Consider the following 57,671-nt stretch of genomic DNA (forward strand, 5'->3'; position numbering starts at 1 on the left):
GACGGAACTATTAGCAGAAATGCCGTCATTATGACGATAGGAATAGCGATACCGATTCTCCGACGGTTGTAACCCTTTACCTTATCTCTAATTTGTTGCTCAACATAATTTTTCTTATCCATCACGATATACTCCATTTCAAAGATGCCAATATTCTCGCTTGGTTTTTCTCCTTCACCATATTCGCATTACCAATACGATAAATTATAACTCCAACAATGTGTTTAAGTCAATCTCACCATTACATAAACTAATATTATGAGGTGGTGTTAGCTTGAAGGACAAAAAGCAAATTAACATTGAGGTTGGCACTCGTATCAAGTGCGCAAGGGAAAAAGCAGGATTAACACAGGATCGGTTTTCTGAATTGATCGGAATGGGGCCAAAAAGTGTTTCTGCTCTGGAGCGGGGAACGGTGGGAATATCTCTTTCCACTCTACAGCGTATTTGCCAGGTATTGTCCATCTCCAGCGATGATATTCTGTTCGACAATGATATAGCAGAGAATGATGCGCAGATGTTAACCACGCGCCTTACGCGATTATCTTCGGAACAGTTTGAAATCACCAAAGAGATTTTGAACAAGCTCTTTGAAGCATTTGCAATCTCAGGTAAATAACAAGAAAAGGCGGCCTGCGTAATACGCAGGCCGCCTTTTCTAACCTGTGATAAAATCTCGAAGCGCGTAGTTTGCGTCTTGCAGTTTCCCAATCAGCCACGCTGCCGCTATCGGGATTCCATATGGACTGATGAGAAATGCCATTACCAGCACTATAATTCCATTCGTAATCGCTCCGGTAATCAGAACCAACACACCGAGGATGCCGAGAATCGTTCCGGCAAGGCCGAGTATGAAAGCGGAACAGTATAGCAGACCAGAGCAAATCCAGACGAGCAGCGTAAGCACCACGACGATGGGAACGGCGAGTATTTTCAATATCAGCCTCATCATATCGGCCTCCTTTTTTATTTTCTGATACTACCATACTGCTCCGAATAATTTTTTGCAAGGATGCGGCAGAAAAATAATGGGGCGGCTTACATGCCGTAAACCGCCCCATTTTCCGGGGTATACGCCCCTATTTTAATTTTGCAAGCGCGACGAGGATATCAGTAGTCGCCCGCCATAACCGTTCCTGATTTTGGACGATATCCTCCAAATCCGCGTCGTAAACGCGCCCTGTTTCATGCACCCGTTTTGTGAGCTGGTTTAAGTTGTTGCTGGACCGGCGCAGGAGGGAAACCATCTCCTTCAACTCCGGCAGTTCCAGCCTGATGACATAGCCGTCGATGGAGATTTTGCGGAGATACGCCGCCATATTTTTCGTGCCAAGCTGCGCCATCTTCTGTTCGATCATTTCACGCTCCTGCGGGGTAACACGAAACTTGAGCTGAATTTGCCGGTTGCGGTTAGCCATGTCACAGCTCCATTTCTTTGCCCTTGGATGAGGCAGGCGGCTTTGGCTCGGCCTGTGCTTTTTGCAGCTTTTTTCGCACGGACGGCTTGCGCTGGCGAAGAGGCTGGTCGCGGTTTTCATCCTTTTGGATGAACGCGAAAATTCCTTTCCGATCCTTGAGTGCGGAAAAGGACAGAGATTTGAACGGCAGCAGCGTGAACAGCCGGTCCTGGTCTTTGGTGGAAGCACGGATCAGAAAATCCGGCGAAATCTGCGCCATGAAATGCGTACCGCTGGGGCTGTTCGGTTCACGCTCGGATTGCAGACGCCGGAGCAGCCGCGCGGCCTCCGACTGAATGTCCTCTTTGGTCAGAGGCTGGGTCAGCAGATAGTCCCGCCGCGCCTGATTGATGAAAAGGTCTACCAGACCGGGATGCGCTCTATCTACGATAAATTCCCGGTTTCGATTATCCCCAAAGACAGGAATCGTCCGCGCCCAATCCTTATTTCTGCGGTCAATGCGCCCATCCCAATCTTTCTCGCGGACAGTGTTCGCAAGCACATAGAGAGTGCGGTCAAATCCAAACTCGGCAATGACCTGTTTTGTGGTGTCGCTGCCGAGACAATTATTGCGGTAGTTGTCCCGGATGGCGTCATCGATGGCATCCCGGCAGGCAATGTTTGCCTTGTGGGACGCACGGTAAATCTCCAGTTCATTATGCTCACGGGCGTAAGTCGCCGGATATTTGTAGACGGGAGTGTTTAAAAGTGTCTGACGCTGCGCCGCCTCCATCTGTAACACGGCATTGGCTTTATCCGTGATGCAGTCCAAAACCGTCTCCATATATCCGGTTTCCCGGCTTTCAAACTCCGAAAAAATATCTCCAAGGGGGCTGGGAGATTTCAGAAGCGCGGACGCCTGTTCATCAGTCAGATCGTTGCTTTCAAGGGACATCAGGATATCCTCCCGCACAGTGTATTCATAGACTTGTTTCAGAATTTCCTCCGGTGCCTGCGTAAGCAGCTTTTTCCGGAAGTCGTCCTGCTCCGCAAACATTTTTTCGTACAGCGCGGTATTCAGTTCTTCACTTGTCATATTATCTTGCCTCCATTTCTTTTTTGTGGGGTTTCTCTGCCAAACTGTGAACACAAGGCTTTTTCAGGCTCTCCAGCACGGAGGGCCTTTCGCTTTTCTCCAGAATCTCCGACGCCTGCCGTTGGGCGGGGGCGCGGCTGTCGATGTCCAGCAGCGCGTTCAGCTCCGTGAGGCGGGCGCTCTTTTGCGCAAGCTCCGCTTCCTGCGGGAACGGCTTGCCGATCTCGGCCTTTGCCGCCTCCGTCTGCGAATGGAGATTATCAAGCTGGGAGTGAAAATTCTGCAACCGCTTCGGCATATCGGAAAGTGCGTTGTCAATGCGGATGAGATTGCCCCGCGCGTCCTTGCCCAGCGTGACGCGGTGGGTCATCTGCCCTTTGAGGGTAAGGATAAAATCTTGTCCGAACCCCTCCACGGACAGAGACATGGTAAAGCCCCGGTAGCTGCCGATTTCCATAGGGTCAAGCCCTTTGACCTCCTTGCAGGCTTCCAGAATGGCGGCTCCGGCGTTGTCCTTGTCGGTCAGGGAATCGCCCCTCACCTCCATTCCGGAAAAACCGTCTTTGGGATGTGGGTGTGCTTCCAGCGTCGCCATATCCGTTTCCAGACCTTTGATGAAACCTTTGTTGCGCTCAATTTCCTCCGGAAAATATTTGAGCAGATTATCCTCCAACCGGAATTGTTGGCTCTGATGGTTTGCTTTCATGAGCTTCAGCTTGGCCACATCCATATCGAGGTCCATCTTCTCCTTGATCCGCTCGTCCCCGGCGCACAGGGCCTTGATCTCCGCATAGGAGAGCGCCGTTTCGTCGATGTCCTCACAGGAGCGTACCGGCGATTTGGAAGTCATGATCTGCGAAATAAACTTTTGCTTATTTTCCACAGTTTGCCAGAGGTACGAATCGAATGTCCCTTCGGTGACATAACGGAAAATATGCCCTTCGGGGTTGGTATTGTACTGCCGGATGATGCGCCCGGACCGTTGTTCCAAATCTCCCGGCCTCCATGGGCAGTCTAGATCGTGAGAGGCAATCAAAAGATCCTGCACGTTCATCCCGGCTCCCATTTTGGCGGTGCTGCCCATGAGAACGCGCACCTGACCAGCGCGCACCTTTGCGAACAGCTCTTTTTTCTTCACTTCGGTATCGGCGTCGTGGATGAACACGATCTCACCGGCGGGGACGCCCCGCGCAATGAGCTTATCCCGGATGTCCGAGTAAACGCTGAACGCTTCCGGCGCATCGGCCTCCGGCGTGGCATCCTGCAAAGCGTGAAGCTCCGTGCCGCCCGCGAGCTTCCCACCGGCCCGGACCGCCCGTTCTTCCTTGGCGGCGGCGCGACCCTTTGGGGTGGAAATGTCGCAGAAAATAAGCTGTGTCAGTTTTTTGTCCCGCCCATCGTGCCAGAATCGGAAAACGTTATAGACACACAGGTTGACTTTGCTATTGGGATTGTCGGGAAGCATCGGGTTGATGACGCGCTGGTCGAGGCCGAGCTTGCGCCCGTCCGACGTAATCTTGAGCATGTTGTCCAAATGTGGGTCGATGTTGCCGGAATGAACGGCGGCGGCCCGCTCCGAGAGCTTTTTCACCATCTCCTTCTGAAGCTCCGAGGGCTGCGCGACTTCGTTGTGGTACACGGCTTTCGGCGTGGGAAGATTGAGCTGGTCGGCGGTCTTGATGTCCGCCGCCTCCTTGAACAGCAGCATCAGCTCCGGTAGATTGTAGAACCGGGCAAAGCGCGTCCGCGCCCGGTAGCCGGTTCCCTCCGGGGCCAACTCGATGGCCGTCACGGTTTCCCCGAACGTGCTGGCCCAGCAGTCGAAATGAACGAGATTCCGCTCTTTCAGGGTTTCGTACTGGAGGTAACGCATCATTGTGTAAAGTTCGGTCATCGAGTTGCTGACCGGCGTCCCGGTGGCGAACACGACGCCCCGGCTGTGCGTGATCTCGTCGAGATACCGGCATTTCAGGAACATGTCGCTGGATTTCTGCGCGTCGGTGGTGGAAAGGCCCGCCACATTGCGCATTTTGGTGTAGAGAAACAGGTTTTTGTAGTTGTGCGCCTCATCCACGAACAGACGGTCTACGCCTAACTGCTCAAAGGTCACGACATCATCCTTGCGGGAGTTGTCGTTGAGGCGTTTCAACCGGGCCTCAAGCCCCTTTTTCGTACGCTCCAACTGCTTGATGGTAAACTGCTCCGCGCCGCTGTCTTTGAGTTCTTCCAGCCCGTTTTCAATCTCCCAAATCTGCTCCTGAATGAGCCGCTTTTGGCGTTCCAGAGAGACGGGGATTTTTTCAAACTGCGAGTGTCCCATGATGATCGCGTCGTAGTCGCCGGTGGCAATCCGGGCACAGAACTTTTTGCGGTTGCGTTTCTCAAAATCCTTTCGGGTAGTGACGAGAATATTGGCCGAAGGGTATAGCCGCAGGAATTCGGAAGCCCACTGCTCCGTCAGGTGGTTCGGCACGGCAAACAGGGATTTTTGGCACAGTCCCAGCCGCTTGCCCTCCATTGCGGCGGCGATCATTTCGTAGGTTTTGCCCGCGCCTACCACATGCGCCAGCAGCGTGTTCCCGCCGTAAAGCTGGTGCGCCACGGCGTTTAATTGATGCTCCCGCAGCTTGATTTCGGGGTTCATGCCGGGGAATACAAGATGCCGACCGTCGTATTCACGAGGGCGGCTGGAATTGAACAGCTCGTTATATTTTTTTGTCAGGGTCTGACGCCGCTCCGGGTCTTTCCAGATCCAGTCGCGGAAAGCATCCTTGATGGCCTGCTGTTTCTGCTGGGCGAGGGTGGTTTCCTTGGAATTGAGGACGCGGCGCTCCTTGCCGTCCGGGTCAACGACGGTATCGTAGATCCGTGTGTCCCGGAGATTTAGGCTGTCCTCCAGAATTCGGTAGGCGTTGGCCCGGTCGGTGCCGTAGGTGACGTAAGCCGCCACGTTGTTGTAGCCGACGCTGCTTTTATTGGAAACAGACCATTCCGCCGTAAACGAGGAATAGTTTACCCGGATGCCGTCGCGCACACCGGACGGCGGGTTGAGCAGTTCTTCCATGAACTGCTGAATGTACCCTTTGTCGATCCACGTCGCGCCGAGGCGCACTTCGATTTCCGAGGCATTGAGGTCCTTGGGCTGGGCGGCTTCCAGCGCCTCGATGTTGGGGGCGATTTTCTCCGCGAGGTCCGGCCGCATTTCCGCGAGGGCTTTCGCCAGACGCAGCTTGCGGCGCACGTTGCCGGACAGGTATTCATCTGCTGTGACGAACGGAATTTTCTCCAGATTATAAAATGCTTTGGGGACGCTTGCCGGGTCCTGTTCGCCCAAATCGTGGAAGATGACTCCCCGCAGCTCGTCGGCCAGCGCCTCCGGCGTCTTGCCGGTGAGGGAGGCCATGTAGTCCATGTCCACCCGCGCCTTTTCCGCGATGGAGAGCGAAAGAGCTTCCGACGCGGTGTCCACGGACGTGACGATTTTCCGCTGCCGGATGGTGCGTTTGGTGAACATGTCGGCCTTGCGCTCCAAATTCCCGTCCTCGTCGATCACTTCCAGTGAGCAGAGCAGATAATACGAAGAATCTTCCGCGAACGCGAGGCTGTTGCCGCGCGAGTTGATGAGGCCGTATTTTGCGGAAAAAGCGTCGTAGAGCCGGTTCAGCTCCGCTTGCGCCTGAAAAATCGCCGCATCTGCTGTGTATTCATCCAATTGGAGATTGATGAGCTTCTGCACACAGTCCCGCAGTTCCACCATGCCCATGACGCGGGCCTTGGCCGTTTCGTTCAGCTCCGGCCGCACCATGCGGGAATTCTCCCGGTAGTACACCTTGCCGTCTACGACGGTGTAGGAATAGTTTTTCACATTGGGATCTGCCGGGATGGAATCGTCAATTTCCTCATTCTCACCGAGATCCGGCAACTCCGTTTCCTCGATCTGCCCCTGAAGGTGGGAAATCGCCTCATGGAGCTGTTCGGAAAGATCGGCGTCGGGGAACGGTTCGCACGTCGTTTCCTTTTTATCGCCGTGCATTTTATCGTCCCATTTGACGGTCCCCAGCACCATTTCGGGATGATCGGCAAAATAGCTGTTGACGGGAATTCCATCTTCGGTCTGGCCGAGATGCACCCAATCCGGCTCGATGTCGATGGGCCGGTCGCGCTTTTGGAGAAAGAGAATATCGGTGGTGACTTCGGTTCCGGCATTGGCCTTGAAAGCGTTGTTCGGAAGCCGGATGGCCCCCAGTAGCTCCGCGCGCTGGGTGATGTACTTCCGCACCTCCGGCGACTGTTTATCCATCGTATAGCGGCTGGTCACGAACGCGATCACGCCGCCCGAACGCACCTGATCGAGCGTTTTGGCGAAGAAATAATCGTGAATGGGAAAACCGAGCTTGTCGTAGGCCCGGTCGGAAACCTTGTAGCTGCCAAACGGCACGTTGCCCACGGCCAAATCGAAAAAGTCTTTCCGGTCGGTGGTTTCAAAGCCCGCCACAGTGATGTTGGCGTTCGGATAGAGCTGCTTGGCGATCCGGCCCGTGATGCTGTCCAGCTCCACGCCGTATAAATGACTTCCAGACAGTTCTTCGGGAAGTAACCCAAAGAAATTTCCGACGCCGCAGGCCGGTTCCAGGATGTTGCCGGTCTGAAAACCCAGATTTCTCACGGCTTCATAAATGGCCTTGATAACGGTCGGGCTGGTGTAGTGGGCGTTCAGGGTGGAGGCCCGTGCCATTTCGTATTCCTCGGCAATCAGCGCGCCGACCAGTTCGGTATACTCCTTTGTCCACGAAGTGTTGTCCGGGTCGAACGCCTGCGGAATGCCACCCCAGCCGACATAGCGAGAGAGAGTTTTCTGTTCCTCCGGCGTTGCCGTGCGGCCCTCGGCCTCAATGGTTTTCAGAGTACGGATGGCCGCGATATTAAAGCCGTACTTGGTTTTTGCGCCGCCCTCGCCCAAATGATCGTCGGTGATACGAAAGTTTTCGGCGGCGGGCTGCTCCGGCGTAAACAGTGCGGCGTTGCGTTCATCCTGCCGGATGCCGTTTTCAAAGGCGTCGCGGCTGACCACCTCATGGCTCCACGAATAGGGGCCGGTGTCGATGCGCACGTCCTTTTCCCCGACGTACCCAACGGTGCCGGACAACTCCTGACCGCCGTAATCCAGCACTGCGTGATCGCCCGGTTGATAGGATGGTTTGTCCGCGAGATTTGCAGGCTCCCGCAGGACCGGCTCATGAGAAAAACCGTCCTGCTCCCGCTGATACAGGGCGCGGAGGATAGGAGCAATTTCTCCCCACTGAGCGCTCCGCTTGCTGTTGAACTTGTCGTGGATATTGACCTCGAAACCCGTGGTGGTGGCAAAGAGATCCGCCGTCTCGCAGGTGGTCAGCTCCATCGTTTCGGAAGTTCCGGCGTAGGTGTCGGAAAGGCGCTGGGCCACGCGGGTGTTGCCCTCATTTTCACGAAAATATCCCGCGATATTTTCCTTGTCCCGCTGTTCCAGCAGGCCGGAGGTCAGGGCCTCCCGCAGATCGGCGTCCGTGTGTCCCAAGTTCGCAGCCAGAAACTCCGTAATAGGACCGTTCCGGGAATCCCGGCGCAGCAGGTTTTCAAAGTTCTCCCGGCTTTCAGCGCGGAAGATGGGATAGGTAAGCGCCGGGTCGCGGAGCTGAATGTCATAGTCTCCGATTTCAGTAATTTCAAAGGGCTTATCGTCCAGATATACCGTATCGCCCACCTTGTAGGGAGGCTGGATTGCGGAGCTGTCGGGAACCTCTCGCTGTAACGCCGTCCACTGCTCGTCGGTGAGCGTCACGTCCACTTCATGGGAGGCATCACCGTTTCCGATGGTGATGGTGTCGCCGGTGCGGGTGATCGGCTGGCCGCTCAGATTGGGCGCTGTCTGTTCTTCCTGTGTGAAAAAACGTTCCTCCCGAATGAGCTGGGCGATGCACCGCTGCACCTTTGGCCACGGCAAATCCGTTGAGGTGCCGCCCTCGGTCACGGGAAAGGCCGGAAGATCGTCGCCGTACTCGGCGCGCAGGAACGCCGCCGTATCCTTGTCGCGGGCGTGTTCCCGCATATACTCGGCAACGGCGTGTTTGCTCTTGATGTCGCCGTTCCATTCCTGAATGGCGGCGTCAATGTCGGCTTGGGCCGTGTTGCGCTTTTCCGGCTTCTGCGGCACGGGTACAGAAAAAGCGGAGGGCTTTTCGCTCTCCGCTGCATCAATCCGCTGTATCTGTTCCTGCTCCGACGGAAAGAAACTTAGCTGTAGATAAGCTCCGTCAGAATCGTTTCCTCGGCCTGCGCTTTCAGGCTGTTCATGAGGCCCACCCAGCGCATCGGGTCGGAGGCTTTCAGGCTCTCCGTCACGCCTGCCGATCTCATCAGTTCCGGCATCGTGCGTTCCAGCCGCGCCGTCGCCGTGCGCTCGATCTCCAACAGGTGCGGGTACAGCTTCTCCGACAGCAGCAGGCTGCTGTACAGGACTGGACGGTGCTCCTTCAGGTAATTTTTCCGCATCCTCCCGTATTTGCCGATGCTCTCCGTCGGCTCCGTGATCGTCAAATCGGGAATCAGGTAATCCCCGTTCCGGCTGTAAGTCAGGTTGTTCTCCATGTGTGGCGCTCCTTTCCGCGAGATGTTCGCGTTCCTGATTTTTGACGGTGACTTCGATCTGCCGCAGCACCCGTTCGCTTGCTTCACTGACCGCCGAGCCGAGGGCGGCGACGGTATCGGGCGTGTTGAAATCGAAAATACTCAGAAAGTCCTCATGCTCAAAGTATTCGTCGGGGTCGAGGCCGCAGCGGGACAAGACCGCATAGGTGATGCTGATGGCGGCGGCGCTTCGAAACTGCACCCCAATGTTGAACTCATCATATTCCTCTAAAAAACTGCCGTCAACGGTGTGGAGAATGTCGTACTGATGCTCCTGCCAATATTCGTTCGCCAACTGTCCGGCGATCTGCTCCAACTGGTCGGCAAAACCTTTTTCGCCGGAAACGACGTACTCCTGTTCCAGCGCCGCCGCAACCGTATCCTCATGCTCCGGGCGGTACTCCCAAAGGTATGGACGGCGGGAATTTTCCCGGCTACCCGTGTCGGAAATATCGAAGACATACCGGATTCTCGGCTTGTCGCCGGATGCGTCGATGAGGGCGATCCCTTTTCTGCCGCGCCGGACGTACCGGCGCATTTTTTCGTTCCAGATCTCATAACCGGCACAGGCCGTCGCGTCGGGGCGCTGGGCGTAGATCATAAGCTGTTCGTGGTACGGGTATTTGTAGAGCCGCGCGGTGGTTTTCAGAAAATCCGTCCAGCTTTCGTGACTGGCAGTGATCTGTGTCGCCGTGTGGTCGGCCATCTGCGCCAGAACCTGCACATTACTCGGCATAGTAAAAAATCCTCCTTTCGGTGTCATGGGTAAAAAAAGAACAGCCCGAAGGCTGCTCTTTAATAGAAAAGCATTGTGTTCTATATTGTTTATAACTTGGAACTTGTCATTTTATCCGGTCGGATCAACCTAAAACCATATTGCTTTGATAATCAAATACATGATCAGAAGCCACAATAACACAATGGGTAAGGCAAAATACCATTTTTTCGGTTTTCCACCCGTCCAAAGGCCATCCGCTTCCTCTCGGCATTTGTCAAAGACCTCTGGAGGTATCAGCCGTATGGCAAGTGCCGCCAACGAGGGCAACAGAATAACATCGTCCAGATAGCCCAATACCGGAATAAAATCAGGAATTAAGTCTATGGGAGACAAAGCGTAAACAACAGTAAGTCCGGCTACAATTTTTGCCGTAATGGGAGTTTCTTTCTTTTTCATGGCAATGAATAATGCCGGAATATCTGTTTTGAGCTTTTTTGCCCGTTCCTTCAGGTTCATCCGTTATCCTCCGAATATCAGCATGTATGCACCCACAACGCAGAGCAACACAGCAACATAGTTTTGAAACTTTCCCTTCTCCATTTTCTTTATTACGCGGTTTGCTGCAAACGTTCCAATCACCATCGCCGCACCCATGGCAAGACCTGTAAGTAGCGCTTGCAGGTTAAGGCCAACCAGCTTGCTGTATATGACTGTTTTTAGAATGTGCATGGCCGTGGCGGTTGTGGCCTCACTAGCGATATAAGCAACGGGTGGCAGTCCAAGAGTCAGAAATGCTGCCGCCCCAATTGGCCCGCCGCTTCCGGCAAGGCCGGACAGAAGGCCGGTAGCCGCGCCGCCGATCAGCATAGCCCTTTTGCCGTTCTTGAACTCTAATTTCCTAACCACCTTAATCAGTACAAGGACAATCAGAACCCCACCGATACAACGGGTAACAATCTCTTTGGGAAGCACAGAAAAACCAAACGCGCCAAGAGCGGCCAGCGGGAGCGCCGTCACGCAGAACAGGCCAACTGATTTCCAGTCGATCTGCCGGAACCCAAATGCCATACGGGAGAGGTTTCCGATAAGCTGAGCAAGGGTTAGTACCGGTACGGCAACCTCAGCGCCGACACAGGCAGTTACTACCGGCAACAGAAGCAGGGCACCACCAAAACCGGCAGCGCCCGATACAAAAGCAGCGATAAAACTGGCAAAAATCAAAAAAGCGTAGATCATATCTATCTCCAAGCAAAAGCACTTTTATAATTAAGTGTAGTACAGAAATAGAAGTCGGCCTGCTCGACAGATTTCTGTCTATCAGTATATCGCACATTTAGGAAAAAGTCACCGGGAACATAAAACTATGATTCAGCCTCATCGTCAAAGTCCGGGAACAGATCAAGCGCGGTATATTCTTCGTTACTCATGCTCCGGAGTTTTCCCAACGCGGAATCCGTCAGAGCCAGAAGCTCCGTTTCCTCCGCGCCTAGATAGCCGCGCATATGCGTCAGCTCCGCGATCAGGCCCTCCCGCGTCCCGGTGTTGTAAATGCACATCAGGTTGATTTCATCATTGGTAAACATATCACCGCTCCATTTCCGCGCCTCTGTCGGGCGCTGTTTTTTTGTGTTCCCGGCTGACCGGCTGATTTCTGAGCCGTTCCACGACGGACTTTTTCTTTTCGTCGTCTTCCCGCCGAGACGCCTCGGCAAGCTCCAGAAGGGAGATCGGCTGACCGGTTTTGGACTGCTGTTCCAGCTCCGCGACGGTGGGATTTTTTCCGTTGTCGATGATGCCGTCGATCATGTCGTAATCGTCCTCCATCGACATTTCCGCGCTTTTCAGGTAGTTTTCCGGCTTAAGAAAGGCCGGAATCTCCTGAAAACCGAAGCTGTCCACATAGTGACAGGATACAACGCCGTTCTGCTTTAAAGCAATGATGTCGCTGACGGACAGGCTCGGCCTGTGATAATCGGCGGGATGATCGTTATTGAACCGATCCCACAATGCCCCCAGCCTATCATCCGTACTGCCGGTATCGGTAAGCGGAGCGGTATAGGCAATATCATAGTTGCCGTGATCCACAGAAATACCCTTGGATTCCAGCCAACTGAGCGGCTCAAACCGGATGTCGCGCAGCTCGTCGTTGCCCTTCACCTGATAGATGGCGAAAGCGTCCTGAGAAGTTTTCAGAAAAGCGGTTTCCCGCTGTTCCTGATGCTTCATCCGGTCCTCTATGGCAGAGGAAAACTCCCGGCTGTCCTCCCATTCCTCGCGGCTCACGGCAAACAGGCCGCTGTGGGTCTGAATCTCATCCGGGTCGAACGCCATGCTTGCCCCGCCGTTCTCAATCATGTAAACGGTGAGGTCCTGCTCAAAAAGCTCCAGCGCACGTTCTTTGGAGAGGGGCAGCAGATCGCCGTCCAGATACCCGCAGGCTTCCAGATCGGCCACGGTCAGTTCCGAATCCGGCATGGGGTATTCGTCGAGCGCCAGTTCCTGAGCATCCGGCAGCATACCGGCTTCTTTTGACGGTGTGGAGTTATCCTGTGCCTCCGGCGCGACGTCCTGATGACCGCCCATGCTCAGATTATTTTTACGGATATATTCCTGTATGTCCTGTTCACGCACGGCGGCGATATCTCTGAGAATGTCAAGCGACACCTTTTCCGAGGTTTCAGGAACCAAGTGTTCAAGAACAAGCGCCTGTTCGTAAGCGGTTGGAATGGAACTGACGCCCTCATCGGCAAACCCGCTTGCCGTTTCCCGCAGGCTCTCCTTATCGTAAAGGGTATAGCCGTATCCGTCCTCATTTTCCTTCAAATAAAGATAGGCGGCGTTGTCCAGCAGATACATCGCCTCGGTTTCCCTCGGCGGGTAAATTTTTTCGATTTCATCCAGCCGCCGCAGAAGCTCATTCGGGGACGCCGCGCCCTCGACCTTGGCGGCATTGAGAATAGCTGTACGGATATCTTTTCCGTAACCGCTTTTCAAATCTTCCACGGTAGCCGGGACTTCTTCTTTCATGGAGTTGAGAGGGAACGGCGGTTCCATGACGGAGGCCGTGTACTGATACACGTCCCCGGCGAACTGTTCCAGAACGGTATCATACTCTTTCAGGACCTCGCGGAAGTTTTGGTCGATATCGGAGATCAGACCGGAGGCGGTTTTATTGATGGTTTCCAAAGAGGCCCGCAGCTCAGGCAATTCCTTGCCACGGCTCCATGTGGCGATATAGCCGAAGCTGTTTTCGCCGGTCTGGATGCCGTAATACTGGCAGACGGCGTAGGACACGCTTTCGGCCTCCACTTCCTCGGTATGCCGGTCCTTCGGCTTGGGCGGCTCGGCGGTTTCGTCGCCCTTGGCAGCGGCAAGCCGGTCCTGTTCGTAGTTGTGCAGCGTGGCGTGGGTGATCTCGTGGACGGCGGCGGAGACGATTTGCACTTCGCTCATGCCCGACCGAATGGCGATGCGCTGGCCTTTTTCGCTGAAATAGCCGTCCGTGTTCGGCTCCATCGCCTCAAAAGCAAGCGGAACGGGGGACGAACGCCGCAGCGCCTCCATGAAAATTTCATACTGCTTCACATTTCCCGTGAGATCGTTTGCCAGCGTCGGCAGCGGTTTACCTTCGGTCTGCGACACATCAAAAACGGAAACGACCTTGTACATGGGGATTTTGATTTCCTTTTCCTCCATGATGACCTTGCCGTCCGCGTCCAGCACGGGAGCCTTGGTATCCGGGTCGAGCTTTTCTTCCTCGATTTTCTTTTTGAACGGCGTGGGCGCGATGATTTTGATGCCTTTTTCGCCCCGCATCACGTTCCGGCTGAACTGGTCGCGCCATTTGTTGAACCCGGCTACAAGGGTAGCGTCCGGTTTCTGCATAAAGATGAGCATAGTGTTGTTGACGGAATAGCGGTGGAACCGGGACATGGTGCGGAGGTACTGCGCGTATCGGTCGCTCTGGAACAGGTTTTGGATGCCCTGTTCAATGCTGTCGGTGATTTCTTTCAGCCGTTCCTTATTTTTTTCGGCCATAGTATGCTCCTTTCGCAGCTCATAGAATCGAAAAAAGCGCGCCCCCGCACAGGCCGGGATAAACCTATGTGGGAGCGCACTCATTATTTGTTTTCGGAGCGTATGCTCCTGTCGGGAGGCCGTATTTTCGCTGTTTTTGCCCTCAAACTGTCAGCTTCGCGCCGCTGATCGTTATACGGTTCCCGGACGGAGACACAGCGTTTGGGAACAAGATAGCTGACGGCCCCTCGATGCTCCAGTCGCTCCGGCTTCACCTTGTCGGGGTATTTCTCCGAGAGCCGTTTGAGCTTTTGAATGAGTTTTTTATTGTGCGTGTAAACGCTGGCCGTCGCTTCTTCCTCGTTATAGCAGATGATCGTCTCCCGCTCATATTTCGTAAGTTTCATGTTCCGTCACGCTTTTTCGTCCCTGAATCAAATTCCAGCTTGAAATTCACGCGCTCCCCGGTATCTTCCAAAATCGCCGTCGCGTCGTAGGTCTTGCCGGTTTTCTCGGAATAGCAACCGGTAAGCCTTACGCGCCCATCCTTCAGGAGCGCGGCGGCGACGGCTTTTGTCAGTACCTTTTTCTTGGCGGCGAAAAATCGGTTGTCCTTCCAAAGCCCGAACTGGCAACTGTCGTTTTCGCAGAAAAAGCCTTTTCTGCTTTCGGTCACGCTGCCGCCGCAGCGGGGGCATTTGCCGATTACCTCGCGCCCGGAGGGGAACAGCACCTCCGCGCCTTTGGCCGGCGCATAGGTTTTTACCAGCTCCCGGAGCATGGAACAAATCCCGTTCATAAAGGCGTCCGGCTCCAGTTCGCCGTGCTCCACCTGTTTGAGCCGGTTTTCCCATTCGGCGGTCAGCAGCGGGGATTGAAGCTGTTCCGGCAGGACGGTGACGAGCGACACGCCGACTTGTGACGGGATGAGATTGACGGTTTTCTTGGCCTTTTTCCGTTCCACGAATCCGGTGGTAACGAGCTTTTCCAAAATGGCCGCGCGGGTGGCGGGGGTGCCGAGGCCCTTGCGCTCCGCGTCGTCAGGCATCTCTTTCGCACCCGCCGTTTCCATTGCGGAAAGAAGCGTATCCTCCGTGTAGTGCTTGGATGGCGAGGTTTTGCCCTCTTTGACGGAAACAGAGGAAACAGCGATGTCCTGTCCCTCTTCCGGTTCGGGCAGGGGCTTGTCGGCCTGTTCCTGCAAATAGATTTTCCAGCCCGGAACGAGTATCGTCTTGCCCTTGGCGGCAAATCCGTACCCGGCGCAGTCCAGCATGACGGCGGTTTCGGCGTATTGGTGCGGACTGCCGACCGCGCAGAGAAGCTGCCGGGAAACGAGCCGCAGGATTTCACGCTCCCCGGCAGGCAGCGCGGAACAGTCCGCTTTGCCCGCGCCGGAGGTGGGAACGACGGCGTGGTGGTCGCTGACCTTCGCGCTGTCGCAGACCTGACCGGCGTTGAGCTTTTCTGGAACATCCGCGCCGCAGATCGTGGCGGCAACGGATGCAAGCGCCGGAACAGTTCCTTCCATATCGTTTGTTAGGAACCGGCTGTCGGTGCGGGGATAGGTGCAGAGTTTCTTTTCATACAGCGATTGCAGATAGTCCAGCGTCTGCTGCGCGGTAAAGCCAAGCAGTCGGTTGGCGTCGCGCTGGAGGGTGGTCAGGTCGTAAAGCGCGGGTGGCTTTTCGTACTTTTCTTTTCGCTCCGCGGCCTTGACGATTGCCGCCTTGTCCTTGCAGGCGGCGGTAACGGCCTCGGCTTCCGGCTTTGCTTTCAGCTTGTCGCCGATGGCGGCAAAGCCGCCGCAATCGAGACTGACCGTGTAAAACGGCTCCGGCTGAAACGCGGAAATTTCCGCTTCCCGCTGCACGATGAGCGCCAGCGTCGGTGACATGACGCGCCCGACGTTCAGGGTGCGGTGGTAGAGTACCGAAAACAGGCGCGTCGCGTTGATGCCAACCAGCCAGTCGGCCTTGGATCGGCAGAGCGCGGACTGATGCAGCCCGTCGTAATCCCGGCCCGGTTTCAAATCGGCAAAGCCCTGCCGGATGGCCTCGTCCTCCATCGAGGAAATCCAGAGCCGTTTCATCGGCTTGGAGCAGCCTGCCATGTCGTACACGGTGCGGAAGATCAGTTCGCCCTCGCGTCCGGCGTCACAGGCATTGATAATTTCTTCCACATCGTCACGGCGCATCAGGGTGCGGAGAATATTGAACTGCTTTTGTTTGTCCCCGCTTACGGTAAACCGCCAGTTCCCTGGAAGAATAGGTAAATCCTCACGCCGCCACTTGGCGTATTTTTCATCGTAGGCGTCGGCGCTTGCCAGCTCCGCGAGATGGCCGAGGCACCATGAAACGAGGTAGCCGTTACCCTCCAGAAACCCGTCGCCGCGCTGCTTTGCGCCGATCACGGCGGCGATGCTTTGGGCAACCGAGGGCTTTTCACTGATTACAAGCCGCATTTTCATTCTCCTTTCGTCTCGGAGTGATAATAAGGTCACGATAACAGTCACGGGGATGGTCAGGACGGCTTTTTGGCGGTTCGGGAGGCCGTTCCTCCCGCCTGTACCGGGGCTTCTGTACCATCATCCGCTCGAAAGGACTGTCGGTGAAAAAGGTCATTCGTCCTCACGCTCCGTTTCACCGTCGGAAGTTTCCGGCTCATCTTTTTGCGCTGTTTCTTCGTCAGGAACTTCCGGTTCGTCGTCCGGCTCAGATTCGTCGTCCCCGCCATCGGTGTAATCGTAATCGTCCGGGTCGGGCCTGTTTTTGTCCTTTTTATCCGGCTTGCGGAATTTGAAGAACCAGACCGCCGCGCCGACGAGAACGGCTGCAAGCACGGCGACTGCCGCGATTCCGGCGCTGTTATTCTGCTTTTCCGGCCGGGAAACGGATGAAACCGTGGGCGTCGATGCGGTTGGTGCGGAGGATGTCTCCGGGGCGGAATCGGCCTTGGACGAGGAAGAACCGGAAACGTCCTCGTTATCGCTTTTTGCCAGCGCCAGCAGGTCCTTGTCCGTCACGGCGTCGAGGAAGTAGACGTTTTCAGCATTTTTCTGCCGGTCGATAATCAGGTAAAAAACGTGCTTGCTCGGCGTGGTAATCGTGAAAAACTCCTTGCCGTCCTCGTTGGTTACGTTGTCGATCACCGTCCCGGTTCCGTCCGGCGTCAGCGGCTTGAGAGATGTTTCAGACGACGTTGACGTTCCGGATGATGCCGCCGACGAAGCGGTACTGCTCTGCGCGACGCTTGAACTGCTCAAGGTCGGAGAGGTTTTCCCTTCGCTGTAGGCGAGGGCATTGACGGAAAAAGCCGCCGTGCAGGACACGGCGGCCATCAGGCAGACGAATATGCGGATTTTAGATTTCTTCATGAGTGGTTCCCTCCTGTTTGTTCTGATCGGACACGGGGCGGTTTTCGCGGGACGCTTTCATGAGCGCGGAGAGTTCCTCCGCCGTCATGCCCATGCCCCGCACAAGGCCGACAATATCGAGATTTTCCAGCTCCCGGCGCTGCTTTTCCAGTTCCTTCTGCCGGTTTTGCAGCGCGGAGATTTTCGCCGCGTTCTTTTCATACTCGGTGTCGATTTTTTTGAATTTCGGGTTCACGGTTGATTCCTCCAATCTGTTATGGATTCGGTAAACGCCCGAACGTGTAAAAATGGCTTTGCCAGTAGCTTATGTTGAGGTTCGAGTAGCCGATGGGGTCTCCGGCCGCGAGCATCATGCCGTTTCCGACGTAGATGCCCACATGGGACACGCCGTCGGTATCGTAGGTGTGTTCAAAGAAAACAAGGTCGCCGGGTCTTACGTCGGCGGCAGAAACCGGAGTGCAGATGTCGCAGAGGCCCTGGGCCCCCAACCGTCCCACGTTCCATCCGCTGTGATTGATCACCCACGATACGTAACCGGAGCAGTCGAACGAGGTTTTCGGGCTGCTGCCGCCCCAAACATAAGGATAGCCGATGTATTTTTTCGCTTCCGTCATCATTGCTGCAAACCGCGCGTCCGTCATTTCCTCCGGGGGAATATCGTACTCCGTGGGCTTTTTGACGGTGGATGCGTTCGGATAGGCCGATGAAGGGAACAGGTCGGGCCGGTTGCCGAGGGTGGACATATACATCGAGTACACGCCGACCTGATCCTCGTTCATAATGGAAATGGGAAGATGGGACAAATCCTCGTTATGCAGTTTCACATTGCAGATGGTGTAGGTATAGGGAACTTGGTGGCTTTCGGTGTGGGTCGTGCCATCCGGGTCCGTCACCGTATCCGTTTCCGTGCGGGTTCGGGTTTCCGTCTCCACAGTCTGCGTCAGTTGGTATTCTTTTGAGAACAGGGTGGAAAGCGTGTCCCGGACTTCATCCAGCGTCCATTCGCCGCCGTGCCACGCCGTCAGGATGGAGATTAGCACATAGGGGTCGTGGCCGATTTTATCGAGGTCATAATGATATTCGTCATAGCCGGGGTGCCTCTGTTCGTAACGGTCGATTTCATTCTGAAGGTCCGTTTCCTTTTGAGCGTAAGCGGCCTCCGCGCCGAGCATGGCGTCATCCGTGGAAGGATAGGTGGACGCGGTAACGCCGGATAACCCGCCCTCCAGCAGAACCGAGCTGGAGGACAGGACGTTCAAAAACAGGACCAGCACCAGAAAAACGCTCGCAACAATCAGAAAACCGTTCCGGTGCCGTCCGACAAATGCCGCCGCCCGCTTGCTCTCCCGCGCCGCCGTCTTTGCCGCTTTAGAAGTGTTTTGGGCAGTTTTCCCGGCGGAACCCGTGAACTGCCCGGCCCGTTTCGCGGCGACATACTGTTTTTTGACGGCGCGCTTTTGCCGCCAGTGGGCCAAAGGATTGCCGGAGGGCTGCGGATTATCCCGCGCGGCCTTTTTCTGCAAATAACCGAGGTTGGCGCGGTCGAGCCGTTTTTCCGCTTTGGCCGATTTCCGGTAGGGTTTCAGTTTGTGGGAGCGATAGGCGCTGCGCGCCAGACGCCCGCCCATTTCGGTGGCTTCTCCGCTTTTGTGCGCGGCCTCCACGCCGACGTTTTCATCCTCGGACTGCCGGATTTCCCGGTGAAACTGCATCAAAACAGCGTTTTGGGGCGCGTCCCGGATGGCGTGAGTGAGTTTGGATGGTTTTTTCTTGTCTACTTCCTCAAAATACAAGCGCATCTTTGCTTTACCCGTGGGCTTATCAAAGGTGTGCTGCTTGCGAAGAACTTTCTTTTTCGGTATTTTCTCCTGCGTCTGATCCGCTGCCGTCGCCGCTTTCTTCGCCCTGCGGACAGATTCCTTTAATACGGGGTCAGTTTGTTCCTCATCCGTGAATTGCAGGCGGGGTGCACGTTTTTCCATTCCGTATCACCTCCGATCCCGTTGAATAGGAACGCTCATGTTGCCGCCACTTCCTGCGGCTTGGTGGTCATGATGCGGTACATCTCCGTGTCTTTCGGGAAATGATCAATAAACGGCAGAATGACGTTGCCATAAAATAGCAGCCCTTCGCCCTCGCCGGAATGGGTGACGTAGGAAAGCTGGTGTGGCGAAATGCCGAGCTGCTTGGCGAGAATCTGCCGGTCGCCGGACGCCTGATTGAGCATATAGATGTAATCCGAGTTTTCAAAGATGTTCTCGATCTCGTGGGAAGAGAGCAAATCCTTTATGTTCTGCGTGATTCCGGTCGGAATACCGCCCCACTTGCGAAACCGCTTCCAGATTTCCACGGAATAGGCGGCAGTCTGTTCTTCTTTTAAGAGCAGATGGAACTCGTCGATATAGTAGCGCGTGGATTTTCCCACGGCCCGGTTGACGGTGACGCGGTTCCAGACCTGATCCTGTACGATGAGCATCCCGAGTTTTTTGAGCTGCTTGCCTAACTCCCGGATGTCGTAGCTGACGACGCGGTTTCTCACGTTCACGGTTGTGCGGTGGTTGAACACGTTGAGGGAGCCGGTAACGTAGATTTCCAGCGCCGTGGCGATGTACTGCGCTTCCTTTTCGTCCTGCCGCCGCAGCTCGTTATACAAATCCTCCAGAATCGGCATGCTTTCCGGGCGAGGGTCACTGAAGTAATCCCGGTAAACCAGCCTCACGCAGCGGTCGATGACCGTCTTTTCCACCGGCTGCAAGCCCTCCTTGCCGCCGACGATCAGCTCACAGAGCGACAAAATGAAGTCTGACTTGAGGGACAGAGGGTTTTCTTCCTCGGAATAGTTGAGGTTGATGTCCATCGGGTTGATATAATCGGTGGACGCGGGCGAAATTTTGATGATCTGCCCTTGCAGGCGCTCAATCAGCGGGCCGTATTCGGCCTCCGGATCGCAGACGATGATGTCGTCGTTTGTGACGAGGAATACGTTGACGATCTCCCGCTTGGCGGCGAAGGATTTGCCTGCGCCCGGTGTGCCGAGAATCAGGCCGTTCGGATTTTTTAGCAGCTTTCGATCCACCATGATGAGGTTGTTGCTCAAAGCGTTCAGCCCGCAGTACAGCGCCTCGCGCCCGGTCTGGAACAGTTCCTGCGTGGTGAAGGGGATAAAAATAGCGGTGCTCGACGTGGTCAGGCCCCGCTGGATTTCCACCTGATTCAAGCCGAGCGGCAGGCTGCTCATCAGCCCTTCCTCCTGCCGGAAGTCGAGCCGGGTCAGCGCGCAGTTGTATTTCTGTGCAAGGGAGCTTGCCTGAAACACGTTGTTATCCAGCCGCTGCCTGTTCTCGGCCACATTGAGGACAAGAAAGGTCACGAGAAACATGCGCTCGTTACGGGACTGCAAATCCTGCAGCAGCTTCTTCGCCTCCTCGCCGTAGGTGGCAAGATCGGAAGGGATGATGTCCATGTCGTAGCCGGAACGGATGGCCTTTTTCTGCTCCTGAATCTTCATAGAATCCAAATCCGTGATTTTCCGCTTCACCGTCTTGATGGCATTCACCTGGTCGATGGATTGGATGTGCATGGTGACGATGAGGCTGGATTCCATATCGAGAAAATCAGCCAGCATTCGGTCGTTCAGCTCCGGAGCGAGAATTTGCAGGAACGATACCGCACCCACCTGATGCCCCATACCGAACATGTTGCCGCTTTTGAACTCGAAAGAGCTGGGCGCGATGAAATCCTTGACGGAGAGTCCGGATGGAGCCAGCCAGTCCCACGAAAATCGGAACGGCTCCGGCGTGTCCATGCGGAAGATGTCGTGCAGCAGCTTCAGACGGTCCGCGCCGTTCAGAGAAGCGGCGGTTACGCCGAGATGTTTGAAGTTGTTGAGAATGTCGATTTCGACGCGTTCCAGCCGGGGCTTGGCCGCTTTCAGGCTGTCCGCTTCGATGCCGAAGGTCAGGTATTTGGTCTTGATGAGGCCGTTGTTGCCTTTGGCTAGCTGATTCCGGAGCATTTCCGTGTACTCCGAACGCAAGCTGTCAAAATCGTCGCCCTGCGGCGGGATGGTGACGCTTTTCGCAAAGCTGTCCCGCGTTGCAGAGAGGTTTAAAAACGAGAGTTGAAATTTGATGGAGTTGTCGAAATAGTTGAGGAAATCGCACCAGCCTTCAAAAATGGCGGTCTTGTCCTCGTTCTGATTGAGCTGATAGTTGATGTCCTGAAACTGAACGGTTTTCGTGTAATAGCTGTCGGTCACACGGCAGATTCCGTCCGGGAACATCCGCTGAAACGGGATGCTGTCCTGCGCCGACTGCTTTTTCTTATCGGTCTGCCGCGCCTTTGTGACGGCGGCTTCGATCTGACGCCTCTCGGCGCGGGTCAATGACCGTTTCATGGCTGGTTTTTGCTTTTTTACCGACAATCCGATGCACCTCCTTGTCGAGCTTACTTTGCCGCGCGAGCACGGCGTAAAAATTGTTGGTCTGATAGGGCCGCTGTTTTGGACGGAGAAACAGCACCTGGGCAATGTTGCGGACGATTTTTTCCAGCGGCAGGCCGTTTTTCTCGTAGATGGCCATCAGGAAAAACGGCAGCATCACGAGAACCATGCAAAGGGAAGCGGCTCCGGTGCTGAACCCCAAAGGCCCCTTGAGCAAAAAGAAAAGCGGTACACCAACAAGCGCGCCGCCGCTGAAACAAACAAGCTGCCGTTTTGTTAAATTGAACAGAACCTTCGTTTTCACTGCGGTCAGGTCCTTGGGTACGGGAACATAGGCCATGTCAGCGCGCCTCCTGTTCTTTTGTCGGGCGCGCGGCTTTCGCGGCAGTATCGGCGGTATGATGAAGCTGTTCCAGAACGGACGGCTTTTCTTTCCGTTCGTAGTCCCGGAGCGCGTCCTGCTTGTCGAACACCTCGTCGAGCGCGAAGCTGAAATCGCTCAGATCTTCCGTGCGTTCCAACCATTTATCCGCGACGACCTGCAAGGGATTTTCAAACAGAAGAAGATAGTCGATTTCCTCCGGTTCAAAGCCGTGACTTTCGGTCAGATAATAATGGGCGTCCCTGATTGCGGTGATTTCGCGGGAACCGTCGATCAGCTTTGCTTTATCGCTAGCTTCCCACGTTTTCCGAAAATCCTCAAGATTGGCGTCCAGCCTGTCAAGAAGCTCCTGTAATTTGTCCTGCATTGAATATCACCTCCGTTAATGCACGCTAAAAATTGATTTTGCGAGGCTTCCGGTCTTAAAGAGCGTAAAGCACAGCAGCACCGTGTACCCCATGCAAGTCCAGATGGCCTTGCTGACATCCGTGCTCACGCTGATACTTTTTACAAGAACGGCGTAAATCGCCACGCAGACGATGATGAGAAAGCCCTGAAATCCCAGCGCGAACAGGGAACGCAGATAATTCTGCCCCATGCCGCCCGATTCCCGGTTTAGCATCGTCGCCATCGGGATTGGCGCGATGGAAGTGGCTAAATAGATCTCGATCATCCTGCCGTACACGATGATGAAAATGCAGATCGTGAGCGCCCACATGGTAAAGCCCACGAAAATGCTCTGAAACCACAGCCCGAACAAGGGGCCGAGGTCCATTGCCATGAGCCGCGTCTGAAGGTTTGCCGTGACGGAACTGATGTCGATGGACGTGTCGGAAACGATGATTCCCGCCGCGCTGTTTACCACGCTCTGCGCCACGTCGAATATGCCCATGACGATATTCCATGTGTTGGTCACGATGAGGATGGCGCAGGCCGTTTTGAAAATCCACCGAAAGAAAACAGCGCTTTCGATGTCGTGAAAATTGTTCTTATCGGTAATGATCTGAATCAGCTCCAGCGTCATGACGAACGCGAGGATCAAGCCCGCGATGGGCATCATGACGTTTTCGGACAGGGTTTGGATCATGTTGTAAATGCCGGTGTTCCACGCCTGCGGCGTCGTTCCCACCTGAGAGGCGATCTGCCCGACCTGACTGTTTACGTTGTCGAACATGCCTGACAGGTTGTTCATGATGCCGCCGACGAGTATTTCTTTCAGCCATTCGGTAATCTGCTGCTTGATGAAATCCAAGTGGCATCACCTCCTTTTCCGCCGCCTGTTTTCACCATGAGGCGGTACGAACGGTAACTAACGCGCCTCATGGGACACGGACCGGGACTTTTCGGCGGCGGGTGCGGATTTTTGCTCCCGCGCGAGTTTTTCGCTGAGAGCGTGGATGCTCTGCTGAACGGAGGGCTTCCGCTGCGCCGATTGCTCCAGCGCGGTCAGACGGAGAAGGGCTTTCTCCACGCTCTTTTTCATGGAGGACAGGCAGGACAGCTCCGCTCTGAATGGAGCTTCCAAAGACTTTGCCAGCTTTCCCATAGGCTTTGCTTCGGCAGCAGCCTCGTTTCCCATCAGTGTTCGGCCCATATTCTTGATGTGCCGCCCGGCCTCATGGTACTCCGCGCTCACGGTTTCAATTTTATCCATCGCTGATCTGTCAGTCCGAATGCTTTTATCCAACTCCGTGCGCATGGTTTCCAGCATGGGCCGCAATTTGAAAAAGCGGGTGATATTATCCAGCGCGGAAATCCCTTTTTCCCGAAACGCATCCACGGCGTTTTTGCAGCCGTCGATCACGGCCTGTTTTGTTGCATCCAGCCGGTCACGCACAGCTGTCACGCTTTTTTCCATAGCCGCGCCCGTATTTTGCAGAACGGCTTTTACGGGGTGAGCCTGTTTCTGTGACGCGCTGAGTTCCCGACGCAGTGCGGCCAGCTCCGTGACCGCTGTGTCGAGCTGGCGTTCCATCGCGCTTACCTGATTAAAAACGGCAAGCAGGTCCTTCACGGCAGGCACACGGTTGGCTTCCATGACGGCTAAAAGCTCCTTGACATACTCGTTTTCCAGCAGCGGTGCGGCAGTGGTTGCCGTGTTTTCCATACGATCATCTCCTTTCCCGCGCCCCGTGAATGGGGGCGCGGAGTGTTTTTGCATTGACATCAGCCGAACAGGTTGGAAAGCAGCGGAACCAGCGTAATGCCGATCAGGGCCACGCCGCCGCCCGCCATGAGCTGTTTAATGCCTTGACTTTTCGCTCCTGGATTATCATTTCCATACCCTTCCAGAAGGTTGATCGCGCCCCAAATGGCAAGGCCCGCGCCGAGGGCGATCACGAGGGTCTGGAGAACGCCGATTGCGGAATGAAAGAAACTCATAATATTACCTCCAATTCTGATTTTGAAAATGAAAAAAGCCGCTATTCTGCGGCTTTCGGGTCCCCGGAGAGGTCAACGGAATACGTGTTGAACACATCGTCCGGTTTCGGTTTTAATTGGGTGGACAGAAATTTCTCAATATGAAAGGCGTTGCGGGGATTGTAATCGGACAGGTACTTGTAGTTCGGATGCTTTGTAATGTCGTACTTGTCCGAAAGGAAAGGCCGGACGCCGCGAAGCTGGAGGATACACTTGCCTCCGTCGAGAACGGACAGCTCATCGACCGAAGCTAAATCTTTCCCCAATTTTTGATAATTGAGGCTGTGAGAAACCTCACGGCCCCGGCTTTCGCCGGTGTTAAAGGTATCTATTGTCTCCTTCCCAAGTGATTCCGTCAGTTCTTTCAGGGTCGTGCGCTCCTTGCCGCCGAGGAAGATGGCGCTGTCGCAGTTGCCGATAATCGTGTCGGCGTTGTCTTTGTACAGGGCCTTGAGTTGGCTCTGCGCCTGCAAAACAAGGCAGGCCGAGATTTCACGGCTTCGGATGGTGGCGATCAACTTTTCAAACTTGGGGATCTGCCCGATGTTGGCAAATTCGTCGAGCAGGCACCGGACATGGACGGGCAAACGTCCGCCGTACACGTCGTCAGCCTTTTCGCACAGCAGGTTGAAAAGCTGTGTATAGGCCATCGAAACTAAAAAATTAAAGGTGTCGTCTGTATCAGAAATAATGATGAACAGAGCGGTTTTCCGGTCGCCCAGCGTGTCCAGTTCCAGCTCGTCGTAGGCTGTCAGGTCACGAAGCTCCTGAATGTCGAAGGGGGCCATTCTTGCTCCGCAGGAAATAAGGATTGACTTTGCTGTTTTGCCCGCCGCCAACTTATATTTCTTATATTGCCGGACGGCGAAGTGATTCGGATTTTCCTTTTCCAGCGCCTCAAACATGAGATCTACGGGATTTTTGAATTCCTCATCATCTTCCCGGACCTCCGAGGCGTTGATGAATTCGATCAGCGTGGCGAAATTCTGTTCCTCGACCGGGGCCTCATAGTGGATGTAGCCGATGAGTGCCGTGTAAAAGAGAGTCTCTGCTTTTTCCCAGAAGTCATCTCCGGATTTACCGTTCCCCTTGGTGTTGGCGATCAGCGCCGTGACCAGCTTCAAGATGTCCTTTTCCGAATGGATGTACGCGAAGGGGTTGTAGCGCATCGACTTTTTGAAGTTGATGGTGTTGAGAATTTTGATGCGGTAACCCCTGCGCCGCAGGAGACTTCCGCATTCCACGACGATGCTGCCCTTCGGGTCCGTAACAACGAAGCTGGTCGGATAGTCCTTGGAATCGCACTGCATCAGGTTCGGCTTGATGAAAAACCGCGTCTTGCCGGAACCGGAGCCGCCGACGACCAGCACGTTTTTGTTCCGGGATGTTTTGGGGTCCTTCGGACGGCTGTTCATGGTAAGCCGTTCCGTCTGCGTGAGAATGACGTTGTTTTCAAAAACGGGGTCGATGTAGGGTCTGATATCTTCGGCCTTGCCCCAGCGGGCCGAGCCGTATTCCACGTTTTTTCGGAATTTCTTGGCGTTCCGGCCTTTGACGTAGACCGCCAGCCGGAGCGCGGCGGCGAGAAGGACGCCCACGCCGAGGTCGGCCGGATAAAAGCTCGGCAGCGGAGAGGAAAACGCGTCGGTAAGGCCGTCCGTCAGGTGCAGGAGCTTCCCCGAAGCGTCCGCGCCTGCGGCCAGCCTCCACGCCTGCCCGAACTTGGTGGCAAACAATGCGACAAACAGGTAGGGCAGATTCATCAGGAGCAGCTTTTTTGTTTTCTCACTCATCGCGCCCGCTCCTGTTCCTTATGTCTCACCCGGTCAACGGTATTCGCCTTGACCAGATCCTTGAACTGCCGGAGCCGCGAGAGAACGGAGGGCCTTTTCGCCCGGTTCACCGTTTTTGCCGTGAACTCGGTGAAAGCGGCGGTGAGCGCGTCCGCGTCCCGCGCCTTGAAAAAGACGAGATATTTCGGCGGCGAAACGCTGCGGTCCTTCTTGACGGCGTAATCCACGCCGTATTTCCGCGCCACGCGGTCAAAGGATTTGATATTGCTGTCGGTGATCTCCATGTTGGAAACGCCCGCGTTCTGACCGACGAGCTGTTTCACCGTCTGTCTGCCGTGCGGGGCCACGGGACCGACGTGGGCCTTGGCGTTTTTCTTCTCCTTCCGGTGGGCCAGATACTTAGCAATCGCCGCTTTGAGCACCCGGCCCGTGAGCTTCGTGCCGCTGATGATGAGCGTCACGGAACGGTTTTCAATTTCTTCCTGCAAGCAAAACACCTCCTGTCATGGAAAAACCGCCTTTCATCATCGTTCATCATGGGAAGGCGGCTTTTTCTTTGCCGGGGCCGGGTTCCTGTCGGACCGGCTGTCCGGCCTTTTTTCCTCGCTCTTTTTCAGAAAAGGGGTGAGGACGGTTTCCTTGCTGTCCATGTACATTTCCTCGGTTTTCTGCTGCGCCTGCTGGAGCTTTGAGATGGCGTCGGTCACATCGTTGAACAGCGAGTGGTACATTTTCTGATAGTCCGGCACGTTACCTCCGCTCCTTTTCCGCGTCTTTTTCCCGGCCCTGTCCCTTGACGGTGAGAATGCCGTCAAGCGTGGTGGCGGTAATATGCAGCCGTTCCGCCGTGGCAATGTCATTTTTCACGGGTTCGTTCACGTTTCTGCCGCAGACCACCAGCACATGAGCACGGCGCAGAAAGTTGCAGGCAATGTCGATGCCGTCCTTGTGTTCCTGCGGGATGGCGTCGTTGAGGAAAAGCGGCAGGGACAGAATCGGGCAGACGGGCGAAAAGCCCGCGTCGTAGATTTTGCGGCAATATTACGCCGCATCCTCGGTGTTTTCGATTTCATCCGCGCCCCACGGGGCGGTGATGTATGCGAGGGGTCGTTTCATGATAAAAATTCTCCTTCCCAATTTTTTGTCGGGCATGAAAACAGCCCGCGCTGGACGTTTACCGTCCGGGCGGGCCGCTTCCGTACATGTCGTGATTGACCAGCGCCGAGTAGTAGCTGCTGATGGTGGTCGGTGCCTGATATAGCGCGGTCAGGATGTAGCTTCGGATGTTGCGGACGTCGGTGGTATTCTTGTCCAGACACTCCAGCACATATTCGACGTGGCTGTCATCGAGCTTCAAAAGCCTGCTTTTCACTGTTTCGGCGGGCATATCCTCACCGGCGATCCGAATCTCCTTTTTCCGGCTGCATACGGTATCGAGCATAATGCCCACGATTTCGTCCAGACGCTCCGGGTCGCATCTCTGCCGCAGGACGTCGTAGGAGATATTCTCTTTGATAATTTCGCGGTAGGCATCCGCCGCATCCATCGCATCAGCCGGGGCAACGGCCTCCGGTTTTCGGTCTGCCGGATTGGATTGATACGTATTTGCTCCATACGTATTTGATTTTTTAGGGATATTAGTTCCCTTAGTATTTAATTGCGCGGGGTTTTCCGTATCCGGTTTTTCCATATCCGGGTTATCCAGATACGGGTTTTCCGTATCTGGTGAATCCGTATCCGGGAAAGGCGTACCCGGCGATTTGCGTGGTTGCTCATAGATGGTGTATTCGGTGTCAGTGATGCGTCCGTCTTTGCCGCGAAGCTGTCGGCGCTCCATATAGCCCGCGCTTTCCAGCTCCTTGAGCGTTTTTCCGATGGCGTCCACACCTTCGCGGCAGATGGAGGCAAGGCCCCGCGTGGTGTAATCCCAATCGTCCGGAAGGGAGAGCATCATGGACAAAAGTCCTTTCGCTTTCAGGGACAAAGCCCTGTTCTTCAGGTGATGGTTACTCATAACTGTGTAATCCCGTGTCCGCTCCACACGAAAAACCGCCATTTGTATCACTCCCTTCCTCAAACGACTGGCTTAGTCGGTAATCGTGAAATTCAGCGTCAGCTCATGTGACACATTCGTTGTCTTTGCCCACGCCAAACCAAATTTAGCGGTAAGTGCCAGATTCCCCGATGCTCCGTTCGCGCCGAGCGTTCCCAGCGGCACTTCCGACGCGAGGTCGCCCGTGTAAACGGGAGTTTCCCGATCAACCGCCGTCCAGCCCGAACCGGCTGTGTTACTGATTCCCACGCCGAGCGCGATTCCACTTCCGGTCTGTGCCGCCGTCAGGCTGCTCCAATCCGAATAGGCTGTGGGGGCGGCGTCACCGATGCCGGAAGTCGCTTTCAGGCCCGCGACGGAAACCTTAACGGGAAAAGTGGAATGGTTGGTGATTGGAATATCCGGTGCGGTGAACGGCGTACTGCTGTTCGGGTCGATGGAATAGCCGATACTGACCGGATGCGTCACGGAGACGAGTTCATCCGTATGGTAGTGGGTGACAGCCGAAATGTTACCGGCATTGTCCACGGCGGCAATATGAATGTAAAAGCCGCTGCCGGACGGGCGGGAAAAAATATAGCTGTCCGATGTGGTTGTAATGCTCCCGTCAGGGACGGTATCGGGGCTGTTGTCCACCACGATGGAATAGCCCTTCATACCGGTTTTTAGGGATGTCGATATAACCGGAGAATCATATTTCACGCCGTCGTTCTGGCCGGTAGCCTCCACATAGTATTGATAGCCGGTGGCGTTGTCCTGCGAGGAATAATTGACGGTATACCGCGTCCGGCCGGAATTGTGCGTAACGCCGGAAATAGCCGGTTTGTCCGGCGCGTCCAAGTCCTGTCCCTTATGATCGTTCCAGCTTGTGTCGGTCGTGATCTGAGCAAGGTAAAACAGGGTATTAGCGGTAACGCGCTGCTCGTCCGGCGTTGCCTCACCATTAGAGTGACCGGTCTGGATTAGGGCGCAGTTGCTCCATGTTGTCAGATAAAAATTATTGGTGCCTTTGCCGGTTGAATCGCTTTGCGGCACACCGCCGCAATATGGATAGGGCGGCTGGTATGCCATCCAAATGTCCCCAAGTGCAATCTGCGAATTGGAGTGGGACGTCGGGACGGTCAGTGCCGTACCTATGCCGCCTATATTCCAAGGGTAGTTGGTCAGCAGTCCCTTTTTCGTAACGGAAATCTCCGAGCCGCCTAACGGTGTATAGCGGTTGATCGTTTCAATGTTTACATAATGGGCGAGTTTGAAAAAATTCGGATTGGCAATGGCGTCGTTGGAAACAAGCGTATCGTGTCCGAAGCAAACGCCCCTTCCGGTTCTAATAAACGCATCCGTATCGGATTCCGCCGCTGCCGATAAGTCTTGCAGGTTGTTGTTATCCCACGCCCCGAAGTACAGCACATCGTATTTGAAATTGCCGTCCGCGTTTTTCAAGTAAGCGTCGGGATTGGCGTTGAAATCCGAGATCGAAACGGTATCCACGGAAATGAGGCCCTTGCCGTAGCCTTTGGAATCATACCCGTTCGGCGTTTCCATCCACATTTTAAGGGATGCCGACTTCGGCAGGGTGTAGCTCTTTCCCTGCCACGTCGTAAAGGAAACGGTCGGCGTGACTATGGGGTAGATGTTCAGAACCTTCGCGTGATCTTTGGCAGGGATGCTCTGGAAAGTCGATTCATGCGCGGATTTGGAATAGAGCATGTAGCTGTACGGCTGGCTTTTGTCGCTGTTCGTCCAGTTCAGCGCCACATAGTTCCCGGACGGATTCGGCGTCGCGGTCAGCGTCAGCACCGAAGCGGCGGATGCCGCGAACGCGGGCGAAACGCCAGACAGTAGAATTCCGGCGGCAAGCAGAGGGACGAGAAAAAGCCGCCTGAATGATTGTCTCAAATAGAAACCCTCCTTTCGGCGTGGAAGGTTGGCCGGGAAAATCCCGGCCAATTCCCGCACTCATGTCTTTATGCAAGCTGGAACTGGAAAACAAGCTGATGGTTGGCCGTGTACGCTCCGTCGAACGCGAGGCCATAGTCAGCCGTGAGGGACAACGCGCCGGAAACGCTCGGATTCAGCGTCCCGACCTGCAACGGCGAATCGTTCACTGCCCAATGGGTGGAAGTGCTGTACCCGCTGTTCCAGCCGGAATTGCCTTTTGCCGCAATGCCGAGCGCAATGTACTTTTTGGAATCCGCGAGGTTGAGAGAACGCCACGCTTTCGCGGACGGATCGACGTCGGTGAAGGTAAGCGTTCCGCCCGAAGCGGCTTTCATGGATTCCACTGTGGTGATCACCGCGACTTTGGTGTTGTTGGTCACTTTGATGTCGGGCGCGGTAAAGGTTTCGGCGTCCGGGCTGATGGCATAGGCCACGTTGATCGGGTGTGTGACAGAGATGGTCAACGGCGAGATGGAACCGTTGATCGTCACGTTTCCCGTGACGCTGCCCGTACCGGTGTCGGTTTTGTCGGCGGCGAACGCTGGGACTGCCGCCGTCACGCCGAGTACGGCAAAGGTGACGATGCCCGCGAGGATCTTTCTGAGTTTGCTTTTCATTGAGAAGCCTCCTTATGAATTTTTATATCAACCGGACCGTCCGGCTGATTACGAAACGGAAAGATGGATTTTGTAGTCGGCCATTCCGAGGTAAGCCTTGGTATCCTTGCTGTAATACCGGATTGTCGCCGTCACGCTGTAATCACCGTGTGAAATCTGCCGGGAAAGGGTGAGGCCGTCGATGTGCTGCCCCGGATAGATCGGCGCGGATTTTGCCACTACTTCGCCGTTCAGCACAATTTCACACTGCATAATGACGGTGTTGGAGGACGGGTTTTCCACTTCCCATATGCCTGTGCTACCCTTTGCTCCGCTGGAAAAAGAAGCCTGCGCGCTTACCTTGTCGGTGACGGTGACTTCCTGCTTTTGAAGCCGGGACAGGATTTCCTGCCGTGACGGGGTGCTGCCGCTTCCGGGTTCCGCGCTCCCGGTATCGTCCAGAGACGGAACGGACGATGAGGGAACGGAACTGGACGGCGGCGGGTTCGGGCAGGGGTGCTGATTTCCGCAGCTCCGCAGCAAAAGCAGCAGGAGAAGCAGTAACAGCAGAAGAATCGCAAGGATATACGGCCATTTGCGCTTTCGCTTTTCATCCTCCTTTTTACCTTCGCTTTTGTTGATTTTTTCAGTTGTCATGCGGTTTCCTCCTTTATCAAGACATGAAAAAAGGCGCTCCTTTCGGAACGCCTGAAACGACGGTTATTACCTTTCCTGATCCCGCTGCCGCTTTTTTTGCCATCCATCAAGCAACCGGATAATGACCTGCTCCATCTGCTGCGGGGTATACGATTTTGGAAAATATTTTTGGAGCTTATCAGCCTTAATAGTCAAGTCGTTTTTCTCCGGTTTCTTTTCCTCCGACATGATCGCCATCATACTGTCCTCATTCAAATGCCCATCCGCGCTGAATTTTTTCAGCCGCTGGGCCTGTGAGAGAGAAGGGGTGACCTGTTCGCTTTCGATGGTGTCCAGCAAAAGCGTCTGTTCCTCCGGTTTGAGGTACGACAGCTCCACGGCAGGGGTCATGGCAATTTTTTTATCGTCCACCATCTGCTGAAGCTGCGGCGTCAGCTCATTCAGCCGGATAAAACGCTGCACCTGCCTGCCACTTTCGCCAGCTTCTTTCCCCACAAGTTCAGCACTTTCTAAACCTTCCAACTTCCCGACAACTTGTCGGGAAGTTAAATCCGTCCGTGCACCTTGCCGCTTAATGGCTTCCAGCTTCATTTTGTACGCCTTGGCCCGTTCACTCGGCAGGATATTTTCACGCTGGATGTTGCTGTCAACCATGATAATGGTCGCGGCGTCATCGTCCAGGTCACGGATGATAACCGGCATGGTGGAAAGCCCCGCCAATTCGCAGGCGTGTTTGCGCCGATGGCCGGAAATAAGCTCATAACCGCCGTCCGCTCGGGGACGGACAATGACGGGAACCAACACGCCGTATTCCTTAATGCTCTCCACAGTTTCTTTCATGGCATCATCGTCCCGCACCTGAAACGGATGGTCGGGGAACGGGTGCAGCTCCGAAAGCGGCATATCCGTGACCTTTTCCAGCTTTTCATCCTCGCGGGTTTCCTCCGTGGAGAAAATATCATCGTAGCTGTTCAGACTTATGTTTTTGGCGCTGCTTTTCAATTTTTAGCACCTCCTTCGTCAGTTCCCGGTACGCTTCGGCAACCTTGCCTTTCGGGTCATGCACGAAAATACTCCGGCCCTCCGCGCTGGTCTCGGCGGCACGGACGGAATGGGGAATCTCCACGTCAAATATTTTCAGCTTTGAGCCGTAGGTGTCCCGCAGCAGGGCGCTGATTTCTTTGGAATAATTGGTCCGACTGTCCACCATCGTCAGCAGAATGCCGTCGATTTTGAGTTTCGGATTGATCTGCCGCCGCACCTTATTGATCGTCTGCAAAAGCTGTTCGAGGCCCTTCGCCGGAAGATACTGCGCCTGAACGGGAATGAGTACGCTGTCGGCAGCGGCCAGCGCGTTGACGGTCAGCATCCCCAGCGAGGGCATACAGTCCAACAGCACGTAGTCGTATTGACGTTTTACGCCGTCCAGATATTGCTTCAGAATTTTTTCACGGCTCATGGCGTTGACGAGCGATACCTCCATGCCGGAAAGCTCGATGTTGGCGGGCATCAGGTCAACGCCTTCGTCATGATGCAAAAGGCCCTCACCGGGGACGATGGTTTCCTCGTTCAGCACCTTACCCATGATCGTCGCCAGCGTCACGGGCAGTTGGTCAGGCTGGGGATTGCCCAAACTGATGGTCAGGGAACCCTGCGGGTCGCTGTCCACCAAAAGCACCTTTTTCCCTTCCTGCGCCAGCCCGATGCCGAGATTGGCACAAGTTGTGGTCTTGCCGACGCCGCCCTTTTGATTGGCAACGGCAATTACATTGGTCATGTGATTTTTTCACCTCCCGCTGAAATAGAAAAAGGACGTTCCTTTTTACGGAACGCCCTTAAAATATGATGAACTTATTCGATTTTTGGGGGTAAATACTGCTTCTTAATTGCCCGTAAGCCCTTGGTATTACTGACTTCTTTGAATAAATGCCGTAAGAACACTCGCACCAGCAGCAGAGCCGTCGAACTTGACGGCTCTGCTCTATTTTTCTCTTGTTTTCTTCGATTTTCTCACTTATACTACCTCCCTTGTGAAATAAATGCTGTAAGAACACTCGCAACCGAGATATCAGCACAAGTTTATAAATTACTCTTTTGAATGGTTGGATATATAAAATAGGCAAGAGCAAATGCCCTTGCCTATCGTTCTTATGGAGTTGGAATGCCCACTTGTATTGTGTTTGGTATCTGCGTGATGATGGGAGTGTACAGATCAACATCTTGTTTGGGCGTGGAAAGAGATACTACCAGAGAATATCTAATTTTGCTATCACATTTTCCGAGATAACTTCTTTCACGCCACCACCCAATAACTGGATACACTGCAATGTAATTGGCATTACACAAGTTCACAGCACTGTCTTTAATGAAATCAGAATGGATTGATCCTACATCTCTATTATCAGAGCCTAAATACCAGCGTGTACTTCCACTGCTTCCGTCGCCCTTGTCCTTAATATCTTCTCCACGCATTTTTATATCGATACGTTTCTTGAAGTCCTCAATGGTTTCATCCGTATTCATCACATCAAAACGTAATCCGCATGAAGGATAGCGATACCTGTCTCGCCAACCTTTTTCGCCAGGACCGGGTTCAATGAAATAGGATAATGTAACGCGCAATTCAACATCAATGCTACCCAATGCTTGGAGGACTTCCGCAGGCCAAGGAATCTTATGTAAGTGCATCTCCTTCATTTGAGGTCGACTTCCATTTTTCTCAAATGGTTGGAGTTCACCTTGAATAATCATATTCACGGAATTGTTCATACATTGGATAGCCTTATCTAAATGCGGAATTCCATAACCACATGAGCGAAGCAAGTTTCGTCGCCCTTTTGTCTTTAATTCATCCGTACAGAACTGCTTATGCATTTCACCAGTCCATCTTGCGGAATGGACTAATAAAGCTCGTACAGTTTCTGGCCAAATCCCTGGGTACTTCGCGTAAATTTGAGCAGCCATCCATGCTGCTTGAGCTGTTGCGGAGCTTGTACCCCAAATTGTAGAGAATGGCCGGACGAGAGGCTGTCGGTTTGTCGTCAGCAAAGAAAGGTCAGGGCAAGACATATAATCTTGTCCGTTTGTAGCAACATTACCACCATCCAAGAGGATCTCTGGCTTTATTGGCCATTTGTTGTCCCAGTTTACCGATGTTGAACTGTACGGAGAGAGGGCTCCTTTGTCGGCAACGGGGGAGAAGCCATTGTATTCTTGAGCTCCAATGGTTACATCCTTGGTATATGCACCAACAGTCAAAGCATTCCATGATTGTCCCGGATTTTCAACGCAATGTAGCACGCTTGCATCAGGGTAGGCTACATCCGACAATTCTGCAGGTTCAACATTACCTGCACTGACGAAGAAAAGTCTCTTTTCTTCGCTCCCCTCGGCGCCAGAAGTAAGGCTGTCCAAAGCAGCAGACCATGAAGTAGGGCTGCCATCTGGGGTGTTGTATTCGGAAGACGTTACTGCCATGCATACAGCTCGTTCTGCTTCGGGGTTTGCAATTTCAGCTAAAGCTACTGCACGTTCTGTTACGGCACCATACAAATCCGGTGGATTTTCACCGCGTGGTGGTAGAATTTTTACTGATTCAATCTTATGGAGAATATCTTGTGGTTTATCATCCACAAGTTGTTCCTTCAAATCTTTGTACAATGCAATACCGGCCATTTCGGTTCCGTGGCCCTCATCATCAGCTGTTCCCCAAGTGGATTCAACTGCCTGCACACCTTGATCATAAACCGCTGGAGATAATAGCGGGTGCGCAGCAGACAAACCTGTGTCTAAAAGGCAAACTGTTGCTTTTGTATCATGAAAAGTTGTTCGCGATAATAATTCCTTTACCCACTCTTGCTGTTCTCTACCCGTTAATTCATCAAAAAAGCTAGTGGATTCTGGAGCGCGACGCATTTCAGCAATATACTCACAGGCGGAAATCATATTTTTGAGTTGTTCACTGTTAGCTTTGACAAGACGTACAATTCGCTCTGGGAAAACAATATGTCGCTCGTTCAATTCGATTCGAAAATCTGCACAGCAGCTAACAAAGTTGTCCTCTGCTTCTTCCATATCGTTTTGTTCATAGCGAAGCCAAATTTCACACCAAACTGGAACATCTGCTGGCATGGTTCGCAGGTCACCAAACCAAAAAGAATCCAGCATTGCTAATTTGACATTCTCAATGCTTCGCACCAAATTATTGTTTTTGGGCTTTTGCCCTTCTTCAACAGGTTCAGCATAGGCTTGTACCTTCTCAAGAAAATACGCCTCTTGCCCTGCGGGTATGTAGACAGTTGCCTTTACTGTTTCAGTACTTGCATCTGTCTTGACGTTCAAAAGACGTATACCTTTCTGAAGATTCTCTAGGCTTTTTATAGCCAAATCATGTTGCGCTGCACTAGAAAACTCAAGGTATACGCCTTCTTTGTACCGGATAGCCGCAACTTGCTTTTGAGTAAGTGACTGTTCTCGACACTCCTGCAATTTCCGGCTAATAAAAGCAGCGTGAGCGCCTGGGTTACTACGCTTAGGATAATCGACCTCAAAAGGAGTGCGGCGTGATACATACGGTAACGAGTCCATTGTATTCCGCAAAAAAATATTTTTCTTTTCTATTTCCAACACTTATGCCTCCTTTGACGAATATGCGGCAATACGCTCATCGACCAAGAGCATAAGTTGCTTTTGGCTTATCTCAGAGTTACTCAAGATGGCACTTTTAATGGCATCATCACATACGCGAATAATTTCAGCATGACTTAAAACTTTAGCCCTTTCAACGAGGTCCGTTGATGTTTCAAAACTATTGTCAAAAGTCGTCAGTTTCAATTCAAACAAACGACGAATTTCGTCCTTGGTCGGCATAGAATAGTGAAGAACATCATCAAAGCGTCTGAATAGAGCCTGATCCAACAACTTTTGATTGTTAGTCGCTGCTATTATAATACTTTCTGATGTGTCTTGCTCGATAAATTGAAGAAAAGAGTTCAAGATTCTACGCATCTCGCCAACTTCGTTGTCCAGACCCCGGTCAGCACCAATCGCGTCAAATTCATCGAAAAAGTACACGCCAATAGACGAATCTACGGAATCAAAAATTTGACGCAACTTGGAACTGGTTTCGCCCATAAACTTGGTGACCAATTTATCCATCTGTACAGTATAAAGAGGAAGCCCCAACTCAGAAGCAATAACAGATGCAGTAAAGGTCTTACCGGTACCTGGTTTGCCCTCGATGAGGATTTTCCTTCGGTTGCTTAACCCGTATTTTTGAAGCTTGTTGCGGTTTCTGAACTCATTTAAAATACGTTCAATACGGCCAGCGATTTCATCTGATACAATTAAATCAGAAAGTCTGTCAGAGGGAACGGTCATAAGTAGCATGGGGTTTTGTTGGTTTAATCGTAAAATATTTCCCTTTGTAGATCCGATTTTTTCGGCATACTGTTTCAACTCTCGGGCGAAGGTTTCGTGGCCATGCTTTGCTTCATATGCAGCGATTTGAAGAACCACTGTTTTGAATTTCTCTTCATCGTGGTCAATATGTGCTTTAATAAGGTTATTAACATGTTCAGCCGTTGCCACAAAATCACCTCCCCAATATATAGAATAAATCATAATAATAGTACTCGTTAGAGCCTCAAAAGTCAATAAAATCGAACATGTCCTGCTCATCATTTTAATAGGACCCTAAATGTGTCCATAAATAGAGTATTCTTATTCTTAATCATGTTATGCCAAAAAGCGGATTTTGGGAATAATTTATTCTGACGGCAGTGTAACAGTCTTAGACCGAAGGCAGGACTTTCCTATGAATCGCCAGCGGCACTTTGGGGGCCTTGTTCTGGTGTTACGATTGCCGACGCCGCCACCTTATTGGTTGGCGATAGCAATTACGTTGGTCGTGCAGCCTTCATTTCCGAAAAAAGGACGTCCCATTTTCGTGGAACGCCCTCTAAAATATGATGAGCATATTCGATTTTGGGGTGTAAATACTGCTTTTCGATTACCTACAAACCCTTGATATTACTGGCTTTTTTTAATAAGTGCCGTAAGAACACTCGCACCATCTAGGCCACGAAACTAAAATGTTTCGTGGCTCTTTTTGTGTCGTCTATTTTATTTATGAACTATAAAATGGGAAAAAGCGCAGCTGCGGAGAGAAGGCTCTGCGGCTACGCTTTTATTTACGCTAACTATTTCAGAAGAGGCATAAATCCTGTTAACTTATTTACTTTTTTCTTACTTCCATAAATAGCAATTCCAAAATAAGTATGTTCTTGTTCTGGTACAGATACTGCTTTTGAAACGTATTCACTGTAAATATTACAACTCTGTGCCACATCGGAAAAATGGACATCGGACGCGCTTATCGTCTGCGTCAGGCGTAAACTGAATAATGATATTGCGTATTTCATATTGACAAAACTTGATTTGACGCATATACTAATAACACATCAAATAATTTTGATATGAGGTGATGACTTGGCAACCGTTTATGAGGAACACGCAAAAGTGTTCAAAGCATTGTGTGATGAAAAACGTTTAAGGATACTTGAGCTTCTTCGCGGCGGGGAAAAATGCGCCTGCATTTTGTTGGAACAATTGGACTTAGGGCAGTCGGGGCTTTCCTATCACATGAAGATTCTGGTTGAATCAGGTATTGTGGAGAGCCGTCAGGAAGGCAAATGGACACATTACAAAATCAGTGAAAAGGGCAGCGCTTATGCTGGTACTCTACTGAAAGAATTGACAACGCCCAACGCAGTAGCCGAAGAGAATATTGGCTGCATTTGCTGCAAATACTAAAAGCTATCTGGATGATGGCTTTTTTAAAGCAGAATACATCAAAATATTTTGATATGATTGTCCTTTTATCGAAAGTGAGGTTTTTATCCAGTGCAAATACTAAAAGCAATTTGGGATTTCTTCCAGTATCAGATTCTTGCCATGAAGTGGCTGGATGGGCTGATTGGAAGAGGCCTATCCGCTATTGGACTTGATACGTCGGCACGGCTGGGCGGAAGCATTGAATTCTTCCTGTACGACGTAATTAAGATTACGATACTTCTGTGTTTCCTGATTTTTCTCATCAGCTATATTCAAAGCTATTTCCCTCCAGAGCGCAGCAAGCGAATTCTTGGACGTTTTCATGGTGTCTGGGCCAACTGCATCTCGGCGCTCCTTGGGACGGTGACGCCGTTCTGTTCCTGCTCCTCCATACCACTGTTCATCGGGTTTACATCAGCTGGGCTTCCGGTCGGCGTGACGTTCTCGTTCCTGATTTCCTCTCCGATGGTGGATCTCGGATCGCTGCTCCTGTTGATGGGCATCTTTGGAGCAAAGGTGGCAATCATCTATGTGGCCGTCGGTCTGGTTGTCGCGGTTGTCGGTGGTACGATTATCGAGAAACTGCATATGGAGAGATATGTTGAAAGCTTTATTCTGTCAGCGGGCAGTGTGGATATTGAATCCCCCGATCTGACAAAGAAAGACCGGCTGATTTATGCAAAGGAGCAAATGCTGTCCACTTTCAAAAAAGTGTTTCCTTATATTTTAGTCGGTGTCGGCATCGGTGCGGTCATTCACAACTGGATTCCAGCGGAATGGGTGTCGCTTGTGCTCGGCAGCAAAAATCCCTTTGGTGTTATTCTGGCAACCCTGATCGGTGTGCCGATGTACGCAGATATTTTTGGCACAATTCCGATTGCGGAGGCACTGTTATACAAAGGAGCGCAGCTTGGCACGATCCTCTCCTTTATGATGGCCGTAACCACGTTGTCCCTGCCGTCCATGATCATGCTCCGCAAGGCGGTGAAGCCAAAGCTGCTGGCGCTGTTCATCGGTATCTGTACCATAGGCATTATCCTTGTAGGTTACTTCTTTAACGCGATTCAGGGATTCATCATATAAGGAGGAAAGTATTATGGCAAAGACATGGTATCCTGTTATTGACTATCTGACCTGCGCGGAGTGCGGCACCTGTGCTGCAAAGTGTTCCCACGGTGTTTATGATCCCTCAAAGGCTCCGTCACCCGTCGTAAAAAATCCGGAGGCATGCATTGACCATTGCCACGGCTGCGGAAATCGGTGCCCGGTTGGCGCGATTACCTATGTTGGCGACGATACCGGCTGGACACCGCCGAACGGCGCACAGGAATCTGAGGGAGACGGCTGTTCCTGCGGATGCGACACATCTTCTGAAAAGAAGATTGTCGTTGAGTATCTCTATCTTGATTTGCAGACCTGTAACCGCTGCATCGGAACGGACGCTGTGCTTGATGAAGTAATGGCAACGCTTACCCCCGCGCTGCGGCTTGCCGGTTTGGATGTTGAGTATAACAAAATCGAGATGAAATCTGCGGAGCTTGCTGAACGGTTTAGGTTTCTTTCCTCTCCGACGATCCGTGTAAATGGTCAGGACATTTGCGGGTTCGTAAAAGAAAACAATTGCGGATGCTGTAGTGAAATAAGCGGAACTGATGTTGACTGTCGGGTATTCGAATACAAAGGGGAAAGTTATGAAGTACCCCCAAAAGAAATGCTTGCCGAGGCAATTCTGAAAACCATATTCGGAACGACAGGCAATTGTTCCTGCGTCGATTATAAACTACCGGATAATCTGAAAATTTTTTACGAGGGGAAAGCCAGTAAATCAGCATGCTCCTGCGGGGGCAACTGCTGCTAACCAATAACATCAACTTATAAAGGAGCGTAATGAATATGTCACTGTTCGGAAAGAAAAAGGAAGAAACGACCTCCTCCTGCTGCGGAGGAAACTGCGATGCGGAAAGCATGGCAAAGGCTGAAAGCGCTAAAACCGAGGGCGCGAGTGTGAAAGTACTTGGAAGCGGCTGCGCAAAATGCAATCAGCTTGAAGCGGCTACTAAAGCAGCGTTGGAGCAACTCGGCATGGATACGACGATTGACCATGTCACTGATTTCTCACAAATCGCAGCCTATGGCGTAATGTCAACGCCCGCCCTTGTGATAGATGGAAAAGTGGTTTCTTTTGGCAAGGTTTTAAAGGCCGAGGAAGTTGTGAAGCTTCTGCAAAAAGTCAGATAATTTTTATAAGGACGGTTTTAGCATGAGTAAACCAAAGGTAGCCTTTATCTGCGTCCATAACTCCTGTCGAAGTCAGATCGCCGAGACACTGGGAAAGCACCTTGCCGCCGATGTTTTTGAAAGTTATTCTGCTGGGACGGAACTGAAAGACCGCATAAACCCCGATGCGATTCGCCTTATGAAGCAGCTCTATGGAATCGATATGGAACAAAGTCAGTGCCCGAAGCTGCTTGAGGCACTCCCTCCCGTGGATGTGGTTGTTACAATGGGCTGCAATGTGGAATGTCCGTATCTGCCGTGTAAGCGCCGTGAGGATTGGGGACTACCTGACCCAACGGGGAAAAACGATGCAGAGTTCATTTCCGTAATGCATACAATTGAGGGTAAAATTACAGACTTAGCAAAATCATTGAAATAGAGACTTAGCATGTCGGCCGGAAAATTAGAATGACTTTGATATTGCATTCCAATCAGGGAAGCCAGTTTACTTTCGTTCAATTTATCGAACACGGTATCACGCAGAGCATGAGCGCCGCAGGGTGTCCTTATGACAATGCTCCGATGGAACGTTATTACAATACTTTTAAGGCAGAATTGATCAATCGCTTCAACTTTCGAACCGATGAAGAATTGGCACATGCTGTTTCAGAGTTCGCCTATGTTTGGTACAATCAGGTCCCACCCACATTCGTACAACGATTATCAAACGCCCTATGAGGCAGGTATGGATTGAATCAATTTAGACAGCTGTGTTACAAAAACGCTTGACCATTACACTATATAATAGCCATATTAAATAAAGAATAGAATTAAAAGTCTTTAAGCCTCAAGGCATTTTTGTCTTGGGGCCTTATTATTATCCATTGTTTTAAGTCTTTCCAAAATTGTCACACTGTCCTATTGGCATAGATTGCGTAATGAAATAGTTTTTGATTTTTCTATAATTCGCTGGAAAAAGCCCTTTATTCCTTGGAATCTTCTTTGGTGAATAGGAAAACAAAGGGGAAGGTCCAATCGCCACTTTTTGAGTGCTTTCCGAAGCGAATAGAGGTCATCAGACTTGTTCTGATAACCTCTATTTTGATATGCTTATAAATTGACCTCTTTTTAACCGGATGTTCAAATGATTGAAGCAACTGTTTATTTTAACTATTGGGCTGTACTTTATATTTTAGAAAAAAATCAGGCTCCAAGGCGTTTTTGCCCTAGAGCCTAACCTTACTTATGCTGTGTAAAGATTCTCTTGTTCCTCTATTTTTTTAGCTTTTTCCAACATGCTGGCTTTGCTGTACTGGTCAAGATTGTATCTTGTAACGGACGAGTCACAGTGAAATGTAGTTGGATTCCCCAAATCAGAATGAAATGCAACCTTAAAGATTACTTCCACCCTGTCATGAAAAACGGTCACACGATCTACATATTGCTGAACCATAGCACGAACTTCTTCCTTATGACTGCTCTTTGCAAATTCTTTGATTTTGGAGAGATTTTTGAGAACTTGTTTCTCCGTAAAAGCAGGAATGTTCTGATGCCTATTTTCGTATTTCTGGAGAAACAGGTCGCAGTCTTCGATCTGCTTTTCCACGTTTTTCAGTTTATCTCCCAGTGCCTTATTGTATCCGGTCTTTTCAATCGCTTCTACAAGATTATCGCGAGACTTTTTTAGGACTTTCAAAGTAGCACGATACTCTTTGTATTCATCACTGCTATTGTTACTGTTTTCCTGAAGCTTTTTATTTAACTGACGAGTAATCTCTGGGATTGCATTGCGATTGAAAAAGTGATCAAATAACTCTTCAATGACAAACCCTTCCACATATTCCTTACGAACTTCACCGTTGCTGCAGGAATGGCTATTGTCGCGATTGTTGCAGCGATAAGTCAAATAAGTAGGCCCTCCATTTCCGGTATTACGAGGATTTCCGTGCATTTTGCCTCCACATTCACCGCAATAGATCAATCCGGAGAGAAGATAAAAGTACTTATTGTGGCTCTTGCCTTTCGGGTTGATTTGACGGATAGCCTGCACCCTATTCCACAACTCTTTAGAAATAATGGCAGGAACACCTCCCTCTACACGGATGATCTCGCTATTCGGTTTCTTTTTATGACTGTTGCGCTTTCCCTGAGAATTACCCCTCGCGATCTGATTAAAAATATAAACGCCGGTATATTTTTCATTGTTCAAGATTGCGTATAGGCTGTTCTTTCCAAAGGGTCTTCCTGCCTTCGTCTTTTTGCCCAGGGCATTCAAACGATCGATAATTGAATTATAACCATAGCCCTGACTGTACATTTGGAAAATCAGTCTTACCGATTCGGCCTCTTCTTCGTTCACAACATACTTTTGATTAACGATATCGTAACCGAGGCAGCCTCTTCCCCCATTAGATAAACATTTGTAGGCGTTTTCACGTTGCCCTTTAAGAACTTCATTCGCAAGGTTTGAAATGTACCATTCGCTCATTCCGGAAATGATTTTTAACATGAAGTCGCCAATCGCATTGTTTTCAAAATGTTCGTATGCAGAAATCACGGAAACATTAAAGTCCTTTAGCCCATTGATAATACGCAAGGTATCTTCTGTACTTCTTGAAAAACGGTCAAGCTTATGAACGATAATCGCTTGAAACTTCCCCTGCTTTGCATCCGTAAGCATTTGTTGAAAAGCAGGTCTCTTTGTATTTTTGCCGCTGCGAGCACGGTCACAGTAAAAATTTGTGATCTCATATGTTCCTTGCGCCGCATAAACAGAGATATATCGTTTTTGCGCATCAATTGATTCTTCTCTTTGCATATCGCTGGAAAAGCGGCAATAACCGACCGCCTTTATTTTTCCATTCATTAGATTTCCACTTTCCATCAAAGATTTCCTCCTCTAATTTTTATTCATTTAGCTCTAGCAAATTAATTGCTTTTATATCAGATTCAAAAAGCCGCGGAAAGTTTTTAATTTCCCGCGGCTTTCTATTTTTATTTTCTATTTCAAGGCTCGTTTATAAGCCGACAAAGCATATCGATCATTGGTGAAAAAAAGGCAGCCATATTTTGATCATTATCGTATTTTTGAATCTCTTGGGTTGCCACAGAATTCGGAAACTTCAAATCTTTGCGAGGAACAGTAGCTTTTAGCAAAATCACGAAGCATCTTTCCTTTCTCTGTTAGATTTCAATGCTGTCTAGATCGTCCCCTTCCGTGTGTTCCCAAAGCGTACAATCAGCAGACTGTGATTTGATGTTAGGCATCCCTGTATTGACCTTCAAGCAATAACAGGACACCCTAATTCCATTGATTACGACCCTTTTTGTGAGACGATCTTTCGACTCCGGCACCAATAGGCCAAGCTTTTTCAGCTCATGAGCAACCACTTTCGTATCCGTAAAACCACCATCACGAAGGATTTTTTCAAAAGAACTTTTTAGTAGGGCAACTCTATCCCCTTCAAGAAATATTCCATCAACCGAAGCAAGAGTAGGCAGGTAGTCGCTCAAAATAATGTGAGTATAATTTTTTACCAGCCAGGACATTATCAATTCATAAGCATTTCGGCCCATATCACGCTCCTCTAACAAAGAATTATAATGACTGATCAACAAGTCTTCCATCCCCTCTAATTTAAATTGGATTCCTAATTTATCACGCGTAAGCTCAGCCGATGACAAAATGATCGAATATTTAGAGATCAGGCGATCCTTTAACGCATATTTGCCGGTAAGCTTTTTTTCAAGCTTTTCTTTCCATAGCTTTATCCTATCATCTATACAACCATGGTCACTCGATTCCAACAAGGTTACAAATTTGGCCCCAAGTGTTCCATGCTGGCTTGCTACAAATCGCTTTATGGCATCACTATGCTCGGCATCCTTTGTAAGAGGCGCATCAAAAAATTCAAGCAGCCGGGCACGGAGACCAGCATTTTTATTGCTGGCTGCCAAAAGAGAGTTTTCGCCGCTACTGATGATACTTGTACAAAAACTCCGCTCTTTTTGAAGCTGGGATGTTTTTGAAAGACGAGCTTTTCCAACATTTTGCGAGATCCCGTAAATCGTTTTTGAGAAATCCCGAGTCATAGCAGAGGATTCATCAAAACAAGCAGCCACGCCGTAATTATTGTCGAGTTTTGCAAGCAGTGCGTTGTCGGTGGCATTCCATGACGATAAAATGCCTTTCCCCATTTCCGGATTTCCCCATACCGAAGCTGCAAGCTGTAACGCTGTCGTTTTTCCGCAAGAGGATCTCCCAAAAAAGTGAACCATCAGAGATTCGATCGGCTGTTGTGTAGAAAGAAAGCCAATCACAGCAGCGGAAATACTGGTTGCAAGACTGATTTCCAACCCCGCGTGACCTACCACCAGCTTATTGACTCCGGCAACGTAATCGTCAAAAGAGCCTACCGAGGTCAAGTCTTTTTCCCCGACATACCGAAAATTGTTAACAACGTTCAGCCCGCAAAAATGCATTTCACTTTTTTCCTGCTGAACCCATCCTACACTTCGATATTGTGTTACTAATGAGGTTTGCTGTTCTGACAGATTAACATATTTTAATAAAATAAAGACTGCACCCGGGTCATATTGCAGACCATACTCATTTAATCCTTCAAATTTTCTGATGGAAAAAACACTTCTTGGCACAATAACACTACTTCTACCAAAGCCAGTACAAATAGAAAGGCTGTCAGAATAAGTACCCATCTCCATGTCATATGTGACCTGAGTTACAGAGAAAAACTGACTAATCGCCCTCGCAAAAAATAATTTTCCCCTTTTATAAACATACATCAAAGAGTCCCCGTCACGATAAAAAGGATATGTAGGAAGCTTTTTGAGAGGTACGACCTCGGTAAAATCTAAAGGTGCATTCGAAAATAATTTCATTTTTTTAACCTCCTCATTAATTTTTTTGTTATATCGCCTGCAGGTAAATAATAAGATAGCACAATAAATTTTGATTGTAAAATGCTCAAAACACTCATTAATATTCAAATAATTAGCATTAATAATCAATTATATTACATATTAAGAATATACATTATGATATTGGCTGATATAATTAGAATGAGTGATACAATTTTAATCATCATTCATTGAGCCTCTATGGCTTATATACCCCCCTACGTGAATATTTTCATCTCTTTTCCACTTTTTTATTTTTTTTAAATTTTTTACTTTTTAAACTTTTTACTTGGGAGAAAGATAAATATGGAAGCTAATGACGAATTAAAAAAACCTTTTAAAGAGAACTCTTCCGATGCGAAAGAATCTGTCTACATTGATATCTTAAGCAACAACGAGAAAATCAACACAATAAGAGAATTGCTGGGTGTTCTAAAAGAAAAATTTCCAAATGACTCAAGTGTTAATCAATCTCGGGTAGGACGAGAAATTAGAGGATTTGTTAAGGAAAAAAAGCTGAGAACGAATTGCAGATCCATTATTGCTGTAAAAGAATGGATGAAAGAGCATCATGTCAACACAAAAATGCACTATATGTTGCGTGATGTTCAGGATTTTTCAAAATGCGATTTAGGTCTGTTTTTGAAAGTTGAATCATATCGAGCAGCACCATTAGGAGAAATAATACGTAAAGCATTTGAAGGATCTCATTGCTTTGTGATTTCTGATTATGATACCGTACTTGTTCGCTTTGGTGAAAAAGAAGACTATGATATATTTCTGGATCTCTGTAAACAATTCATTCCAAACTTTCCAAAGGATTAAACCCGGAATCCCGGTGATTTTTTACATACACTTTAATAGAGAAAGGCAAAAAAATTCGGAACTGCTCTGATAAATGAGAAAGAAACCAAAATCTACAAAATCAGAACAGGAGTTAATTCTTTTCTATTTTCTTGAAAAGAATCCGAATTTTTAAGTGCTATTAGAAAGTCTTTCTGCAATGAATTAAGGTCGTCAGATTTGTTCTGACGACCTTAATTTGATGTGTTTATGTATTAACTTCATTTTCAAACGGTACAAGAATCCATTCATTTCTGACTTGTGGTGCAAGAGGATGAAACAACGTTCTTCCCTTCTTGTCTGCAATGCAGCAGAACTTTTCTTTGTACCCTTCTAACATTTTTAAGACTTCAAGTTTACGTTCCAGATGTTGTTTTCCTTTTCCGAAAGCAAAAATGATTTTGTCTGCTTCGTCACAGCAACGAACAATCATTGCATTATTCACTTTGTCACTCAAAGGAATATCCGAATGAATTGAGCTGAACAAATTCAGAATTGAAATGCTTCCAAAGGAATTATCACAGGCATTTGTCACACAAAGCATTGTTGTCGTATCCATCTTAACCGTGTCGGCAGTACCGGCCTGAATCATGATGATTGCCGCTTTGGGAAGGGTTTCGTCCCACTCCTTTTCCAGAAGGTAGCGATATTTACCGTCCCGACTAAAAATAGCAGTTGTTTTCATGTTTCCTGTGAGAACATTTGTATTTCCAGGATTATTATTGGGCATATTCTGTCACTCCTTTTTTAATATTCTTCTGCTAACAAAAATGTATAATGGTCTTTATCGTCAATGGCGTAAACTTTCGCTGTAACGGGACTGGGATAAGGAATTAAGTAAGTCTTTGATTTTGGCGGCTGTTCCTGAGAATGGACAATTTTCTGAAAGGCTCTTCCGTCGTGAGTCTCTGCAGAAAGTATAAATATTTGAAGATAATCCACGTCTGATTTGACCTTTAAAGAATCAATCATCTGAAAAAGAAGAAGCTGAATTAAGTACGGGATTTTGTTAATAAACTTTGTTGTCATATACTGAGGATCATGAAACATTAAAATGATTCCTCCTTTAAAATAGAAAGTGTTTGTTGATCGAAAATGCTATCCTGTCCGAAAAAGTCTATTGCATAGTCATTATTAAAGACATAACATCCATGAAAAAGATTGCTTTCCCCATGGCTGCTTTTTATTGAAATGAACTCACAATATTCAAATGGAGTCTCCAAAAGGGAATGGCTTAACCCCATCTTAGAATAATTCAAAGTATCCTCTGCAGTTTCAAGATAGTAGATACATCCGATTTTTTCTAAAGAATTGCAACCATAGTTTTGGAGAACAGTCTGTAAGTATTTAGAAAGATACTCTTTGATCTCAAAAGGAATCATCTTCTTTCGAAGATCTTCCGGCTCACTAATTCGTATCATCGTTTCCGGGTACTCCTTCCCCTGACCCGGCAAGAGAGGTAAAGAAGAATACATGCTTCCGCTCCGGAAAGAAATCGTTCAATTGCTAAAGTAATCATTCTATTTAAGCCCTCCTCACTGTTCTATTGGTCACTGCATACTCAAATACCAGAATTGTTGCAAGCGTACAAACAAAGCCTAAAACATAAAAATTCATGATGATCTTCCTTTCAGTTCTAACATAATCTTGGCTCCAATCTGGAACCCTGTATTAAAGCTCTTTTCCAGAAGGTAAGCGTTATTTTTAGACTCCTGTTGTTGAAGTACCTCGAAAAACTTTTGTTGTTCCGGTGTAAATGTTCGGAAAAGACGGTTGCTCAGTTCAATTTGTCTTCTTAGATTCTTTTGGTACCTCCTATCATGAAGGACGATTGTTTCCGAAGGATTTAGCTGTCCGTAGTAAATTGCTTTTAAAATTGATTTCATGCTGACTTCTCCTCTAAAAAAGAAAATCCCCATGCCATTTATCAGCATGAGGAAATCAATAAAAGCTAGTAACTCTATTATTTTTTCTGATTGATCAGGTTTACGACACTGTCTTTTGTCAGGGGCATATTCTTGTATTGAAGGTAACCAACAAGAAGCCAAACAAGAGAACACACAAGGTAAAGCCAGAACCCAAGTACTGGTGATATGGAGGCATCCACAAGGCCTAGTGTGCTTGATACAAAGGCATTCATACTGGAAACAAAATTTGATTTTGCCAAAAACAAACTAATGATACAAACTAATGGCACTGCAAATAAAGTAATCTTTTTTATTGAATATAATGGTTTTATGTAGTTGACTAAGATTGAGAAAATCGGGATCAAAATCATCAGCCATGCAAAGAAATTAACAGAAGTCGCACTATAGTTAGAAAATTTAACCCCTGATGCAACTGCGAACCCTGATTCGGACAATTTGCCACTATATCCTAGCGCACTACAATTGATGACAAACATAGGCAGAAACATTAAAACAACGGAGATCACCGCAAGAATGGCATTAATATTTCTAAGAACAAACTCTTTGTTGACCTTTGGTAATTGCACAGACTGTACAGAAGTTGGCTTTGTATCCTGATTCGGGACCTGTTCAGATGATTTCACTGCCGCACCGCAGTTTGGGCAATTCTTTGCACCTTCGGGAAGACTTGTCCCACATCTCTCTTCAGCGGAAAAACAAGAAATTTTGCAAATCATCAAACATGCCGTAAAGCTCAAAGAACTTTAGCAGGTATTCATATTCACACTCCTTTGAGATAAACAATAGCGGGCAATAGGATAAAACCTGTTGCCCGTTGTTTATTAATCATGATTATAATATGTATTTGAATTTGGTAGATGCTGCGTTCCAATGTGATATAATAAGTCGTAAAATAGTTTATAAGTTTTTATTAAGGAGAATAAGTAATGGAACAATCAAATTCCAATTTGCCGAAAACTTTTGCTGAAGCCCTCTGGACTGACTATATGAGCGAAGAAGAAATCCTTAGGGAAGTGTATAAAGAACACGTAGTTTGTTCTACAAGTGGGTATGATGAGGATAAATATATAAATTGGAAAAACGCTGCTACAATGCGTATGAAAAAAATTGCAAACGTTTTTGGAGTTGATTTAATGTATTACTCGACAAAGAAAACAAAAGGTGAAATCCCAGTTGTAGTTGCAATGTGGCTAAAAGCATTTCTTTTTTTAGACAGCAAAAAGGGCGGCGCCGGTAGTTATTTGCAGATGGGCAAGTTGGATAAGATTACTTCCGACGATAGAATTAATGCAATAAATTTAGCAATGAATTTTCTGTCTCGACGGTATAGTAAAATATCAGATACTAAAAAATACGTTGAGGAAGGTAAGGCTATACTCTTAGAAAAAGAGAAGTATTTACAGACAAAGAAAAAACTATCCAAAGAACTTAACGATGAAATAGAAAATTTTTTAGACAATAATGTGGATGATTTTTTTAATGAGGTCAAACAAGATGAGAATGAACTTGTAGAAGAATATGATTTTCCCGAAATCTGGGCGAGCATTCCTCAAGATCATCCTGAATCACTATCTTTACGCGCAAAAGAGATTTTGTTGAAATACTTTAAGGAATACATATTTCAGTCAATTGCATCATGGAAAAATCTAGTAAAAAGATATGCTTCAGAGTACAATCTGAAAAAGAAATTTTCAAGCAGGGAAGAACAAGAGACTTATATTACGGATCTGATTGAACAAGTGAAAGATAGCCTTACAAAACAAAATTGAAAATTAGGTAAAATGTTATATAAAGGATTTGTCCATATGTCAAGTGGATAAATCCTTTTTTATTATGCAACTATCAGACTCAGATTTTTTTATGTATCATTAATTCAGAAGCTTCTAAATTTATTTTTATAGGAGGAAACATATGGTAAAAAGAATTCAAAAAAGGGAAATGAATTCAAGTGGTAACAATTATTCAAAAATGGAAAATGTTAATTTTACCCCTGTGGCAAATAAGTGCAGTTGCTCTACTGCGATAATATTTTCAGAAAAAATATACCATTTACCAGATGGAGAATACGATGCGGAAGTCACCGAGTCAAAAATTGTTGGCAAAAATGATAGATGGCAAGTTGGATTTGCTGTTGATGGTATAGAAGGACAATTTATAACATCTTTTAAAATTCCTCTAAGAAAAGATTATCCGTTTGAAAATGCAGTGTACAAGCTCCATTTTCAGCCATTGACTCCCGATCTGATCTTAGGACATTATGTTCACTTTGCGATTAAAAACAGAGAATCGCATGGCTTCGTTTACAGCAATTTTACCAAGTTCCACTTTGTCCATACCAACCACAATATGCTCCCGGCAAAAGACAATATTCTGCCGGAGAATCAAGGAGGATCAATATGAATGAAAAAACGACACAACTTCTGAGGAAAGCCTTAAGCAATATTGATTTTTTTAGTGACCAGAATGGTAACCGTCATGGCATCGTAACCGAGGGAAAGAAGTGCACGATTATAGATATTTCTCATAACCAAATATCCTGCTGGCTCAGAAGATTATTTCTGAGCACAAAAGACGGTGTCTGTTCAAATTCGGAAATAGACCTGATTACAAATTATATAGAATCACTAGCTGCAGATGATAGTGTTGAAGCGCGCCCCTATTTTACAAGGATTGGAGCTGATGACCTTGCCCTGTATTATGATCTTGGAAACAAAGGCCATGATATCGTGACTATCTCGAAAGACGGCGGAATCAAGTTAATAAAAAATGACAAATTTGATATCTGTTTTAAGAAAGTACATCCGCAGGTTACACCAAATTTGGAGGTGAAACCAACGCAGCTTTTTAGTTTGCTAAAGCCATTTTTCCATTTAAAGAATGAAACGGACTTTCTTCTACTTCTCGTATATTTGGTTAGCTGTTTCCTCTACGATATTAATCATCCAATCTTGATTCTTTATGGTGAGGCAGGTAGCTCCAAATCTAGCACGATTGAGGCAATAGGAGAAATTGTGGATCCCCATGGTGCAGCAAACAGACTCACTATGAACCCGGACAGAAAAAGTATGGTGGCGACGCTGTCAAATCGCTATTTTCTCGGCTATGATAACCTTGATTGTGCTCTTAAAAAATGGCAGTCGGATTTGCTGTGCAGTGCAAGCACGGGCGGAAGCGAACCAATGAGAGTATTATATACAAATAATACGCTGCAGGAAGTAAATTTGAAAGGGTGTGTTTGTCTGAATGGGTTAACCATCGTTGCAACAGAAAAGGACTTGCTGGATCGTTCCATTCTCATAGAAATGAAAAAAATCCCCACAGAGGAATATCTGCCCGAGTCGGACTTGAAACAGAAGTTTGAGAACATATTGCCTGATGTCCTTGGTGCTATCTTTAATACACTACATATAGCTATGCAGTTCCATGTAGATTTGCAGCCATTGGCCCACGGTAGAATGCAGGATTTTGCCCAGTGGGGATTTTGTATCGCGCAGGCCCTCGGTGAGAAAGGGGAAAAGTTTAGTAAGCTCTATGCTACCAATACTCAATGCGCACAGAAGGAATCCAAATTGCCGTTAATTCAGGACTGCCTGACCTCCCTGATGTGCGACCAACACGAATGGAGTGGGTCAATGACCAAGTTAAGGGATGCTTTGTGGACGGTAGCAAAAAGCAAAAGCTACAAGTTGTCTGAATTTCCTGCAAACGCTAGTGTACTTTCCCGACAGTTGGGCACAAATAGACAGGCACTAGAAGGTCAAGGAATTTCATATGTTCAGCATATTGGAGGAGATCGCCATATCATCATTAAAAATGAGAATGTTCAAGAAGGTCTCTGCTTTGCCTAAGTATCGCTGATGGCGGCATTTGCGGCAATTTAAAAAATCCCCGAGAAAGCAACACAATGCTTTTTCGGGGATTTAATTTTTATTCCAAGCAACATAATTTTGAAGTTAGATATATCATGAATTTAGCTGTTTATGATTTGATTAGGGTTCGATGGTTAAAAGATACCCTGTAATGCCGCAAATGCCGCATGCCAATGTTTTAATCATTTTGGAGAGACTACTCAGCCTTCGCCAAATGGCTTTCTAACACTGCGCCGTTTTTCGTTGCTACTTGGCTATTGCAAAAAAATAATGCGTTGATTCATTAGCTTCTTATTGAAGATTGGATAAAGATGAAATATAGTTACATTGCTTTAACTTAAAACAATGTAACTATTAATAGATTTCTTTAAGAAGACCTCGAAACAGAGCGAATGTAGTTGAGTATAGTAGAAACTATTTTTCCGTAACAAAACCATCCACTTCAAATTCGGCATTACAAATCAAGTCCAAGATTGTCAGAAAAAGTAAGATCCATGACGACAGCATGGCGGAATACCTCAATGTCATTGCTTTCGTCGTAGACCACCAAATAATAATGCCTGTCTTTATCATATTTCTTGTTCTTAAATGTAAACCGCACCCGGAAAATACGTTTCTGAGCATTCGAATCACGCTTGTCCGCAACATAGATATTTTCATTGGAGATTTTTTCATTGTCCTCAGACACAAAATACAGGCGGAAACTGGTTCCTTTGACTACATCACTTACCGGCTCCGACTGAATAAAATCCAGAGTGGTAATCATGTTGGTAATCTTTTGGACAAGGCTTACCAGCATGATTTGCACCGTTCTGGTCTCCATATGGCCCTTTTCCATCTTGATGTCGATGACTGGAATCAGCATCTCCTGCGGAGAGGAACCGCCATGTACATAATTTTGCCCGCCGCTGCCAGGTGTTTTGAAAACACTTGTGCTACAAGGGAAGGACACAATTTTATCATCATGATTCCTAAGCAAATATCCCAGGCTTAAATTACAAATGCCATTATCCTGAACCGGCTGTTTCGATACGATATAGCGGCGTTTTGCAATGCAATCTTTGTCCATTACGCCACCGATTTTATCACTTTCGCGTACTTTGTCACGTTTATAAATAAAGCCGTGATCCGCCGTGACAATAAAATGCAGCGTATTACCGTTTTGGGCAACATTCCGTATTAATTCAGCAATCTCATTGACTGTCTTTTCACAAGCATCAAAGACCTCATCCTCAGTATGCTCACCATGCACATCAATCTGGTCATGATAAATGTAAACGACCTGCTTACCAGTGAAGACTCCCCTCAATGCTTCCTTGTCCTTGTTCATATTCTTAATATCATCGAATTGGACACAGCAGCTTTCCGGCACTGCGGCCTGTAAAACAGATTGTCTTGTAGCAAGATCTACGCAGTATACGCCATCTACTAGTTCCTTTCCATCATCTGTCAGTTCCAGTGTGGTATGCGGCAGCAATGCCGCCATGCCAAGGCGTGTGTAAGAAGGCAAAGTACTGAGCATGGCTTCCAGCTTTGCCGTGCATTTCGGGTCATCCTGCATCTTCGTAAACAGTTCACGGCCAACCTCATATCTCATAGCGTCGGAAATGATAACCACCGTGCGCTCGCTGTTGTTTTTGACGTACCGGTCAAAGAAATTTTGCTGTAACGGCATACTGGACAGCGCGTCCGGTTCCAGCAGCCCTTCATTCCACTTTGGCAACTGTTTACCAAGATACTCATTGGTATAGATGTTTTCAATCAAATTCCGCAGCGGTTCAAATCCTTCGGTATTGTCCAGTTTATCGTAACAAGAATAGAACTGCCGATATTTTGCATCAATCAGGCAATCGGTAGATTGATACTGGTTGACGATGGCCTTAAACCCATTTGGGCAGGTATAATTGACTGCCATAATCAAGCTATAGGCACTGTCCAGTACCTGATATGCCAAGGAAAACTTCTTTCCAAAGTGCATCTTCAGCCGCATTTTGCAAATCTCCGGAATGGTGCGACTCCCCAGCTTAGCACCGGCATCTTCCTCCAAAAGGCGTTTTACCAACCAACGTAAAATAACAGAATCTATCTGCGCAAAAGAATCACATTCCACCAATGCTTCCGGTTCATATTTATCCAATGCTGAAGCAACATTCAGACCGGCCGCCACATGGGCGGAAAGCTCATCATAGCGATCCCGGTAGAGGTAGTTATTCATCAGGCTGTCAAGGAAAGCAATGATATTTCCCGATTTATAAGAGACAAAAGACTGCCATCCTGTCGGCAATTCCTTTTTAATATATTTTTCCGCGTAGGTCACAAACATGGTGACAACCAGCTTTTCGAGGGTTGGCTTGTTGTCGGTATAGCCGAATTGCTGCTCACAAAACTTCCAGAAATCGGGAAGCAGGTCATATTTATCGAATTCAGCGAGAAATTTATTGTCTTCCAAGCTGTCATCTGTCAAAAGAACTCGAACTACTTCATCAAAGGAACACATTCTGGTGCGGCAGATTGCGCTCATAAGGCCAATCAGAATGTTTTCCTCATTGAAGTTATCAATTTCCAAGTCATAAAACCGCTGCGTCCGTTCCTTATTTGCAAAAAACTTAATATGCTTTTCAATGACCGGCTTGTACTTTTCATTGATTTTCAAATCCGCACATATCAGCGAAGCACGGTCCGCATGAAAGCGTTTGGAATACAGAAGGGTGTCTTCCAGATGGTTGTCCCGGACATCCGGCTTCGGAAACGGTGCATAGATAAGATAGTTAGTCGTCTTGTCCTGCCGCTCCAGAAAATATTTTGTTTGGAACTGATTGTCCGGTTCCAGCTTCAGAATTTTGGCATTCTCCAACTGAATGGAGTCAATATCCTCAGCAAAATCGGCTTTATCGTCGTACCAAAAAACCAGTTTGCGGGTATCTCCCACAAACTCGGCATTCAGACGGTCAATGATTTGCTTCAAATTAAGTTCACTCAAGCGTTTCACATCCTTTCTCGCTTGATCCGAATAAATTCATCCGCAAACCGCTCTGCTATATCTCTACTATGCTCAATACTCAATGTTTCTTTGTTATATTGAGCTTTTTTTGACCAGTTGTAGGAACCATGTATCACGGTTTCAAGATCAATTACACAGAATTTGTGATGAACTATATTATTAAAATACTTACCAAATGCAGGAATTCTATATGTTTCAAAACTATCCTCAAATGGTAATCCAGCATCAGCGTTTATTTTATCATCATCAATGATGATCTGAATATTAAGTCCAAGTTCTCTTTTTTTCTTCAATAGTTCAAACAAAACTGGGTCTGTAAACCATGCGACAGCCACCCATATCGCATATTTTGCACGATTTAATTCACCAATGATTTGGGCTTGCAAGTATTCAAAATAGACTTCCTGTGAAATCTGTTCCTGCGATTTTCCCTCTCCAATACGGATGTAGACATTACCTATGTCATATTCTTCTGTTCCTTCATAGATTTCCGCACACCATTTCTGTAATTGCTTAAGGTACTGCTCTAATCGAGCCTTATATTCTGGAGCAACACGTATCTCGACATCTTCATAATGTTGCCAACTCTTTGTGGTAAATTGATATTGAGGTGCAAAGGTAATAAATGCCCCTCTTAAAAGCGAGAGCACATCTTCTTTTTGAGGGTAGTCGCTGACTTTAATAGTACGTATCAGCAAATTATAATATTTTTCTGCTGTCATCACTATCGCCTCAAATCTTCGCCAAAACCTGATAGAATTTGCCGTCCGTGTCGGTCTGAACCTTTTCGTAATTAACTTTTACGCCGTCGTCCAAATCAATCGAAACTCGGGCAAGGGCAAGGTGGGCAATCTTCTCATCGTAATCCTTGCATTCCTTTATCTGCTTTTGAAGTTTTTCCTTTCGCTTCGTGGCGGCGGTCACTTCGCGGGCGTTTTGACTGTTGTCAATCGTGTCCTGCATCCGGGTAATTTCGTTTTCATAAACGCGTTCCATGCGGTGCAGGTAGTCAATCCGCAGGTTGCCGATGGTGTTTTCATTATAGCGGTGTATATAAATGAGTGCCTTAAAGCCGTTCTGCTTGCCACTGTCAAAAAGCCAGTAGATTGGGCGCTTCTTATAAGTCTTGCAGTGATCCTTGAAGAAATCATTCAGAAAATAGTTCCGGATGACTTCCCGACTGGTGTTGCCCTTATTGCCTAATGCCTTGGCAATAAAGTCCAAGTTTTCCTCCAGCGTTTCCGCGCCATAGACTTTTTTTAACCATGCGCAAAATAGGCCGACAATGTCGTCTTCAAAATAGGCTTCATCGGTGACGGGAATGCAGTTGTCAACATCTGGCTCAAAAGTAAGGTCTGTAGCCGTTTCCCAGCTTTCACTGTTCCTAAACTTTGGATAGTGATATTTTGCCATGCTGATTCCTGCATAATGTGAACCAAAAGGTAAATCCCCATTTTCGTCACAGGCTGCCTGCCCTTTGTATTTCCAAAAAACCTTGTCAAAATTGCCACCTGCAAAAACGAGACCAGACTTGTCCAGTGAATAGCGGCCAAACATGCAACCTACTGCATAGGAAAGGAAGGACTTTATTACGTCGCATTTGGTAAGAACGTAATTATTCCCCTTCATGTTTTCGGGTATTTCGCCTTTGGTGTCGTAAATGCGGGCGACAGTGATGGATTCTGCGAAACGGAAGGAACTGAAGAATGCCTATAAAGATAAAACTGCCATCGGCGGTATCTACCGCATCCAGTGCAGCGGCAACGGCCGCGCATGGGTGAAATCCACAACCAACCTGGCGGGTCAGCAGAACAAGTTTGCATTTTCCGTTTCGACTAATTCCTGTCCGGAACCGGCCATGCAAACGGAGTGGATGGAATACGGATCACAATCGTTTTCATTTGACGTTCTTGAGGAATTGAAAAAGAAAGAGACTCAAACGGAACGTGAATTTTCGGAGGATATTACGACTCTCCTTGAAATATGGCTGGAAAAGCATCGACAGGAAGGAGTCTCACATGGAACAGATCATTAAAATCAAACAGTTTCTTGACGATTCCGGAAAAATCACGCAGCTGCCGCAAAAGCAGAAAGTGAGACGCGCCCTGTTGGAATATCTCACCGGAAAATTCGAACTAGGCCGTACGTATTCGGAACAGAAAGTCAACGATATCTGCAACCAGTGGCACACCTTTGGAGATTACTTTATCCTTCGGCGAGAACTTGTCGATCACGGCCTTTTGTGCCGCGAACGGGATGGTTCCCGCTACTGGAGAGCACAGACCACCCGACAAGAAATAGGGCTTGATCATGAATCGTGAATTTCATCCCATTGACCGGAATACTTGGAACAGGATGCCGTATTTTTACTATTTTACAAAGATGCTTCCTACCGGGTACAGCCTTACGGTTGAGGTGGACATTACAAATACCTACCATACGGTCAAAAGAGGGGGTAAAAAATTCTTTCCTGCTTATTTGTATCTTGCATCGCGCCTGATTGCCCGGCAG

At 49.0% G+C, this 57,671-nt stretch carries 58 protein-coding genes and 4 pseudogenes (2 of these 62 cut by a window edge); 16 read left to right on the forward strand and 46 right to left on the reverse strand.

The genetic code is table 11. The features are described 5' to 3' along the window. Positions 1-122, reverse strand: the start of a protein-coding gene (locus OP489_RS09150) for a GGDEF domain-containing protein (RefSeq protein WP_180340658.1). Its footprint begins 892 nt before the window's first position; the window shows 122 of its 1,014 coding nt (coding positions 1-122); its start codon is at positions 120-122; the stop codon falls past the left edge of the window. A gap of 152 nt (positions 123-274) precedes the next feature. Here OP489_RS09150 and OP489_RS09155 point away from each other — a divergent pair, with 152 nt between their 5' ends. Then, complete coding sequence (locus OP489_RS09155) at positions 275-619, forward strand: helix-turn-helix domain-containing protein (protein ID WP_180340657.1); 345 nt, start codon at positions 275-277, stop codon at positions 617-619. Between the two features lie 39 nt (positions 620-658). On the opposite strand, the gene OP489_RS09160 is transcribed toward OP489_RS09155, so the two are convergent. The 5 genes from OP489_RS09160 to OP489_RS09180 all read right to left on the reverse strand — a co-directional run bounded on the left by OP489_RS09160 (position 659) and on the right by OP489_RS09180 (position 9,117). Then, complete coding sequence (locus OP489_RS09160) at positions 659-949, reverse strand: CD1845 family protein (protein WP_180342286.1); 291 nt, start codon at positions 947-949, stop codon at positions 659-661. 130 nt (positions 950-1,079) lie between these two features. Beyond that, on the reverse strand, positions 1,080-1,418 hold the full coding sequence (locus OP489_RS09165; RefSeq protein WP_180340656.1) for a plasmid mobilization protein: 339 nt from the start codon (positions 1,416-1,418) through the stop codon (positions 1,080-1,082). A 1-nt stretch (position 1,419) separates the two neighbouring features. Further along, positions 1,420-2,493, reverse strand: a complete 1,074-nt coding sequence (locus tag OP489_RS09170; protein ID WP_180340655.1) for a DUF3849 domain-containing protein — start codon at positions 2,491-2,493, stop codon at positions 1,420-1,422. A 1-nt stretch (position 2,494) separates the two neighbouring features. Further along, positions 2,495-8,578, reverse strand: coding sequence for a DEAD/DEAH box helicase family protein (locus OP489_RS12325; RefSeq protein ID WP_323135434.1), 6,084 nt, complete (start codon positions 8,576-8,578; stop codon positions 2,495-2,497). Between the two features lie 185 nt (positions 8,579-8,763). Next, entirely contained in the window at positions 8,764-9,117 is a 354-nt protein-coding gene (locus tag OP489_RS09180) for a TnpV protein (RefSeq protein WP_266161681.1), read from the reverse strand. Here OP489_RS09180 and OP489_RS09185 point away from each other — a divergent pair. Both OP489_RS09185 and OP489_RS09190 read left to right on the forward strand, forming a co-directional pair. Beyond that, complete coding sequence (locus tag OP489_RS09185) at positions 9,116-9,388, forward strand: hypothetical protein (RefSeq protein WP_266161683.1); 273 nt, start codon at positions 9,116-9,118, stop codon at positions 9,386-9,388. The two genes, OP489_RS09180 and OP489_RS09185, sit on opposite strands and share 2 nt — an antisense overlap. Positions 9,389-9,424: 36 nt before the next feature. Further along, entirely contained in the window at positions 9,425-9,925 is a 501-nt protein-coding gene (locus OP489_RS09190; RefSeq protein WP_266161684.1) for a hypothetical protein, read from the forward strand. A gap of 96 nt (positions 9,926-10,021) precedes the next feature. Here OP489_RS09190 and OP489_RS09195 read toward each other — a convergent pair whose 3' ends face one another. From OP489_RS09195 to OP489_RS09335, 30 genes and pseudogenes are all read right to left on the reverse strand, one after another. Next, positions 10,022-10,390, reverse strand: a complete 369-nt coding sequence (locus OP489_RS09195) for a YkvA family protein (RefSeq protein WP_180340653.1) — start codon at positions 10,388-10,390, stop codon at positions 10,022-10,024. Between the two features lie 3 nt (positions 10,391-10,393). Beyond that, positions 10,394-11,110, reverse strand: a complete 717-nt coding sequence (locus OP489_RS09200; RefSeq protein WP_180340652.1) for a sulfite exporter TauE/SafE family protein — start codon at positions 11,108-11,110, stop codon at positions 10,394-10,396. Positions 11,111-11,235: 125 nt separating this feature from the next. Further along, positions 11,236-11,457: a transposon-transfer assisting family protein gene (locus OP489_RS09205; protein ID WP_180340651.1), complete on the reverse strand. Its 222-nt coding sequence runs from the start codon at positions 11,455-11,457 to the stop codon at positions 11,236-11,238. Between the two features lies 1 nt (position 11,458). After that, a complete protein-coding gene (locus OP489_RS12350; protein ID WP_416232474.1) occupies positions 11,459-12,928 on the reverse strand; it encodes a YodL domain-containing protein in 1,470 nt (489 codons plus the stop codon). A gap of 57 nt (positions 12,929-12,985) precedes the next feature. After that, positions 12,986-13,927, reverse strand: a pseudogene (locus tag OP489_RS12355) (ArdC-like ssDNA-binding domain-containing protein); the annotation flags it as partial. Positions 13,928-13,995: 68 nt separating this feature from the next. Next, positions 13,996-14,298 (reverse strand): immunoglobulin, encoded by a 303-nt coding sequence (locus OP489_RS09215; RefSeq protein ID WP_180340649.1) that lies wholly within the window; start codon positions 14,296-14,298, stop codon positions 13,996-13,998. After that, on the reverse strand, positions 14,295-16,355 hold the full coding sequence (locus OP489_RS09220; RefSeq protein WP_266161687.1) for a DNA topoisomerase 3: 2,061 nt from the start codon (positions 16,353-16,355) through the stop codon (positions 14,295-14,297). Before OP489_RS09220 ends, OP489_RS09215 begins: the two co-directional genes overlap by 4 nt. Then, complete coding sequence (locus tag OP489_RS09225) at positions 16,336-16,515, reverse strand: hypothetical protein (RefSeq protein WP_266161688.1); 180 nt, start codon at positions 16,513-16,515, stop codon at positions 16,336-16,338. Before OP489_RS09225 ends, OP489_RS09220 begins: the two co-directional genes overlap by 20 nt. Further along, the gene (locus OP489_RS09230) at positions 16,512-17,267 is read right to left on the reverse strand and encodes a CD1107 family mobile element protein (protein WP_180340647.1); all 756 of its coding nucleotides are present in this window, start codon (positions 17,265-17,267) and stop codon (positions 16,512-16,514) included. The genes OP489_RS09225 and OP489_RS09230 overlap by 4 nt, the downstream gene beginning before the upstream one ends. After that, positions 17,254-17,502 carry a DUF4315 family protein gene (locus tag OP489_RS09235; RefSeq protein WP_180340646.1) on the reverse strand — a complete coding sequence of 83 codons (249 nt, stop codon included), beginning with the start codon at positions 17,500-17,502 and terminating at the stop codon, positions 17,254-17,256. Before OP489_RS09235 ends, OP489_RS09230 begins: the two co-directional genes overlap by 14 nt. A 19-nt stretch (positions 17,503-17,521) precedes the next feature. Further along, entirely contained in the window at positions 17,522-19,249 is a 1,728-nt protein-coding gene (locus OP489_RS09240; protein WP_266161689.1) for a C40 family peptidase, read from the reverse strand. 35 nt (positions 19,250-19,284) lie between these two features. Beyond that, positions 19,285-21,663: a VirB4-like conjugal transfer ATPase, CD1110 family gene (locus OP489_RS09245; protein WP_266163520.1), complete on the reverse strand. Its 2,379-nt coding sequence runs from the start codon at positions 21,661-21,663 to the stop codon at positions 19,285-19,287. Beyond that, a complete protein-coding gene (locus OP489_RS09250; protein WP_266161690.1) occupies positions 21,590-22,048 on the reverse strand; it encodes a PrgI family protein in 459 nt (152 codons plus the stop codon). The genes OP489_RS09245 and OP489_RS09250 overlap by 74 nt, the downstream gene beginning before the upstream one ends. A 1-nt stretch (position 22,049) precedes the next feature. Beyond that, complete coding sequence (locus OP489_RS09255; protein ID WP_266161691.1) at positions 22,050-22,457, reverse strand: hypothetical protein; 408 nt, start codon at positions 22,455-22,457, stop codon at positions 22,050-22,052. 15 nt (positions 22,458-22,472) lie between these two features. After that, positions 22,473-23,282, reverse strand: a complete 810-nt coding sequence (locus OP489_RS09260) for a VirB6/TrbL-like conjugal transfer protein, CD1112 family (RefSeq protein ID WP_416232475.1) — start codon at positions 23,280-23,282, stop codon at positions 22,473-22,475. Between the two features lie 117 nt (positions 23,283-23,399). Then, positions 23,400-24,197 carry a DUF6674 family protein gene (locus OP489_RS09265; RefSeq protein ID WP_180340639.1) on the reverse strand — a complete coding sequence of 266 codons (798 nt, stop codon included), beginning with the start codon at positions 24,195-24,197 and terminating at the stop codon, positions 23,400-23,402. A 59-nt stretch (positions 24,198-24,256) separates the two neighbouring features. Next, positions 24,257-24,472 carry a Maff2 family mobile element protein gene (locus tag OP489_RS09270; RefSeq protein ID WP_013485766.1) on the reverse strand — a complete coding sequence of 72 codons (216 nt, stop codon included), beginning with the start codon at positions 24,470-24,472 and terminating at the stop codon, positions 24,257-24,259. A gap of 41 nt (positions 24,473-24,513) precedes the next feature. After that, entirely contained in the window at positions 24,514-26,304 is a 1,791-nt protein-coding gene (locus OP489_RS09275) for a VirD4-like conjugal transfer protein, CD1115 family (protein ID WP_180340638.1), read from the reverse strand. Next, entirely contained in the window at positions 26,301-26,792 is a 492-nt protein-coding gene (locus OP489_RS09280) for a PcfB family protein (protein ID WP_266161694.1), read from the reverse strand. The genes OP489_RS09275 and OP489_RS09280 overlap by 4 nt, the downstream gene beginning before the upstream one ends. 36 nt (positions 26,793-26,828) lie before the next feature. Further along, positions 26,829-27,053: a hypothetical protein gene (locus tag OP489_RS09285; RefSeq protein ID WP_266161695.1), complete on the reverse strand. Its 225-nt coding sequence runs from the start codon at positions 27,051-27,053 to the stop codon at positions 26,829-26,831. 1 nt (position 27,054) lies between these two features. After that, positions 27,055-27,420: pseudogene (locus tag OP489_RS09290) on the reverse strand (hypothetical protein). 58 nt (positions 27,421-27,478) lie between these two features. After that, positions 27,479-28,360 (reverse strand): DUF6017 domain-containing protein, encoded by an 882-nt coding sequence (locus OP489_RS09295; RefSeq protein ID WP_266161696.1) that lies wholly within the window; start codon positions 28,358-28,360, stop codon positions 27,479-27,481. A 30-nt stretch (positions 28,361-28,390) separates the two neighbouring features. Beyond that, positions 28,391-30,256: a DUF5057 domain-containing protein gene (locus tag OP489_RS09300; RefSeq protein ID WP_266161697.1), complete on the reverse strand. Its 1,866-nt coding sequence runs from the start codon at positions 30,254-30,256 to the stop codon at positions 28,391-28,393. 68 nt (positions 30,257-30,324) lie between these two features. Then, positions 30,325-30,915, reverse strand: a complete 591-nt coding sequence (locus tag OP489_RS09305) for a hypothetical protein (protein ID WP_266161698.1) — start codon at positions 30,913-30,915, stop codon at positions 30,325-30,327. A 48-nt stretch (positions 30,916-30,963) separates the two neighbouring features. Beyond that, the gene (locus OP489_RS09310; protein WP_266161700.1) at positions 30,964-31,551 is read right to left on the reverse strand and encodes a hypothetical protein; all 588 of its coding nucleotides are present in this window, start codon (positions 31,549-31,551) and stop codon (positions 30,964-30,966) included. 66 nt (positions 31,552-31,617) lie between these two features. After that, positions 31,618-32,553: a ParB/RepB/Spo0J family partition protein gene (locus tag OP489_RS09315; RefSeq protein WP_266161701.1), complete on the reverse strand. Its 936-nt coding sequence runs from the start codon at positions 32,551-32,553 to the stop codon at positions 31,618-31,620. After that, positions 32,510-33,328 (reverse strand): ParA family protein, encoded by an 819-nt coding sequence (locus OP489_RS09320; protein ID WP_266161703.1) that lies wholly within the window; start codon positions 33,326-33,328, stop codon positions 32,510-32,512. The genes OP489_RS09315 and OP489_RS09320 overlap by 44 nt, the downstream gene beginning before the upstream one ends. A gap of 371 nt (positions 33,329-33,699) precedes the next feature. Beyond that, positions 33,700-36,180, reverse strand: a complete 2,481-nt coding sequence (locus tag OP489_RS09325; RefSeq protein ID WP_266161704.1) for a S8 family peptidase — start codon at positions 36,178-36,180, stop codon at positions 33,700-33,702. Further along, positions 36,181-37,140 carry an AAA family ATPase gene (locus tag OP489_RS09330; protein WP_266161706.1) on the reverse strand — a complete coding sequence of 320 codons (960 nt, stop codon included), beginning with the start codon at positions 37,138-37,140 and terminating at the stop codon, positions 36,181-36,183. Between the two features lie 611 nt (positions 37,141-37,751). Beyond that, complete coding sequence (locus OP489_RS09335) at positions 37,752-37,973, reverse strand: DUF2000 family protein (RefSeq protein WP_416232446.1); 222 nt, start codon at positions 37,971-37,973, stop codon at positions 37,752-37,754. 67 nt (positions 37,974-38,040) lie between these two features. On the opposite strand from OP489_RS09335, the gene OP489_RS09340 reads away from it, so the two are divergent. From OP489_RS09340 to OP489_RS09365, 6 genes and pseudogenes are all read left to right on the forward strand, one after another. Further along, positions 38,041-38,364 (forward strand): ArsR/SmtB family transcription factor, encoded by a 324-nt coding sequence (locus OP489_RS09340; RefSeq protein WP_266161708.1) that lies wholly within the window; start codon positions 38,041-38,043, stop codon positions 38,362-38,364. Positions 38,365-38,454: 90 nt separating this feature from the next. After that, positions 38,455-39,468, forward strand: coding sequence for a permease (locus OP489_RS09345; RefSeq protein WP_266161709.1), 1,014 nt, complete (start codon positions 38,455-38,457; stop codon positions 39,466-39,468). Positions 39,469-39,481: 13 nt separating this feature from the next. Beyond that, complete coding sequence (locus OP489_RS09350) at positions 39,482-40,243, forward strand: DUF2703 domain-containing protein (protein WP_266161710.1); 762 nt, start codon at positions 39,482-39,484, stop codon at positions 40,241-40,243. A 35-nt stretch (positions 40,244-40,278) separates the two neighbouring features. After that, a complete protein-coding gene (locus OP489_RS09355) occupies positions 40,279-40,623 on the forward strand; it encodes a thioredoxin family protein (protein WP_266161711.1) in 345 nt (114 codons plus the stop codon). A 22-nt stretch (positions 40,624-40,645) separates the two neighbouring features. After that, positions 40,646-41,041 carry an arsenate reductase ArsC gene (locus OP489_RS09360; RefSeq protein ID WP_266161714.1) on the forward strand — a complete coding sequence of 132 codons (396 nt, stop codon included), beginning with the start codon at positions 40,646-40,648 and terminating at the stop codon, positions 41,039-41,041. 35 nt (positions 41,042-41,076) lie between these two features. Beyond that, positions 41,077-41,356: pseudogene (locus tag OP489_RS09365) on the forward strand (transposase); the annotation flags it as partial. A 489-nt stretch (positions 41,357-41,845) separates the two neighbouring features. Here the strand turns inward: OP489_RS09365 and OP489_RS09370 are convergent. Beyond that, complete coding sequence (locus OP489_RS09370; protein ID WP_266161715.1) at positions 41,846-43,486, reverse strand: recombinase family protein; 1,641 nt, start codon at positions 43,484-43,486, stop codon at positions 41,846-41,848. 299 nt (positions 43,487-43,785) lie between these two features. Continuing rightward, on the reverse strand, positions 43,786-45,501 hold the full coding sequence (locus OP489_RS09375; protein ID WP_266161716.1) for a DUF927 domain-containing protein: 1,716 nt from the start codon (positions 45,499-45,501) through the stop codon (positions 43,786-43,788). Positions 45,502-45,825: 324 nt separating this feature from the next. Here OP489_RS09375 and OP489_RS09380 point away from each other — a divergent pair, with 324 nt between their 5' ends. Further along, a complete protein-coding gene (locus OP489_RS09380) occupies positions 45,826-46,344 on the forward strand; it encodes a hypothetical protein (RefSeq protein ID WP_266161717.1) in 519 nt (172 codons plus the stop codon). Positions 46,345-46,570: 226 nt separating this feature from the next. Here the strand turns inward: OP489_RS09380 and OP489_RS09385 are convergent, their stop codons facing one another. The 5 genes from OP489_RS09385 to OP489_RS09405 all read right to left on the reverse strand — a co-directional run bounded on the left by OP489_RS09385 (position 46,571) and on the right by OP489_RS09405 (position 49,006). Beyond that, positions 46,571-47,092 carry a DUF1643 domain-containing protein gene (locus OP489_RS09385; protein ID WP_266161718.1) on the reverse strand — a complete coding sequence of 174 codons (522 nt, stop codon included), beginning with the start codon at positions 47,090-47,092 and terminating at the stop codon, positions 46,571-46,573. 17 nt (positions 47,093-47,109) lie between these two features. Further along, positions 47,110-47,412, reverse strand: coding sequence for a DUF960 family protein (locus OP489_RS09390; RefSeq protein ID WP_266161719.1), 303 nt, complete (start codon positions 47,410-47,412; stop codon positions 47,110-47,112). Then, positions 47,412-47,837: a hypothetical protein gene (locus OP489_RS09395; protein ID WP_266161720.1), complete on the reverse strand. Its 426-nt coding sequence runs from the start codon at positions 47,835-47,837 to the stop codon at positions 47,412-47,414. Before OP489_RS09395 ends, OP489_RS09390 begins: the two co-directional genes overlap by 1 nt. Positions 47,838-47,975: 138 nt before the next feature. Next, positions 47,976-48,248, reverse strand: coding sequence for a DUF6809 family protein (locus OP489_RS09400; RefSeq protein WP_266161722.1), 273 nt, complete (start codon positions 48,246-48,248; stop codon positions 47,976-47,978). Positions 48,249-48,325: 77 nt separating this feature from the next. After that, entirely contained in the window at positions 48,326-49,006 is a 681-nt protein-coding gene (locus tag OP489_RS09405) for a hypothetical protein (RefSeq protein ID WP_266161723.1), read from the reverse strand. 210 nt (positions 49,007-49,216) lie between these two features. Between OP489_RS09405 and OP489_RS09410 the strand changes: the two genes are divergently transcribed. The 3 genes from OP489_RS09410 to OP489_RS09420 all read left to right on the forward strand — a co-directional run bounded on the left by OP489_RS09410 (position 49,217) and on the right by OP489_RS09420 (position 52,138). Next, positions 49,217-50,059: a hypothetical protein gene (locus OP489_RS09410; protein WP_266161724.1), complete on the forward strand. Its 843-nt coding sequence runs from the start codon at positions 49,217-49,219 to the stop codon at positions 50,057-50,059. A 142-nt stretch (positions 50,060-50,201) separates the two neighbouring features. Further along, a complete protein-coding gene (locus OP489_RS09415; RefSeq protein ID WP_266161725.1) occupies positions 50,202-50,690 on the forward strand; it encodes a hypothetical protein in 489 nt (162 codons plus the stop codon). After that, entirely contained in the window at positions 50,687-52,138 is a 1,452-nt protein-coding gene (locus tag OP489_RS09420; protein ID WP_266161726.1) for a hypothetical protein, read from the forward strand. Before OP489_RS09415 ends, OP489_RS09420 begins: the two co-directional genes overlap by 4 nt. Positions 52,139-52,613: 475 nt before the next feature. On the opposite strand, the gene pglZ is transcribed toward OP489_RS09420, so the two are convergent. The 3 genes and pseudogenes from pglZ to OP489_RS09435 all read right to left on the reverse strand — a co-directional run. Further along, on the reverse strand, positions 52,614-55,139 hold the full coding sequence (gene pglZ / locus OP489_RS09425; protein ID WP_266161728.1) for a BREX-1 system phosphatase PglZ type A: 2,526 nt from the start codon (positions 55,137-55,139) through the stop codon (positions 52,614-52,616). 5 nt (positions 55,140-55,144) lie between these two features. Then, complete coding sequence (locus OP489_RS09430; protein ID WP_266161729.1) at positions 55,145-55,882, reverse strand: phospholipase D-like domain-containing protein; 738 nt, start codon at positions 55,880-55,882, stop codon at positions 55,145-55,147. A 10-nt stretch (positions 55,883-55,892) separates the two neighbouring features. After that, positions 55,893-56,732: pseudogene (locus tag OP489_RS09435) on the reverse strand (hypothetical protein); the annotation flags it as partial. Positions 56,733-56,835: 103 nt separating this feature from the next. Between OP489_RS09435 and OP489_RS09440 the strand changes: the two are divergent. The 3 genes in view from OP489_RS09440 to OP489_RS09450 are tightly spaced (each overlapping or abutting the next) and all read left to right on the forward strand, a layout consistent with a single transcriptional unit that may run on beyond the window. After that, entirely contained in the window at positions 56,836-57,195 is a 360-nt protein-coding gene (locus OP489_RS09440) for a GIY-YIG nuclease family protein (protein ID WP_266161730.1), read from the forward strand. Beyond that, positions 57,179-57,481, forward strand: a complete 303-nt coding sequence (locus OP489_RS09445; RefSeq protein ID WP_266161731.1) for a DUF2087 domain-containing protein — start codon at positions 57,179-57,181, stop codon at positions 57,479-57,481. The genes OP489_RS09440 and OP489_RS09445 overlap by 17 nt, the downstream gene beginning before the upstream one ends. Next, positions 57,471-57,671, forward strand: the 5' end (the start) of a protein-coding gene (locus OP489_RS09450; RefSeq protein WP_266161732.1) for a CatA-like O-acetyltransferase. Its footprint extends 297 nt past the window's final position; the window shows 201 of its 498 coding nt (coding positions 1-201); its start codon is at positions 57,471-57,473; its stop codon lies off the right edge, out of view. Before OP489_RS09445 ends, OP489_RS09450 begins: the two co-directional genes overlap by 11 nt.

It is taken from the genome of Caproicibacterium sp. BJN0003, assembly GCF_026314295.1.
Taxonomy (GTDB): domain Bacteria; phylum Bacillota; class Clostridia; order Oscillospirales; family Acutalibacteraceae; genus Caproicibacterium.

Bases quoted from the DNA above. Each gene is read 5' to 3' on its own strand.
- OP489_RS09160 (WP_180342286.1), bottom strand. From the start codon at position 949: ATGAGGCTGATATTGAAAATACTCGCCGTTCCCATCGTCGTGGTGCTT.
- OP489_RS09165 (WP_180340656.1), bottom strand. From the start codon at position 1,418: ATGGCTAACCGCAACCGGCAAATTCAGCTCAAGTTTCGTGTTACCCCG.
- OP489_RS09170 (WP_180340655.1), bottom strand. From the start codon at position 2,493: ATGACAAGTGAAGAACTGAATACCGCGCTGTACGAAAAAATGTTTGCG.
- OP489_RS12325 (WP_323135434.1), bottom strand. From the start codon at position 8,578: ATGCGGGAACACGCCCGCGACAAGGATACGGCGGCGTTCCTGCGCGCC.
- OP489_RS09185 (WP_266161683.1), top strand. From the start codon at position 9,116: ATGTGTGGCGCTCCTTTCCGCGAGATGTTCGCGTTCCTGATTTTTGAC.
- OP489_RS09180 (WP_266161681.1), bottom strand. From the start codon at position 9,117: ATGGAGAACAACCTGACTTACAGCCGGAACGGGGATTACCTGATTCCC.
- OP489_RS09190 (WP_266161684.1), top strand. From the start codon at position 9,425: ATGCTCCTGCCAATATTCGTTCGCCAACTGTCCGGCGATCTGCTCCAA.
- OP489_RS09195 (WP_180340653.1), bottom strand. From the start codon at position 10,390: ATGAACCTGAAGGAACGGGCAAAAAAGCTCAAAACAGATATTCCGGCA.
- OP489_RS09200 (WP_180340652.1), bottom strand. From the start codon at position 11,110: ATGATCTACGCTTTTTTGATTTTTGCCAGTTTTATCGCTGCTTTTGTA.
- OP489_RS09205 (WP_180340651.1), bottom strand. From the start codon at position 11,457: ATGTTTACCAATGATGAAATCAACCTGATGTGCATTTACAACACCGGG.
- OP489_RS12350 (WP_416232474.1), bottom strand. From the start codon at position 12,928: ATGGAACCGCCGTTCCCTCTCAACTCCATGAAAGAAGAAGTCCCGGCT.
- OP489_RS09215 (WP_180340649.1), bottom strand. From the start codon at position 14,298: ATGAAACTTACGAAATATGAGCGGGAGACGATCATCTGCTATAACGAG.
- OP489_RS09220 (WP_266161687.1), bottom strand. From the start codon at position 16,355: ATGCGGCTTGTAATCAGTGAAAAGCCCTCGGTTGCCCAAAGCATCGCC.
- OP489_RS09225 (WP_266161688.1), bottom strand. From the start codon at position 16,515: ATGACCTTTTTCACCGACAGTCCTTTCGAGCGGATGATGGTACAGAAG.
- OP489_RS09230 (WP_180340647.1), bottom strand. From the start codon at position 17,267: ATGAAGAAATCTAAAATCCGCATATTCGTCTGCCTGATGGCCGCCGTG.
- OP489_RS09240 (WP_266161689.1), bottom strand. From the start codon at position 19,249: ATGGAAAAACGTGCACCCCGCCTGCAATTCACGGATGAGGAACAAACT.
- OP489_RS09245 (WP_266163520.1), bottom strand. From the start codon at position 21,663: ATGAAACGGTCATTGACCCGCGCCGAGAGGCGTCAGATCGAAGCCGCC.
- OP489_RS09250 (WP_266161690.1), bottom strand. From the start codon at position 22,048: ATGGCCTATGTTCCCGTACCCAAGGACCTGACCGCAGTGAAAACGAAG.
- OP489_RS09255 (WP_266161691.1), bottom strand. From the start codon at position 22,457: ATGCAGGACAAATTACAGGAGCTTCTTGACAGGCTGGACGCCAATCTT.
- OP489_RS09260 (WP_416232475.1), bottom strand. From the start codon at position 23,282: ATGAACAACCTGTCAGGCATGTTCGACAACGTAAACAGTCAGGTCGGG.
- OP489_RS09265 (WP_180340639.1), bottom strand. From the start codon at position 24,197: ATGGAAAACACGGCAACCACTGCCGCACCGCTGCTGGAAAACGAGTAT.
- OP489_RS09270 (WP_013485766.1), bottom strand. From the start codon at position 24,472: ATGAGTTTCTTTCATTCCGCAATCGGCGTTCTCCAGACCCTCGTGATC.
- OP489_RS09275 (WP_180340638.1), bottom strand. From the start codon at position 26,304: ATGAGTGAGAAAACAAAAAAGCTGCTCCTGATGAATCTGCCCTACCTG.
- OP489_RS09295 (WP_266161696.1), bottom strand. From the start codon at position 28,360: ATGGCGGTTTTTCGTGTGGAGCGGACACGGGATTACACAGTTATGAGT.
- OP489_RS09305 (WP_266161698.1), bottom strand. From the start codon at position 30,915: ATGAAAAGCAAACTCAGAAAGATCCTCGCGGGCATCGTCACCTTTGCC.
- OP489_RS09310 (WP_266161700.1), bottom strand. From the start codon at position 31,551: ATGACAACTGAAAAAATCAACAAAAGCGAAGGTAAAAAGGAGGATGAA.
- OP489_RS09320 (WP_266161703.1), bottom strand. From the start codon at position 33,328: ATGACCAATGTAATTGCCGTTGCCAATCAAAAGGGCGGCGTCGGCAAG.
- OP489_RS09335 (WP_416232446.1), bottom strand. From the start codon at position 37,973: ATGAAATACGCAATATCATTATTCAGTTTACGCCTGACGCAGACGATA.
- OP489_RS09350 (WP_266161710.1), top strand. From the start codon at position 39,482: ATGGCAAAGACATGGTATCCTGTTATTGACTATCTGACCTGCGCGGAG.
- OP489_RS09355 (WP_266161711.1), top strand. From the start codon at position 40,279: ATGTCACTGTTCGGAAAGAAAAAGGAAGAAACGACCTCCTCCTGCTGC.
- OP489_RS09360 (WP_266161714.1), top strand. From the start codon at position 40,646: ATGAGTAAACCAAAGGTAGCCTTTATCTGCGTCCATAACTCCTGTCGA.
- OP489_RS09370 (WP_266161715.1), bottom strand. From the start codon at position 43,486: ATGGAAAGTGGAAATCTAATGAATGGAAAAATAAAGGCGGTCGGTTAT.
- OP489_RS09375 (WP_266161716.1), bottom strand. From the start codon at position 45,501: ATGAAATTATTTTCGAATGCACCTTTAGATTTTACCGAGGTCGTACCT.
- OP489_RS09380 (WP_266161717.1), top strand. From the start codon at position 45,826: ATGGAAGCTAATGACGAATTAAAAAAACCTTTTAAAGAGAACTCTTCC.
- OP489_RS09385 (WP_266161718.1), bottom strand. From the start codon at position 47,092: ATGCCCAATAATAATCCTGGAAATACAAATGTTCTCACAGGAAACATG.
- OP489_RS09390 (WP_266161719.1), bottom strand. From the start codon at position 47,412: ATGTTTCATGATCCTCAGTATATGACAACAAAGTTTATTAACAAAATC.
- OP489_RS09395 (WP_266161720.1), bottom strand. From the start codon at position 47,837: ATGTATTCTTCTTTACCTCTCTTGCCGGGTCAGGGGAAGGAGTACCCG.
- OP489_RS09400 (WP_266161722.1), bottom strand. From the start codon at position 48,248: ATGAAATCAATTTTAAAAGCAATTTACTACGGACAGCTAAATCCTTCG.
- OP489_RS09405 (WP_266161723.1), bottom strand. From the start codon at position 49,006: ATGATTTGCAAAATTTCTTGTTTTTCCGCTGAAGAGAGATGTGGGACA.
- OP489_RS09410 (WP_266161724.1), top strand. From the start codon at position 49,217: ATGGAACAATCAAATTCCAATTTGCCGAAAACTTTTGCTGAAGCCCTC.
- OP489_RS09415 (WP_266161725.1), top strand. From the start codon at position 50,202: ATGGTAAAAAGAATTCAAAAAAGGGAAATGAATTCAAGTGGTAACAAT.
- OP489_RS09420 (WP_266161726.1), top strand. From the start codon at position 50,687: ATGAATGAAAAAACGACACAACTTCTGAGGAAAGCCTTAAGCAATATT.
- OP489_RS09430 (WP_266161729.1), bottom strand. From the start codon at position 55,882: ATGACAGCAGAAAAATATTATAATTTGCTGATACGTACTATTAAAGTC.
- OP489_RS09440 (WP_266161730.1), top strand. From the start codon at position 56,836: ATGGATTCTGCGAAACGGAAGGAACTGAAGAATGCCTATAAAGATAAA.
- OP489_RS09445 (WP_266161731.1), top strand. From the start codon at position 57,179: ATGGAACAGATCATTAAAATCAAACAGTTTCTTGACGATTCCGGAAAA.